A 57,671-nucleotide genomic window follows, 5' to 3' on the forward strand; every position below is an offset into this window, starting at 1 on the left:
TGATTCAAGACTTTGTCTTGAATGAAAAAAGCCGATATCATTGATATCGGCTTTTTTTATATCTGTAAATTATGCACAGTTAAAGTTAAATGCAGAGTCTTGCTCTGTGAAACCTTGATGTATTAAGAATGCAGATAATTCAGCTGTTACTTGTGCTGTTTTTATTACTGTCACTGTTTCAAGCTGCTGTGATTTAGCATGCGCAATTGCTTGCTGTATTAGGTATTTACCTACACCACGCTGTTGGGTTATATCTCTCACTGCAATGCAGCTTAGGAATAACGCTGCTGCATCGTGTTGCATGACTAAACCACCAATGTGGCGATCATTAAATTTAGCGACAAATAGTGCCTGACTATCGTTTTGAAGCAATTTCTCGAAACGGTTTTTAATCTCAGCTTCGTCATGCTGATATGGTCGATACAATTTTGTTATATCAATAAGTAACTGTGGTGTCGATTCTGTTACTGTAAATGCTGATAATCTCATGCTGTTCCCTTTTTTAGATACAGGCAGATATTACGCTATTATCATTAGATTTTTAAGGTTTGTTTTATGCAATGCAGAATGAATTGTGGCGCGTGCTGTGAAGCGCCAAGCATTACTAGTTATATTCCTGGTATGCCGGATGGAAAGCCTGCTGGGGTACGTTGTGTTAACTTATCTGCAGATAATCTATGCTTGATATTCACCGACCCTGAACGACCAGCGTTATGCGATACATTCAAGGCCAGTGATGATGTGTGTGGGACAAGTCGCGATCAAGCTTTGTTCTTAATTACTGATTTGGAAATACAAACTGCGAGCTAGTTTATTAACGCTTAAGCCATGAGCGTGGATTAATTGCTTTACCCTTATGGCGGATCTCGAAGTATACCCCTGACTCGAGCTGACCACCACTGCGCCCAGCTAATGAGATTACATCACCCTTACGTACTTTCTCGCCTGTTACTTTTAATAACGTTTGGTTGTGGCCATACAAGCTCATATAACCTTTCCCGTGATCGATAATCGCCACCATACCGAACCCACGTAACCAATCTGCAAAGACCACTTTGCCAGCGCTTACTGCTTTCACTTTGCTACCTTCATTCGCGCCGATCACCAAACCTCGCCAGCTGACATTATTAAAGCGTTTACTGTTAAAGTTATGTAGTACTTTGCCTTTTATCGGCCAGTCTAATTTACCTTTGTATTGTTTCAAGCCTGATAATGATATCTGCGCGCTTTGCTGTTTCTTTAATAACGCGATTTGCTGTTGTTTTTGTAATAATGCAATTTGTTGCTTCAGTTTTTGTGCCGCAATGCTTAATTCTGTTCGCGTTTTTTGTTGTTTGTTGATACTGCTCGCGATGTTTTTATTACTTTTCTTCTGTTGCGTTTTTTGTTGCGCTAACTGTTTGGCTTTTTGTTGCTGTGATATTTTAATAACAATTAATTGCTGCTTTATTTTTTCCTGTTCTACTTCATTTTGTTCAATTTCAGCTATGGTTTCATTAAATTCAGCAATGGCCGCAGCTCGGGCTGCATGAAGATGTTGATAATAAACCAGGGAACGTTCTATCTCACTACTGTTTTGCTGATTAAGAAGTAATTTTAAATAATCATTATTACCGCTTAAATAGGCCGTTTCGATCTGTGCGGAAAGGATATTTTGCTGTTTCTTTTTACTTTTTAATAATGCTTTTTGCTTTATGACTAGCGCGCTAAGGTCTTGTTCAATATTGATAATTAAAGATTCGGTATTACTTAGCTGTGCGGCAACTTTACTAATTGCACGATCGGTACTTTGGGTTTGTTTTGATAAATCGTTTAAATAGCGGTGCTGTTTCTTGATGGATGCGTCTTGGGTTTTGATCTGATTGCGAAGTTGATTTAGTTCGGATTGATTATTGGCTGCATAAGTGTTTAATGAAAACAATATCAGCAGGCCTATAATGCTATAGGCCATGCTGTTTTTTAAAAATGTCATGACGTTATCCTTTCCCCGTAGGGAAACGATTATTTCAGATTCATTAAGTTGTTACCAGTCATTTCCGCAGGAATATCTTGACCAAGTAAAGTCAGCAGCGTAGGCGCTAAATCACATAGACGACCTTTTTCTGCTGGTTCAGCATCACGACCAAAATAAATCAGTGGTACAGGTAAGTTAGTATGCGCTGTGTGGATACCACCGGTTTCAGGGTTAACCATCATTTCAGCATTACCATGATCAGCGGTGATCAAGCATTCACCACCAGTTTTTGTTAGCGCTTCAACAACACGGCCAATCGATTTATCGACAGCTTCACATGCTTGCACCGCTGCATCAAAGACGCCTGTGTGGCCGACCATATCACCGTTAGGGTAGTTACAGATGATTGCATCGTATTTACCGCTTTCGATTGCTGCAACTAACTTATCTGTTAGCATTTCTGAGTTCATTTCTGGTTGTAAGTCGTAAGTCGCTACTTGTGGTGATGGGATCAATTCACGATCTTCGCCAACAAACGCATCTTCTAAACCGCCATTAAAGAAGAATGTTACGTGTGCATATTTCTCAGTTTCAGAAATACGTAACTGGGTTTTGTTGTTTTGTTCAAGCACTGAACCTAATGTATTAACTAGCTTATCTGATGGGAATGCGACATTTGCATCTATGCTTGCAGCATATTCAGTTAGCATTACAAAGTCAGAAAGTTTTGGTGTGACAGCACGCTCAAAACCAGTGAAGTCAGTATCAACGAATGCGCGGGTTATTTCACGTGCGCGATCGGCACGGAAGTTCATGAAGATGATTGCATCGCCATCAACAATTGGTGCTGCGTCACCCACTACGGTCGCTTTTACGAATTCATCGTTTTCATCACGTGCATAAGCCGCTTCAAGGCCTGCTAGTGCACTATCTGCAGTATGCAGTGCTTCAGCTTGGGTAAATAAGTTATATGCTTCTTCAACACGATCCCAGCGATTATCACGATCCATTGCAAAGTAACGACCGATTAATGTTGCAGTTTTACCCACACCCACTTCGGCAAATTTTGCATCAAATTTTTCTAATGTAGCTTGCGCACTACGTGGCGGAGTATCACGACCATCTAAGAATGCATGTAGATAAATCTTTGTTGCACCTTGTTTCGCTGCCATGTCGATCATCGCAACCATTTGATCATCATGGCTGTGTACGCCACCTGGTGATGCTAAACCTAGAATATGTACTGCTTTATCATTTGCTACAGCGCCAGCAACGGCTTTAACTAATACAGGGTTGTGACTAAATTCACCGTCAGCAATTGATTTGTCGATTTTAGTTAAATCTTGATAAACGATACGACCAGCACCAATATTTACGTGACCAACTTCTGAGTTGCCCATTTGACCATCAGGTAGGCCCACATCTAAACCTGAGCTCGAGATCAACATGCTTGGACAATCTTGCCAAAGCTTATCTAAAATCGGTGTTTTTGCACTAGCAATTGCATTATTTTGTTGGTCAAGACGGTGGCCCCAGCCATCCATAATGATAAGTGCAATTGTTTTTTTAGCCTTAGACATGAGTTTACCTCTCGGTTAATTAATTTAAATATAGGAATATTACTACACTTTTAATGGCCAAACTGGCTCTTATTTATGATCCAGGTAGAATATTGGAGATATTTAATTGTAAATATCGGTAATATTACTACATTTCTAGCTGTTTCATGTGTTGAAGTGTTACCTTCATTATAGAAAAAAGGTCATTAATTTGATTGTTAAGCTATTCATAACGGGAGTGAGGAATATATATTCAGCTGCTTTTATTCCTTGTCACATGTATACTCCGTTGAGAATAATCCATTATTATTAAATCTTAGAGTCATAATCACATGCAAGAATATATTGAATTTGCTTCAAATAATCCAGCCTTATCTCTCGCTTGGGTAGCTATTGCTGGTTTCCTTATTTACTCATTTGGCACCAGTGCCATGTCTAAAGTTAAGTCGGTGAACAACCATGAAGCGACAACTTTAATGAATAAAGAAAATGCTATTATTGTAGATGTACGAGCGGCAGAACATTATCGTAAGTCACATATTTTAAACGCAATTAACGTTCCTACTGCTGATATCGAAGCAAATAAGCTAACGATGATTGAAAAATACAAAAACACCCCAATTATCGTTATGTGTGATACTGGAATGAGTTCAGGTCGCGCTGCGAGTCGTCTAGCTAAAATGGACTTTACTACTGTTTATAATTTATCTGGTGGTATGGCAAGTTGGCAAGAAGCGAACTTACCGACTGTTAAAAAATAATAGTCTACCAGTCAGATAACTAAGCAATTAATTACTCAGTTTGAATTTATAAAATATTGGAAGTTACCTATGTCAGAATCAGCAAGCCAACAAGAATTTAATATCCAACGCGTTTACCTTAAAGACGTATCTTTTGAATGCCCTAATTCTCCAGCAATTTTCCAACAAGAGTGGAAACCTGAAGTTAAATTAGATCTTGATACTCGTAGCTCTAAGCTTGGTGACGGTGTATTTGAAGTTGTACTATCACTCACTGTAACGGCTAAAGATGGCGAAACAGTTGCGTTTTTATGTGAAGTTCAACAAGCAGGTATCTTTACTGTTGGTGAATTAAGCGAAGGTCAATTAGCACATTGTTTAGGTGCTTTCTGTCCAAACATCTTATTCCCATATGCACGTGAAACAATTGCTAGCTTAGTAAGTCGTGGTTCTTTCCCACAACTTAACCTTGCGCCAGTTAACTTCGATGCGCTATTTGCATCTTACGTTCAACAAGCACAACAAGCTGCTGAAGTTCCTGCAGAGCAAAAACTGGATTCTTAAGTGATGACTGATGCAGCCTTGATTACAGTATTGGGTGCCGGTTCTTATGGCACATCACTGGCGATGTCTTTAGCTCGTAACGGTAATAAAACAGTGCTGTGGGGTCATAATCCGCAGCATGTTGCCGAACTTGCTAAAGCGCGTAGTAATGAAGCTTATTTACCCGGCCTCGCTTTTCCTGATGCGTTGGTATTGGAAGCTGACCTTGAACAAGCCGTGGCAGCAAGTCGTGATATTTTGATTGTTGTCCCTAGCCATGTTTTCGGTGATGTATTAACGCAGATTAAACCCTATTTACGTGATGATTCACGTATATCTTGGGCCACTAAAGGCTTAGAAGCGGATACTGGGCGTCTGTTACAAGACGTTGCGACAGATATTCTCGGTACGCACTATCCTTTAGCTGTGTTATCTGGACCTACATTTGCGAAAGAGTTAGCGGCGGGTTTACCTACTGCTATCAGTATTTCATCAACAGACCCAAAGTTTGCTGATGACATTTCACACTTGTTGCATTGCGGTCGCAGCTTACGTACTTATACCAACAATGACTTCATTGGTGTGCAACTTGGCGGCGCGGTAAAAAACGTGATTGCTATTGGTGCCGGTTTATCTGATGGACTTGGTTTTGGTGCTAATGCTCGTACTGCTTTAATTACCCGTGGTTTGACAGAATTATGTCGCCTTGGTGAAGCGTTAGGTGCGGATAAGAATACCTTTATGGGTATGTCTTGCTTGGGTGATTTAGTACTGACATGTACTGATAATCAAAGTCGTAATCGCCGTTTTGGCCTTGCACTTGGTGCAGGTAAAGGCGTTGATGAGGCGCAAGTCGAGATCGGTCAGGTTGTTGAAGGTTATCGTAATACCAAAGAAGTTTATTTGTTATCTGAGCGACTTGGTGTGGAAATGCCAATTACTGAACAGATTTATCAGGTGTTATATGAGAATAAGTCGGCTAAAGAAGCAGCCTTAGACTTGTTAGCACGAGATAAAAAAGGCGAGTAACTATTCTTTGTAAATAAGTTTTGTCTATAAAAAAAAGTGACAGCGAAAGCCGTCACTTTTTTTATTTCCGATTTAGATAAATCGAATTCTATTACTTCTTCTTAGCAAGCTCGCTCACCAATAAATCTTAGTAATAGGCTTAGTAGTAAGAGTGCTCACCAGCTTGATGCTCAGTTGCATCTTTAACTGCAGTTAGTTCTTCAGGGAACAATTCTAATAACTGCTTTTCAATGCCTTCTTTCAACGTAAAGTCTACTTGGCTACAACCATTACAACCACCACCGAACTGCAAAATAGCAATACCGTCGTCAGTGATCTCAGTTAATACTACGTTACCACCGTGACCTGCAAGTTGCGGATTAACTTCAGTTTGGATCACGTATTCTACGCGTTCTGCCAATGGTGCGTCATCAGCAACTGCACGTACTTTTGCATTCGGCGCTTTCAGGGTTAATTGAGAACCCATTTTGTCAGTCACAAAATCGATATAAGCATCAGTTAAGAATGGTTTGCTCATGTCATCAATTAATGCATCAAAACCACTGAATGGTAAGACAATATCAGTACTCTCAATAGCTTCAGGTGGACAATATGATACGCCACACTCTGCATTTGCTGTGCCTGGATTAACGACGAATACTCGAATGTTAGTGCCGTCTTTTTGGTTGCTAAGTAATTTTACAAAGTGAGTTTGTGCCGCTTCAGTAATTGTTATCATGATGTCCTCTTTGTTATACCTGACTAATTTACTATGTCTTTAATTGTAACGCTATTCCTGATGAGAAACCACTAATCCGCTAATGTTCTGGCAATACACCATATATCAATACGTTCTACCCCTGCTGTAAATAATATTTGGCAAGCTGCTTTCATGGTTTCACCAGTGGTGACCACATCATCAATAATGGCTATATGATTAGCGCTAATAGGCTGGGTGACTTGAAATACATTGTGCATATTGTCTTTGCGTTCGCGCGCTGTTTGTTGTGCTTGTGCTTTGGTGTTTTTAGTGCGAATAAATTTTTTCTCGGCGATTAGTGGTATTTGTAGTTGTGTTGCTAATTCCTTCGCGACTAACTGAGCTTGGTTGTAACCGCGTTTTGACTGGCGTTTTTTATGTAAGGGGATCGCGACAAGGGCGTCGGGTAAATGGTAATGATCTTGGATGACTTTATTACCGATAGTGCGGATGAGCAGTTGTGAAAACAGTCGGTGTAATTGTGGTTGTTGTGCAAATTTGTATTGTTTAATGAGGTATTGGCATTCTAAGGTATAACTCATGCAGGTAATTAATTGTTGCCAGGGCGGTGCTTGCTCGTTGCACTCATTACAGTGCTGTAGTTGATTTTTAGCTTGTGGTAGCGCACACCGGGAGCAATGTGAATGAGGTAAATAGGGCAATTCCTGTTGGCATAATAAACACAGAAAAGGTTGTAGATTGTCGATGGGCATATCGCATAAATAACAACGAGGTTGTAATAATGTCATGCTTAGTCGGCGTATCATGGCTGTATCTACAGGTTTGATTAGTATATCCTCATGGCAATAAATTATTGCTCAAGTGTAGGATCAAATGTCTGAAATTATCGCCACAGAAAGTAAAAATGTAAGCCCTTGCACAAAGTTGCATGTCGAAGTTGTTGGTGATGGCCCAGATTTAGTGCTACTACATGGTTGGGGACTAAACAGTGCGTGTTGGCAATCCGTTGTGCCGTTATTATCCGCGCATTATCGCTTACATTTAATTGACCTACCTGGTTTTGGCTTTAGTCATGACAGTCACCTTGCTAGTGGTTCACTTGCCGATATCACGGAGATATTATTACAGGTCGCACCTGTTAACGCGGTTTGGTTGGGTTGGTCGTTAGGTGGGCTGTGTGCCACTCATTTTGCCTTGCAACATCCACAAAGGGTAGCTGCTTTGGTCACCGTCGCTAGTTCACCTAAATTTATGGCCACAGCACAAGTTGAAGATTCGCCTGCTTGGTCTGGTATTGCGGAAAAAGTATTAGTGCAATTCCAACAGCAGCTGCAACAGGATCTCCCGCAAACGATCAATCGATTTTTAGCGATTCAAGGCATGGGCAGTGCAACGGCGAAGCAAGATATTAAGCAACTAAAATCCTTGTTAGCCGCGAGACCACAACCACATGGACAAGCACTCCGTAATGGTTTGCAGTTATTAGCAACGGTAGATTTACGCACACAGCTACCAGCGCTATCCATGCCACTTTATCGTTGTTATGGGCGTTTAGATTCGTTAGTACCACAGGCAACGGTTGTGTGGATGGATAACTATCTACCGCAGTCCTCAAGTGTGATATTCAAAGCATCGTCGCATGCGCCTTTTATTTCTGAACCGACTATTTTTGTTGATAAATTGCAGGCATTTATCGATCATTCGTTATAGACTCAAATTGCAGTCACAGAGATCGTCATTGTTGATTTTTCATGGGTATATTATGGATTTTGCTGCAAATTTGGTATTACTGCTACTAATGAGGGGATATATGTTCATACAATCAAACATTGCTATTTGTGATCCACACTGTATGAATGTGATCGAGGGAGATTCTGGCATATGGCATTAGTTATACCGCCACCGACGGGGATCCCTAATGCATTGAATCCAACTACGGCTGCGGTAGAACGTGATGCCGAAAAGCGTGAGATCACGCCTGCTATCACGCCAGACAGTGCATCGGCTTCAACGGGTGATAGCACGGAAGAAAAAGATCTCCTCAATTATAACCCAAAGAAAAACGACCCTGATCGTAAACATAAATCCGCTCGAGACCCCGCGCTAGATACATCTGCTGACAACGATCCTGGTATCGACATCGAACATGCTGTCGATGAAAATGAAACGATCAATGACGGATTTGAACGTGTTACGTTGCCGATTGATATGACGGATCCACCTGAAATAATGATCGCGGACGCACTGTTGTTAAGGCAGGCGATCTTGGCTAAATCGACACTCAATATTGACGACCGCCGGAAACTAGCAGAGATTAACCACATCATTAAAACAGCGCTTGCTGATCTATTTCGATTGAAGCAGCTTGATGAAGTGAAGGTGTTAGCGTCACAGCTTCCAGGAGCTAAAGGGGTATTAAAAGGCCAGAGTAGCCATTCCAGTGTTGTCTCACTCGATGACCTTTTTGCTTACTCGTTTGATGATCAAGTCGATTCAACAAGTGCCAGCGTATCTGCAAAATCGAAATTGGCCGGTGCTGTTGTGGGTTATTTTTATGGTGAGAACATCGAACCGCAACCGCCTTCACAAATCGATCATAAGGAGTAATGCTGTTATTTATAACTTATTTCCCGAGACTTAGCAGTAACTCTGTCTCTGCTTTGTTAGTATAGATAAAAATAACCATACTGATAACGAGGATGTCATGTCAGAGCAACGGATACAGCAAGCAATACAATTAATCGATCAAATCAATCAGTGTGACCCAGTCACTGAACTGGTTGATGGTGTAGCCCAACCAAAAGAATGGCTATATGGTCTTCGTATGAGTGAATGCTTGGCTGAATTTATGCCAGATGCATCAATCGCTCTACAGATTGCAGCGCGTGCTCAACATATTAAGCGCTGGAGTATTCCGCGTAGCGATCATCCCCTGGGTCGTGAAGGTTATTTTAAATGGCGTCAGTCACTCGGTCGCTTGCATGCTGAAGAGGCCATGGCGATTGCTGAGCAAGTTGGTTGTGATCAAGAAGAGATACAAGCGATTGGCCGCATGTTACGTAAAGAAAAAATAAAACGTGACCCACAAGTTCAAGCACTAGAAGATGTTATCTGCTTAGTATTCTTAAAATATTATTTTACTGCATTTGCAGAAAAGCACACGCCAGAAAAACTGCTGGTGATAGTGCAAAAGACTTGGGCTAAAATGTCAGGAAATGGCCATGAAGCGGCACTTAAATTACCGTTTACACCTGATCAGCAGGCTTTACTGGCTAAAGCACTCGGCTAGCCATCACGGCGGTGATTAGCTAATAAACTTATGACTAATTCACTGTCACTATGATGAGTGTCAGTGAATTATGATTAACCAACATATTCTATTTTCCTTTCTGCTTTGCCATCATGACTAGATTCGTAGACTTCATTAGCCCATTTTATGATTAGCAGTCAATGCCACTATTTTGGTGGTTATTTTTATTTACTTTTGACTGGCATTAAAGCCTTTATGTATGCAATCTCTCTGGTATATTGAACTCAGTAGCTACAGTTGGCTAATTGCATGATTTAGGGAGTTTAAGTTAATGGAAATGGAAATAATCTCGGCAGCAGTGATGCTTTTTTTAATCATGGATCCGCTAGGTAACTTACCTATATTTTTGTCTATCTTAAAACATATTGATAAAAAACGCCGACGTGCGGTGATGATCCGTGAGTTGTTAATCGCACTGTTTGTGATGCTGTTATTCTTATTCCTAGGTGAAAAGATCCTTGGTTTCTTAAGTTTAAAACAAGAAGCTGTGCGAATTGCCGGTGGTATTATTTTATTCTTGATCGCAATTAAGATGATCTTTCCGAGTGAAGGCGGGCTAACTGGCCTCGCAGCTGGCGAAGAACCCTTCATTGTACCTATGGCGATCCCTTTGTTAGCAGGGCCCTCAATCCTCGCGGCACTGTTGCTATTAGCCCATCAAGATCCAGATAAAATGTTTGAATGGTCCGCTGCGTTAATTATTGCGTGGGGCTTGAGTGCGTTTATTTTAATGTTTTATGAAGGCTTTAACCGTATTCTTGGTGAAAAAGGCTTAGCGGCTGTCGAACGTCTGATGGGGATGCTGTTAGTGATGATCTCTGTACAAATGTTACTTGACGGTATTGCTGATTATATCGCCACGGTAAGCTGAAAATAACGATGACTTGTTGCTTTTTTGTAAACAAAAATTTGCTTTGTTGTTTGCAATACGCCGTCGCAATGGTAAATTAATCTATCTTAATATTTAAGTAAGCTTAACAGATAGTTTAGAACATAGTGCGGAGTCGTATCACTTAGGTGTACTGCTTGGGATCACTGGTTCTCACAATATGACAAGGAAATTGAATGAGCATTACCTCTTTTTACCCACCACAACGTACGTTGATGGGCCCAGGTCCTTCAGATGTTTATCCTAATGTATTACAAGCGTTAAGTCGTCCGACTGTTGGTCATCTTGACCCGACATTTATACACATGATGGATGAAGTAAAAGAACTGCTGCAATATGCATTTCAAACGAAAAACCCTTGTACTATGGCTGTCTCTGCTCCAGGTTCTGCAGGCATGGAAACATGTTTCGTGAACTTAATTGAGCCAGGCGATAAAGTGATTGTTTGTATTAACGGTGTGTTTGGCAATCGCATGGCTGAAAACGTCACCCGCTCTGGTGGCGAACTCGTTAAGATTGAAGATGAATGGGGTAAACCTGTTGATCCACAAAAACTTGAAGCTGCATTAATAGCACATCCTGATGCGAAAATTATCGCTTTTGTCCATGCTGAAACATCGACGGGTGTGCTTTCTGATGCCAAGACATTATGCGCATTAGCAAAACAATACGGCTGCTTGTCCATTGTTGACGCGGTAACATCATTGGGTGGCGTACCGTTATATGTTGATGACTGGGGTATCGATGCAATTTATTCTGGTACGCAAAAATGTTTATCATGTGTACCAGGTATTTCACCGGTGAGTTTCAGTGCTGCTGCAGTTGAAAAAATTAAAAATCGTACTGTGCCTGTGCAAAGCTGGTTCTTAGATCAGACATTAGTCATGGGCTATTGGTCTGGGGAAGGCAAACGTAGTTATCACCATACAGCTCCAGTAAATAGCTTGTATGCATTACATGAGTCATTAGTGCAATTGCAAACTGAAGGACTAGAGAATGCATGGGAACGTCATGCACAACAACATTTAGCGTTACGTGCAGGTTTAGAAAAACTCGGTATTGAATTTATTGTTGATGAAGCGTGTCGTTTGCCACAGCTCAATACCGTTGTTATTCCTGATGGTGTTGATGATGCGGCAGTGCGTAATCAGTTGTTACAAACTTATAACCTCGAGATTGGTGCTGGTCTGGGTGCATTTGCTGGTAAAGCATGGCGTATTGGTTTGATGGGTTATGCGGCGCGTCCTGCCAATGTAGCTCTGTGTTTACGTGCGTTAGAAGAAACCTTGAACTAAAGAATAGGTTTGATACTAGAATACCTTTAATTATTAGGAACGGTTAAATTGACTTCCTAATATGTAAAAGCCCTCGCCATTAATAATGGCGAGGGCTTTTTGGTTTTAGTCTTAGCGAACTTTTATTTTAGCTTTCAGCTAATAAATACTTATTTTTTATTGAGGTAGCCTATTGAGATTGAATGCTATCAGCCTGACTCGCAGCAAAGCGTTGTACTAGCTTATTGCGCGGATAAAGTAGCGCTGTGCGTTGCAACAATACCTTCGCATCGTCGTGTTGACCTAGCTTGGTTAATACCCGTACCCAGTTAATATAGATATTGGCTCTTGGTGTTTGCTGACTGATCTCCGTTGCCCACTCAATATAGTTATTCAACTCTGCGATGTCATTATTGTACATGGCTATTTGCAAGCGATACATCATGGCATTGAACTCTAACCGCGTGATCCACGCGACTGGATTAACCACTTTTGTCAGTGGCGTTATATCACTGCGATCACTTCGTTCGTATTGCGTTAACAGGGTATTGGTATGTAGTGTTGTAACCATAAAGACGCCAGTAACCAGTGGGATTAATAGCGCTAAAGTACGTAATAAAAACGTGTAATTACACACGATACTCTTAGTACCGCCATAACGACTGCCGATATACCAAACTAAGGTTAACAATACTACCCAGTGCACGATGGCATGGTAAAACGGGTATTCTGTTTGGCTGTGTAGAACCAATGGAAATACTAGCCCTAGTAACGTCAGTGCTTGCCATATTGGCTGTTTCATTATAATACGTAAGAAACCTATCACTAATAAGGCTATCCCTGCTAACGCTACAAGGCCCCCCTCAATGCCCCAGTACAATAACTCATTATGGGGGTGATCTAGATTTTCTGGAGAGCCGGGTAAAGCTAATCCTTGGCTTAATGCTTCGCTATATGAATTAAGGTAAGCGACTTCAAAACTACCGTAACCCCAGCCTAACATTGGTTTTTCTAACCACATGTTTAAGCCGTGTAAATAGATCGGCACACGAGCACCAGGGTCTGTCAGTGCCGCAGCTGAACGCGCTACTTTGTCTGCTGTTTCTAACGAATAAGCACCAATGCCAACAGCAATTACACAACATAGTAGCCAAATAAACAGGCATTTCGATTGCTCTGTATCACGTAATTGTTGCCATGCCCAAGGAAGTAGCATCAGAGGGGCAATCAACAATGATAAGTAACCGGTTCGTGATTGCAGTAATATCACCGGGATCACAGCCATAAAGGTGGTGACGTAACAAAATAACCGTTTACCTTTTTCATCTAACTTGGTTTGTGTCAGCAGGTATAAAGCGAGTGGAATACCGGTAGTTAAAAATGATGCCGACACATTCGGTTGTTGAAAAATACCATAGGGGCGATTGGCTATTTTTTGATAACCAACCGTATTATTGACGGGTAACAGATAATACTGCACTAGGCTAAATAGCGCTTCGACAAAGACTGCACCTAAGATGAGATACAATAACATCAAGCGTTGCTGTTGATTAAGCTGCAGTTGTTGCAAGGCAATAAAAAACAGTAAACCACCGACTAAACCGAATAATCGCGTATAGCTAAGTCCCGCGACGATTGGGTCCGCATATAATACCGGTATTAACATGACCAGCGTGGCAGCGATGAACATTAAGCTGAGACGAGAATAAACCAGCTTAGCTTGTAATGTCGCTTGCCATAGGCCGATGCCGATTAAGGTAGAAATAAATATCCAACCTATGGCATTAAATGGCAAGTGTAGACCAGAGCCGCCACCATTATGCTGAAAATAATGCATCCCGATCAGCATATAGGCGGCAAACGTAATGAAAAATCCTTTTTTCAATGTTGTTAAGTTCATACTATGACTCTTGGTTATTCAGTTGTAATTGTCTTGCACGTGCTAACATAGGTTTTAAGAAACGTGCAGTATGGCTATCTGGGTGTTCTGAAACCGTTTCAGGTGTACCAGCGACAAGAATTTCACCGCCACCACTACCGCCTTCAGGACCCAAATCGATCACCCAATCGGCTGTTTTAACCACATCAAGATTATGCTCAATAATAACGATAGTATTACCGTGGTCGCGTAGACGGTGTAATACTTTCATCAATAATTTAATATCATGGAAATGTAATCCCGTGGTTGGCTCATCTAAGATATACAAGGTTTGGCCGGTATCGCGTTTGGATAACTCTTTGGCTAGCTTCACGCGTTGTGCTTCACCACCCGATAACGTCGTCGCCGATTGACCCAGGCGTATGTAAGATAAACCCACATCCATCAAGGTTTGTAATTTACGGGCGATAGGCGGGATCGGCGCAAAGAAGGTATTAGCTTCTTCAACGGTCATATCCAGTACTTCGTGAATATTTTTACCTTTGTAGCGTACTTCCAATGTTTCACGGTTGTAGCGTTGACTCTTACAGCTATCACAAGGCACGTACACATCGGGTAAGAAGTGCATTTCGACTTTGATTAAACCATCACCTTGGCAAGCCTCACAGCGACCACCTTTAACGTTAAAGCTAAAGCGACCGGGTTTATAACCACGTGAACGAGATTCTTGCGTACCCGCGAAAATCTCACGAATAGCGGTAAAAATACCGGTATAGGTAGCTGGATTCGAACGTGGCGTTCGACCAATGGGGCTTTGATCAATATCGACGACTTTATCAAGCTGATCTAACCCCTCTATTGAAACATAAGGCGCGGGTGTTGTTACCGTTGCACCATTTAATTCGATATGGGCTATTTTGAAAAAAGTATCATTAATCAGTGTCGATTTACCTGATCCTGAAACACCAGTGACACAAGTCATTACGCCAACTGGCACGGACAAATCAACATTTTTAAGGTTGTTACCTGTCGCGCCTTTAAGGTGAACCCATTTATCGGTTAACGGGGGGCGTTGCGCTGGGATTTCAATGGCTTTACGGCCACTGAGATAATCGGCTGTCAGTGAGTTTTCACATTTTAAGATATCATCGATATTACCGCGTGCGACGATCTCACCACCATGCACACCCGCACCTGGACCTATATCCAAAACATAATCAGCTGCGCGGATCGCATCTTCATCGTGCTCAACCACTATCACGGTATTACCAAGATCACGTAAGTGGATCAGGGTTTGTAATAAGCGCTCGTTATCACGTTGATGTAAACCGATCGACGGTTCGTCGAGTACGTACATAACGCCAACCAAACCTGCGCCGATTTGACTCGCCAGACGGATCCTTTGTGCTTCACCACCGGATAAGGTATCTGCGCTGCGTTCTAGACTTAAATAATTCAGACCAACATTAACCAAGAAACCCAGACGATCGCCAATTTCTTTGAGGATCTTTTCGGCAATTTGACCTTTTTGACCAGGCAGTTCCATACCGGCAAAGAAATCAAATGCTTCACCTATAGCCATGCGTGATACTTCTGGCAATGTGGTTTCTTGGATATATACGTGGCGTGCTTCTTGGCGCAAACGTGAACCGGAACAAGTCTCGCAGGATTTAGTGGTTAAGTATTTACCTAGTTCTTCACGTACTGCATTCGATTCCGTTTCTTTATAGCGGCGCTGCATATTCGGAATGATGCCTTCGAACGCGTGGCGACGGACAACAATATCGCCGCGATCATTAACATAGTTGAATTCAATTTCTTGCTCGCCACTGCCTTGCAGAATGTAATTTTGTACTTCGCTGGTTAATGAATTAAACGGCTTGGTCAGATCAAACTTATAATGCTTTGCTAATGAAGTCAGCATTTGGAAATAATAAAAATTACGTTTATCCCAACCGCGGATCGCGCCGCCAGAGAGACTCAAGTCGGCATTGATAATAATGCGGTCGTGATCGAAATATTGCTGTACGCCTAGACCATCACACGTATGGCAAGCGCCTGCGGGATTGTTAAACGAGAACACTCTTGGCTCAAGTTCTGCCATGCTGTAACCACATTGAGGGCAAGCAAAGTTAGCCGAAAACACGATAGGAGCCGCATCGTTATCATCCATATCGGTAATGTAAGCTGTGCCACCTGACATGTTAAGCGCGGTTTCAAAAGATTCAGCTAGACGCAATTGCAGGTCATCACGGACTTTAAAGCGGTCGATCACCACTTCAATAGTATGTTTTTTATGTAGGTCTAAGGTTGGTGGATCGGAAAGGTCACATACTTCACCATCAATACGCGCACGGATATAACCCTGACTGGCTAAACCGGCGAGGGTTTTAACATGTTCGCCTTTACGTTCTTTCACGATAGGGGCGAGTAACATCAATTTACGACCCGTCTCTAATGCCAACACATGATCGACCATTTGGGTAATGGTTTGTGCGGCTAAAGGGGCGTTATGTGTCGGGCAGCGTGGTTCGCCAACACGGGCAAATAACAGGCGCAGGTAATCATAGATTTCGGTGATCGTACCAACCGTTGAGCGTGGGTTATGGGATGTTGATTTTTGCTCGATAGAGATCGCCGGAGAAAGCCCTTCGATATGATCGACATCGGGCTTTTCCATCAAGGACAAGAACTGTCTGGCGTAGGCCGAAAGTGATTCGACATAACGGCGTTGACCTTCTGCATAAAGCGTATCAAATGCTAATGACGACTTGCCAGAACCTGATAACCCTGTGATCACAATTAGCTTATCGCGCGGTAGTTCAACATTGATATCTTTAAGGTTATGGGTGCGTGCGCCCCGAACAATGATTTGATCCATACATAACTCACACTACATAAAATAATCAGTCAGTATCGCATACTAGGGCTTGTTAGGCATTACTTTAGAAGAAACTCTCTTCAATATTAAGAATGTCGTCAGGCGCAACGTGGTCGTCAGGTGTTACTTTATGTGTCTGGTTAAGATCGCTGTTATTCGACAACATAATCGATTGTTTTGCTGCGCGTTCAGTGAATCCGCCTGCAAGTGCAATGGCTTTATCGACGGTTAAGCCGGGACGAAAAGGATACCCTCCAGGACGCTTTACTTCGCCTTTAATATAAAATTGACGGAATATGGCGATACTGACCATCACTTTAGGTGAGATGAGATAAGATCCTTTTAAACCGCTATATATTTTTTGTTTTATTTCGCTCGGTGTTAAACCTACAACTACTATTTCACCAAGATAGGGGTAATCAACACTACCGGAAGAATCAATCATAACGTTAAAACTCAGGTCTGTTTCACCATAGACATCAATCGCGATTTTATCGCCAGCGCCGACAGTGTAGTTGTTATGTTGCTGGTGTGCAGTCGCTGATGTTGATAGTAATAAACAGGATAGTAATAAACAAGATCGTGATAAACAGAGTCGCCACAGAGTGGGATTAAACATGATGCATCCTTTCATATTGGTTATCTAGAAGACAAAATTGCTGGTTAGACCGTAGATACTTTTATCATAAGCGAGTCGTGAATCTGACGATGATTTATTTTGGTATCCATAACTTACCCCGAATGTTAACCAGCGGCGAAATTGATAATTCAATGCCATAGTAAGCTGGTGACTATTGTCATGACGGCTGCTCTGTTGATATACCTCATCAAGGTGATTATAAGCCAATGAACTGGATAAATTATAACGCCAGCTGTGTTGCCAGTTGATGGATTGATTATTGGTTTCAATACTGTCAGTACCTGTGACTGCATTGCGTATTTTTTGACTGGCGCTGATATTCAATATGGAATAGGTTTTTGGTGACCAGCGAATACCAACATCCCAGCTTGGATCCGCTTGCGCTGTTCGGCTATTATCGGCGAAATTTATTTTTTCATACCCCAGTTTTATTACACCTTGTGTTTTGCCTGTAATATCCCAATTTATACCGCTATAAACGAGGTAATTATCACTGCCTTGAGTGCTGTCTTTAGCATTACCAGTGTCTTGATAATTTGTGGTGATATTACTCATGTCGACTAACAAGTTAACACTGGCGGCAAAGCGATAATAAATGGCAAGGCCGTAATCGTATTCATTGAAATTTGCAGCCGTTGTGTAATTACTATTGCCCTCATCGTAGCGCTTGTTATTAAAACTGACTCTGGGCGCTAGCGTTACAGTGGCGGATTGACTGCCGTAGCGATAGTTAAGGTCTATAGCTTGAGTATAAAAAATGGCAGATTCAGCGATTCGAACGTCACCTTCTGAGACCCCTGTGTTGGGAGCATCGTGGCCTTGGTCAAACTGATATAACAATGCCAACGTATGCCGTTTATTCATGGCGCGGCTGATACCAGCTTGTAATTTATGGTCAGTGAAATTACTGCTTTCACTTTCGCTATATAGGTTTTTTTTGGCTGCGTAATTGAGTGTTAATTGGTTATGGTATTTTTGTCCTTCAATGCGTAACGCAGGCATTATTTCAATTAAATTAGAGGCTGTTTTGTTACTGCTGACATTGGCTATGTTGTCGTCGTGCTTGTAATTGATCGCTAGGCTCGGTGTAATTTCAATCCCTAAATCAGAGTCGTAAGCAGATGAAGAGTCTGCCAGTAGATAAAATGGCGCAGAGCAGAGGATAAATAGCAGGTAACGTAATATAAGCATACGGTTTAAGCACGGCTATGAAGCCAGTGCAACCTCCCTTTTATAATAGTATTGATAGCGTTTATCATTCTTTAAAGGTTCTTGGTTCAAGATAATGCCATTGGTACTGACGCCATGTTTTGCCAGTAATTCGATAGTGCTGTTGAGCTCGCTCATTTTAGATTTGTTTGAACGGGTAACTAAAATATTAAAATCAGAATGTTGACCAATAATAAGCGCATCACTGACAAGCAAACTTGGTGGAGAATCGATAATAATATAATCATACTGTGACCTTAAGATCGCGAGGCAGCTTGAGAAACGCTTGGAAATAAGTAAATTAGATGGACTGTCGGTAAGTTCGCCCGCTGATAGTACCGCGAGGTTTGAATGCTGATCATGCCAGATATAACTGTTTAAATTACCACTTTTAGTCAGAATATCGACAAGTCCCCGTTGCATGTTTGGGATCCCCATTTTTTTTCTTACCGATGGCTTGCGCATATCGGCTTCTAAAATAATTACTTTATGGGATTGAGCTAAGGCCATCGCAAGGTAAATTGCAGATGTACTTTTTCCTTCAGCAACGGTACTGGATGTAACCATGATGATTTGTTGTTTCTTGGTTACTCCTGATAGTTGCAGCGATGTACGTAAACTTTGTGTTGCTTCAAAAATCACATTATTGGTCTGGAATAACTTTTGTGGGGAGCATTGTTCAAATTTTTTATTAATGGCTTTAAAATTCGGTAGTGAACCTAATAATGGCACTGCTAGGTTTTTCACATTGTCTTGATTGACAAAGAATAATGCACTGAGTAACGCATGTGCGACTAACAGCATCAGTGTTAGCAAGATCACCAGTACTAATATTAATGCACGTTTAGGTTTGAAAGGGGCTCGTGGTGTTTTGGCTATGTCGGTAATGGTAACGGTTGATAGATTAAGGTCGTTGGTTAAATTAGTTTCTTTTAACCGCATCAAAAACATATTATATAATTCGTTACTTGAGGTTAACTCTCGATTGAGCTCTTTATATCGTGCCTTTTGTCTAATCAGGGTGCGATGCTCGGATTTTTTTGCTTGTAATGCGGCTATTACCGCTGATTCATTTTGTTCAAGCAAGGTGATGCTTTTTTTAAAACCGAGTGCCAGTTGTTGTAGCTCTTTTTGAGCGTTATCTTCTACGACACTGAGCTGAGCATTGGCGCGAATCATTCTGTCGTGACGCGGACCATAGCGTTTCGATAATTCAGCAATATTATTTTTGACGCGGGTGTAATCATTTCTTAATTCAACGATCACAGCATGACTGGACAGTGCTTTAATTGAGGTCGATGTGAGTAAGTCTAAATTCTGTGCCTGATTTATTTGTCGATATAAGGTTTGCGCGCTGATTAACTCACTACGGATGGCATTTAATTTTGTGGTGAGGATCTGTAATTCTGTGGCGGTGAAATTATCAATACCACTGTCATTAATTAAGTTTTCTTGTTGCAAAAAATCGGTGAGGTTGCTTTCAGCTAAATTCAGGTTATCTTTGAGTGCTTGCACGCCTTCTTTAAGCCAAAGTGAAGCCGTTATGGTCTGCTGCACTCGAAAATTACGATTATGTTGGATGTATACATCAGCATAGGTATTCGCAATTAAGGCCGCTAATTCAGCGGAGTAATGCTCATAACTGATGGTCAGTAATGGGGTGTTTTTAATTAAGCCAATCTTGACTGCAGATTTTATCTGAGCAATAAAAGCTTGTGGGTTAATAACCTGCACTGAGGTTGTCGCCGGCGATAATTTATTTTTTATGTTAGCCACTATTTCGGCGAATTTACTGAGTGGTTTATTTTGAGTGTAATAAGGATACTGGGATAAGTTTAATTCGTTAATGACTTTTTCAGTGATTAAATCAGAGCGTAAGATTTCAATCTGAGTTTGAAAGTAGTCTTTATTATTTATATCGTTTTGTAGTACACCTTGGATGGCAATAGGTCTAGCTTGTTGTATTTGTAATTGTAGTACGGTGCTAGCTTTATAAATTGGTGGTAAATCGGAAATGAATACTGCGGCAATAATAGCAACAAGTGTGGTGATCACACAGATCCGCAAGAACGCACGGCTAATTATATTAACTAGATGCGACAGGTCTATTTCGTCTTGGCCTCCTTGTTGGAGTCCGCTATGCGTCTCAGTTTTTTGCTCCACATCAGATCCTTTGAATGATGAGCGATAAGTTCACGTATCCATACGTCCTCATAACTTAGCATTAGAAGTACCATAGTTTTAACAAAAAATATACATTCTATGTGATCCAGGTCTCAAACCTTATGATTTAAGTATAAAAAAACCATATTAGCTATGGTTTTTAAGGGGTTTAGCCTAAGGGTACTCGCTAATAACGGGCTCTCAGTAAGCGGGTTTATTAAATTAGATTTTCTTTCGCCCATGATACCGCTTGCAGACGATTCTTCACTTTTATTTTTTTGAAAACATTATAGAGATGCGATTTAATCGTGTGTTCACTGACATATAACGCATCGGCAATTTCTAAATTTGATGAGCCTGTCATTAACTGACGTAAGATTTCTTGCTCACGTGTTGTTAGTTCTGGTTTTCTATCTAAATCAACGGTTTTAGTGGAACGATAAATTGAGATCAAGGAGCTGAGAGTACGTCTTGGCATCCAGAATTCACCTTCGGTGATCTTTTCTATGCCTTTGCACACCACATCGAGTTCGTCGCGTTTATTAAACACACCGAAGATTGATGGCCAAGTGGAAATGTTTTCCATCGTGGTATCATCACTTAAATTAATCAATGCCAAACGAAACATGCCATGGTATTGCTTTAATTTGTTTTTCAGTTGTTCTTGCGAAGTACTGCTGAGATTATCTGTATCAACGAGTAATAATAAGTTGTCATCAATCGAGATCCGTTCAATTTCGGCTACTTCACGCAGCTGTTGTACCGGTATATCGAGTTTGGCTCTTAAGCAAGAGACTAACGTGGCAACTTGCAGACTAGGCTGAGACAGCAGTACTACATTTGGGTAATCCGACATATGACTAAATCCTTTAGTTTGTGTGGTGATATCCATATCTATGCTTAATAGCATTATAAAACGATTAAACTGAGCGAGTGACTTAATTAAAGTATTAAATGTAATGCATAAGTTCAATACAACTTGGTACTAAAGTGTTGACCGGCAGTCGGAGTAGTACGCTCACCACTCTATACACGGTATGTTAATTGGTTGTTAGTTGGTTGTTAATTTCAGTTAACATATCGGTGTGTCTTAAATGAGTCAAGCGGGTATTTAGTTTTAGCTCATCTCATACTTTTATATTTGAGCGGTTTTGATGGTGTAATCGTACAAAATACTTTTGTTATCATTGTGTTGGATTGCTATTTTGGCGTTTTATATCATTAAATATTACCGCCTTGGTCTTTTACGGTTATTTTTGTTTTTTGTTAATGCTAAAGCATGGCGAGTGTCATTGTGGCTGTTTTAAAGAAATTTTTATTGTCAGCTAGCATGACGTGCTAACATGGCGCTGGAAATATTAAGGGGTTGATGGATTAATTATGGATAATGTAGCTTTATCTAAATTAGAGCAAAAAACAGCGGTGTCGTTAGCATTAGTATTTGGCTTAAGAATGCTTGGTCTATTTATGATCATGCCCGTTTTTGCCATTTATGGACGTGATTTAATCGGTTATTCACCACTGTGGGTTGGTATCGTGATTGGTGCTTATGGTTTGACCCAAGCGATACTGCAAATACCGATGGGGCAGTTGTCTGACCGTATTGGTCGTAAGCCGGTTATTATCGCTGGTTTAGGATTATTTTGTTTAGGCAGTATTGTTGCTGGTATGGCTGATTCCGTTTACGGTGTGGCTTTTGGGCGTATATTGCAGGGAACAGGTGCTGTTGCCAGTGCTATTCTGGCATTAGCTGCCGATATTACGCGTGAGCAACAACGTCCGAAAGTGATGGCTGTCATTGGCATGTGTATCGGACTTTCATTTGCGTTTTCGCTGGTGGCCGGACCGGTATTGGCGCAATGGATAGGCCTTAAAGGTATCTTCTTTGTCACTGCAGCCTTGGCTATTGTCGGTATGTTAGTGGTGCATTACATTGTGCCTAACGCGACAAGCAAAGCGCCTGCGGGTGATGCCAGTACCAATAAGAACAAGTTAAGAGCCATGTTACGTGATCCGCAATTATTGCGTCTCGATGTGGGCATCTTTTTATTACACTTAACCCTGACTGCGGTATTCGTATCTCTGCCATTTGAGTTAGAGGCTGCGGGACTGGTCGGTGAGCACCACTGGTGGATATATTTCCCAGCATTACTGCTATCATTTGTATTAATGGTACCTATGCTGATTATTGCAGCGAAAAAGAAAATGAATAAACAATTTTTCTTATTCGCGATTGCATTAATGGGCGTTGCCTTGTGTGTCATGGGCTTTGCAAATGGTAATTTATGGTTGTTTGGCCTTGCCATTGTGTTGTATTTTACCGCCTTTAACTTTTTAGAAGCCTCGTTACCTGCGATGATCTCGATGTCGGCACCCGCTGGTGCCAAAGGGTCGGCAATGGGCATTTACTCTACTTCACAATTTGCTGGTGCATTTTGTGGCGGTATTATTGCCGGTAGTTTGTACTCGAAATTGGGTTCACAAGGTTTATTCTTTATTATTGCTGCGGTAATGATAGTGTGGTTTATTATTTCTTTGGGGTTAGAAAATGTCGGTCAAGTGAAGGCGCATACCATCGCTGTGACCATTTCAAACCAAAGAGAAGCCGAATTAATCGCCGAAAAGCTAATATCGCTTTCCGGTATTAATGAAGCTGTAGTAGTATTAGAAGAGCAGGTTGCTTATTTAAAAGCGACTAAAGATTTTGAAATAGACCAGGCTTTGAACCTGGTTCGTGAACAGCACAGGAGCTAGCATGGCCAGTCGTGGCGTAAATAAAGTAATTATTCTTGGTAATTTAGGTAATGATCCTGAAATCCGCTCATTTCCAAATGGTGGCGCGGTTGCCAATCTAACAATTGCGACAAGTGAATCGTGGCGTGACAAGCAAACTGGCGAACAGCGTGAGAAAACTGAATGGCACCGTGTTGCTGTATTCGGTAAACTAGCAGAAATCGCTGGTGAATACTTACGTAAAGGTTCACAGGTATACATTGAAGGCGCATTACAAACACGTAAATGGCAAGATCAAAATGGCCAGGACCGTTATACTACAGAAGTTGTAGTGCAGGGTTTTAACGGTGTAATGCAAATGATTGGTGCTCGTCAAGGCGGTCAACAACAGCAGCAACAAGGTGGTGGTTCTTCTTACAATAGTAACAATAACCAACAACCAGCACAGCAGCAGAACCAAAATGCCGGTTGGGGTCAGCCACAACAACCAGCAGCAGCACCGCAACAACAAGGTGGCGGTTATAACAATAGTAACCAGCAGCCACAACAAGCTCCACAGCAACAGGCTCCACAGCAGCAAAGCTATGCTCCACAACAGCAAGCACCTGCCGCAGCGCCTCAAGCACCACAGCAAGGTTTTAACGAACCATCTGCTGACTTTGATGATGACATTCCGTTCTAGATCCTGTATTTATTAGAACTGTCAGATTAAATACCTGAATAATACTTAACCCAGCATTTATGTTGGGTTTTTTATTATTTAAGGGTTAATAGATTTAGCAATCAAACGTGACCACGTGTTTCGAATTGGGGTTTTATCTGTTATTTTTAAAAAAATGCAGTAGAATCGATGAAGAAACGATAAGCGAATTATCGTCAGTAATATGAAATTTTTACACGGTTAAATTCTGATATAGGGATGTATAGGAATATATGAAATTCACCAATAAACTAATTGGTTTTATTATTTTTTGTGTACTTTCATCGGTCGGCGTCGTATTACTCGGCGGGGCGGTGAGCTTACGCGAATTAGCGATTGAAACTCAAAAGCAAAATATTTCCCGCCTGATTGATGTGATGGACGAACAACTTGCGATGGAGGACAGTGAACCTCGATTTGCGTTCTGGCTACCCGAGTTATTACGTGCGCATTCAGTATTACAGTTAACGGTTGAAAAAGATGGCATCGTTAGTTATTACTTTGATGCTAACACCCCAGATTCCGATGCCGTGACATCTTTCCTTAAAGAATATAACTTTAAATTACGTGCTAACAATGACTTTACGGCAAAAGTTGTGATGCTGTCGCCGTATTATGCGATGGAATATTCCCCGCTATTATTAACCGGTGTCGGTACTGGCTTAGTGATTGCCTTGTTTGGTTTAATCATTGCTATTCGGCTGCTTAGAAAAGGTATGCATGGTGCTGAATTACTGTCAATGCGCAGTTACAAAATCCTTAATGGAGACCACCTTAAAGTGGCCGTGGGCTCGGAATTGGAATGGCCGAAAGCAACCAGCCGCGCATTTGATAAGTTAATTGCCGATCTCGAAGATACCAAACAAGAACGTAGCCGCTTTGACTCCTATATGCGTACTAACGCCTTCGTTGATCCATCTACAGGTATTGGCAACCGTGATTTCTTTTTAAACCAACTCGAAGCCATGTTATCGGATCCTGGTGTTATCGCCGGTACGGTAATCAAAATTGAATTATATGAATTATCACAGTTAAATTATGACCACGGTGTCGCTAATGTCGATGAAATGGTGAAGTCAGTCAGTGAATTATTAAGTAAATTTATCGACCGCTTTACCGGCTCTGTACTTGCTCGTTATCGTGGTGATCAGTTTATTATTTTATTACCAAGGATCACCGGTCCTGAATCAGAAATTGTGATGAAGCAGTTATATAAATTGCTAACCAGAGTTAGTTTATCAACCCCTGTGGACTGTGATGAATTATTTTATACTGGTGTCGCTATTTATAACTACGGCGAAGGCGCGGAAGAGGTATTAGAAAGCGTCGATCAGGCGTTAAAAATAGCCGTGCTCCAAGGCTGTTCCGGCTGGTTCTTATATGAACAAGATGAGCAGGCACCTGTGTATGCCAAAGGTACCGTCAGGTGGCGTGGTTTGTTTGATAAAACGTTTAACAATAAAGGCTTTCATTATGAGCAACAATTAATTCTTGGGATGGCCGATAAACAGGTATTAGGGCATGAGATATACCCAAGGTTAAAAGATGAAAATGATGAGTGGGTCCATGCCGGGGTATTTTTGCCAATGGCAGAGAAGTGTGGTGTATTGAAACGTATTGACCGTCTGACGGTTGAGCACGCCATCTCTAATTTAGAAATGAATGACCCTATTGCTTGCGGGATAAACTTAGACATCCAGAGCTATTTAGATAAGCGCTTTATGCGTGCTGTGTATTTAGATATTATCCGTTTACCTGCAGCATTACGTTCTTTATTATATTTTGAGATCCATGAGTATCAAATTAATCGTAATTTGGAGATGCTACTCGAGCCGGCTAAAAACTTAAAAGCCCTGGGGTGCTGCATTGCAGTTGATATGGTTGGTCAAGATGTGGTCGATTCATCTTATATTAAAAAGCTAGAGGTCGACGTTATTAAGATCCATCCGAGTTTGGTTCGTGATTTACACAAGCGCCAAATTAATCAATTAGCTATTCGCAGTATTCTCGGTGGCACGGTTAATCTCGCCACCAACGTTATTGCCGTCGGCGTAGAATCTAAAGGTGAATGGGATGCGCTTAATAAACTCGGTGTTTATGGTGCTCAAGGTTATTTTTGTAATAAAGTCAGTGTATTGGCTTAGTATAAAAGTGACTTAAATGTTATATTTGTGCATTTCACTGATGTTATAATCGTACTAATCTCACACTTTACTTACTACTTAATGCCGATTAAAGTATGATAGCCGCCAGTAATTTATAGTTAATTATTCATTTATTTAGGTGCAACAGAGTCTTATGCGTATACCCTGGTTAAAAAATCGTAATACACAAGCAAAACTGGGTGTTTTTATCGCTAAACAGCGCGTTGATATCTGTGCCTTGTCGGTGGGTAACAATGCCATTTCAGTACTTGATTCGGTTGCGTTTAATGATGTGTCTGAATTGGTCAAAACGCTCAATGAGATGATTGCAAAGCATAATCTACATGCGGCGACTTGTCATGTGGTGCTGTCAAATCAACTGTATCAGTTATTACAAATTGACAAACCCAATGTGCCTGATGATGAAGTTGCCAGTTCATTACCTTTCATTGCTAAAGAGTTTATTCATGAAGCGATTGATTCGGTCGTGTTTGATTATTTTTCGGTACCCAATCAAAATAAAATTAATTTAGTTTATTGTCCGAAAAACTTGGTTGAATTAATTGTGACGGCAATACAACAAGCAAAACTCGAACTTATCTCTATTGGTATTGAGGAATTAGCGACAGCAAATCTATTTAATACTGCTGCTGATGAACGTCAAAGTACCCAAATGTTAATTTCCCAGCAGGATCACCAAGAAATTAATCTAACGATTATTCATGATAATCAGCTTTATTTCTCTCGTCGCTTACGTGGTTTTTCTCGATTACGTGACTTACAAGAAGATCAACTTGATGCCTCGTTATTAGATAATTTTAGTCTAGAGATCCAACGCTCCGCAGATTTTGTTGTTAGCCAATTAAAGTTACCTGAAGTAAAAGCAATCAACTTAGCCTTGCCGAGTACTATTTTAGAACCGCTAATAGCCCGTCTGCAACTCAACTTTACTATTCCGGTTACGCCGTTAAAGCATGTATTGATTGCTGATAATATGGATAGTGGATTTTTACCTGCCATTGGCGGCGCTTTGGAAAAACTCTAATGAAAACGCGCGTAAATTTATATACTCAGGCGTTTAGGCCAAAGAAAGAACGCCTAACCCTCACGCAGTCGATTGTTGCTATTGTCAGTTCTTTACTGCTGATGCTGACGTTCACGCTACTGTCGGAAAGTGAAAATAGCGACCTAAAGGATAAAGTAACACTTGCGCAAGCAGAGGTGAGTGAGTTAGAGCGTGACGTCGAAACCTTATCTTCTAAGGTTGCTCGTCATGTGCAAAATCCAGCGTTAGATCAACAATTAGCCTTACTGAATACCCGGTTACAATATCGCGATGAATTACTGGTGCAATTGTCTGAATTGGCATTGGTACAATCAAGTGGATTCGCGATCCTGATGTCTGATCTGGCATTACAACGGGATAAAGATATCCGCTTAAATCAAATCCGTTTAGCCGGAGATAGCATGACGTTAATGGGTTTGGCGCGTAATCATGACGCCATACCGCGTTGGATCGGTAAATTTTCGGCGGGTAAGTCACTGCAAGGTCGTGAGTTTAGTCAGCTCCATATTACCCGTAATGAAGATGACATTATCGCCTTTACCTTGACGAACAAGCCGCTCACGGAGTCCAATAAATGATGAAAAAACATTGGCTAACGATGAATGATAAATTCAAACAGTTATCGATGCGTGAACGTGTTCTTATTGTCGTGTCATTAGTCGCATCGATTATTTATGTTATTTATAGCTTTGTGCTGGAACCAAATTATGCGCGTCATCAACAGTTAACATCGCAACTGTCATCTTTAGATCAACAGCAGCGCCAACATAATTTTACTCTCGCTGAATTACAGCGTGTATTGGCGACAGATCCGAATAAAGTAATCAAATTACGTATTTTACGTGCTGAAAATGCACTTAATCAAGCCAATGATAAATTAACTGATTTAACCGCTGATTTAATCAATTCGAATCAAATGGCGTTAGTACTTGGTGACGTATTGAGTCGAGCCAAAAAAGTGAAGTTGATCGCTATTGAATCGTTACCGGTAACGACAATTACGGGTAATAGTACTAAGCAGAAATCAGCTAAAGCGAAAAATAAAGTTAAACCCAAATTGGCCAATGCCAAAGATCTAAATGCAGATGCAGTCACCACTAAGATGGATGAAATTCTCGACTCGAGTGCGGCTGAAGTACTACTTTATCGCCATGGTTTACGTATTACGATGACCGGCGCATTTTTTGATATTCAGGCGTATTTGAATTCAATCGAGCAATTACCGAAAAAGTTTTATTGGGAAGTGTTTGATTATAACATGCAAGAATATCCAACCGCCGAAGTTGTAATGGAAATCTATACCTTGAGTATCAATAAGGAGTTTATTCGTGGTTAAGCTATTACTTCCTATATTACTGCCAATACTATTGTTGTTAAGTTCAAGTTTGGCTCAAGCAGGTCAAGGGGTTATTGATGGCAATGTGCTTGATGATCCTACTGGCCCTTGGGGTGCGGCAGATCCCATTGTGCGCAGTCAAACTAAAGCAAGGGTGCAGACTCCAAACTTGCAGGCTATTTTTGTGCGAGACAATACCTATATAGCGGTCATGAACGATAAAGAAGTGAGTGCGGGTAGTTGGGTCTCAGGGTTTCAGATACGCCGTATTACCGATGGTTTTGTGTATTTCATCCGTAACGATAAAGAATTTAGATTGTCATTATTTGGCAGTGAAATTAAACATTAAGGCTCAAATTTAATTATGAACAAGTTGTATCTTGCTGTTATTTTAGGTGTATTTCTATCGGGTTGTGAAACAACGCGTAGCCCACTTGAGCCTGTTGCGATCAAAGAATCTATTCAAGCAGAACTCGATCGTGCAGATGCACAAGCGCAAGCTTGGACTGTACCAGATGATGTGAATGCGGAATTGTTACCTGATTTTGAAGGCAGCGATGCATTGAACCGTCCCGTCATCGAACCACGTATGGATATTTCGGCTAAATCAGTCACCGCGCGTCAATTCTTTGGTTCGTTATTAAAAGGCACTAAATATAACTTAACCGTTAACCCTGATGTATCGGGTCGTGTCACGGTTGTGCTTAATGACGTGACGATTGCTGAAACCATGGATGCGGTTGCCGATATGTATGGCTATGATATCAAACGCAATGGTAATACCTACCGTGTTAATGGTGCTGGTCTGCGTACCGAAATAATCCCAATGAATTATTTATTGATGAAGCGTAACGGTTTATCTAACAGTTCAATTAGTTCTGGTTATTTGACTGATAGTGGTTCTACGAGTAGCTCTTCAGACGATGATAGTTCATCGGATTCTTCATCGTCATCATCAAACAGTGCGGGTACCGAAATATCAACGCAAACAGATACCGACTATTGGGCAGAATTAGAGAAGACCTTATTAAGTTTAACGGCTAGCCAAGACGACACCCAAGTCATCATTAGTCCTCAAGCCGGTTTAGTCACCGTGCACGGTTATCCAAAAGACATTCGTAAAATTAAAGACTTTCTTGCTCAGGCTGAAGAGCAATTACAACGCCAAGTATTACTTGAAGTAAAAATCATGGAAGTGACATTAAATGATGGTTACGAGCAAGGCATCGATTGGAACGTTAATAATGCCGCTGTAGCCACTGATTCTTCGTTTAGTTTTGGTATCGATAATGTGGCCGATGTCGTCTCTGGTGGCGGTGTATTAACCTTAGCGGGTAATGACTTTAGTGCTGCTATTAATTTATTAAAAACCCAAGGTGATGTAAACGTATTATCAAGTCCACGGGTGACTGCGCTAAATAACCAAAAAGCGGTGATTAAAGTCGGCACTGACGAATATTTTGTAACGGGTTATACCACGACGTCATCAACAGAAAATGATACCACAGATCAAGATATCGAATTAACGCCATTCTTCTCCGGTATTGCGCTGGATGTGACGCCGCAAATTGATAGCGAAGGTGGGGTTCTATTACATGTCCATCCCTCGATTATTGATGTCAGTGATTCGACAAAAACAATCACTGGCGCGACGGATATTGTTTTACCGTTAGCGAAAAGTGATGTGCGTGAAACAGATACCGTGGTGAAAGCGAAAAGTGGCGAGATCATTGTTATCGGTGGTTTAATGAAAACCGCGAATAAAGATTTAGTGGCTAAAATCCCATTCTTAGGTGATATCCCTTGGTTAGGTGAACTCTTTACCAGTCGTTCGCAATCAGTGCAAAAAACAGAATTAATTATTTTAATTAAACCTATCGTGGTTGATCAAAATACGTGGCGTTTAGAATTGGAACGTTCTGCTGAATTACTTGAGCAGTGGTATCCAACCGAAAAAAACAATGAGCAAGGCTAATGTATAAAGCTCATTTTGGTTTGACCGAGGCCCCGTTTGGCCTCACGCCTAATACGCAATTTTATCATCCGTTAGTGCCGCATTTTGAAGCGCTGCAAGTATTGACGACCGCGCTTGCTAGCGGTGAAGGCTTTATTAAAGTCACGGGTGAGGTTGGCACAGGCAAAACCTTAATTTGCCGGAAATTACTCAATGAGCTTGGCGATAATTATGTTATCGCTTATTTGCCTAATCCGTATTTAACGCCAAATGAAATCCGTGTGGCGGTTGCTAGTGAATTAAGTGTTGATACAAGTTTAGATCAGCACCAATTAACCGAAGCTTTAAATCATCGTTTAATTGCGTTATCAGCCGAAGGCAAGCAAGTGGTGTTGTTAATCGATGAAGCGCAGATGTTGCCACATGAAACGTTGGAGGCTTTGCGATTAATCAGTAATTTAGAAACAGAAACCAAGAAACTGATGCAGGTGGTGTTGTTTGGTCAGCCAGAATTGGATGTCCGTTTAAAACAAGATAACTTACGTCAATTACGTCAACGTATTACGTTTTCTTACCAACTTCGTCCTTTACTTGTCAATGAAACGTCTAGCTATGTCGAACACCGTTTAACGGTATCGGGTTATCGTGGCGCGCCGCTGTTTGAGGCAAAAGCATTGCGTTTATTACATCAAGCAAGTGGTGGTATACCGCGTTTAATAAATGTCTTAGCGCATAAATGTTTAATGCTGAGCTATGGCCAAAATGTGCGAAATATTAGTGCCAAGTTAGTCAAGCTCGCCATAACTGATACGGACAGTGCAATACAGCCGCGTAATTTCCGTTTACCGGTAATGGCGGGTATTTTAGTGATTGAGGTGATGTTAGTTATTTGGTGGTTTGGGGAGTCAATGTTATGAGCGTTATTAATCAAATGCTAAAAGGCTTGGACAAAGGTGCTCAAAAGCAACAAGCGGTGGTTGAATCGAACTGTGCTGTTATTGTCGCAACGCCGAACACGCATAACAAAGTGGTGATTGCATTAGTTTCTTCAATTATCATTTTTGCAGCGTTAGCTAGCTATTTGTTTGTACAAAAACAAAGTCGTACAGCGAAGTTAAGCGTGTCGCAAGATATTGTGGTACCCGCGGTAAGCCGTGAACAGAGTCGCCAAGTGAATGAGCCGTTACTCGCGAACGCATTACCTGCCGCAATAGTTGAAACTCCCGTTAGCGCTCAACGTGAAATCGAGAAACCGGCGATGACAGAACCGTCAAACATTGTCGTACCAAGCGTGAATAAAGTCGTGGTCCCCGTTGCAACTAGCAGTACAACTATTACAGCTACAGCTAGCACAATCACAGCTAAGCAGGATAACAAGATTACCGTTGCTCGTATCGAAACAATTACCCCTAAAGTAGTTAAACCTGCCGTCGTGTCTGCGCCACAAATGGTGGCTAAACGTGTTGAGTTAGCCGCGCCTGATGCCGATATTCACGATGAAGACAGTGTCTCTATTAAAACAGTAACGCGCACGCCACTGCAGCAAGCGCAGTTATATGCTAAACAAGCCGAAGCCGCTTTGCTGGCGGGTGATAAAGGCCGTGCGAAGATACTCTTTACCAAGGTATTAAGCTTCGATAAGCAGCATGATTTATCGCGAGAAAAATTAGCCGCTATCCTATATGGTGAGCAGCGCACCCAATCGGCGGTGAATTTGTTGCAAGAAGGCCTAAGTGTATCGCCTGAGTATACTAATTTCCGCTTAATGCTCGCGCGGATTTATTTAAAAAATAAAAATAAATCACAAGCGTATTATTACCTCAAACCTCACCAACCGCAGGTACAAGGTAATGTTGATTATTATGCGATTTTAGCTGGTTTAGCACAAAATTTGGATGATTTAGATACCGCGTTAGTGGCTTATAAAAAACTCACCGTTCATCAACCAAACCGCGCTAAATGGTGGTTAGGTCTGGGTATTACTGCTGATAAAGCAAAGCAGGTTAAGCTGGCTCTGCAGGCTTATCATACAGCGCAAAATATGGGGCAGCTTTCAGCGTCTTCACGTAATTATATCAATACTCGAATTACCCAGTTGGAGAAACAGTAATGGCACAATTAAAATTAAAACAACGACTGGGTGACTTACTTGTTGGTGAAGGCATCATCACTGATGAACAGCTCAGTTTAGCGTTAAAAGAACAGCGCAGCAGTGGCCGTAAGCTCGGCGCAACGCTAATTCATCTCGGTTTTATTACCGAAGAGCAACTGCTGAACTTTTTGTCTCAACAGTTGGAAATTCCATTTTTAAATATCGCTACGCTGAATATCGATCCGCAAACGGTACTTAAGTTACCGGAAGTACACGCACGTCGACACCGCGCATTAGTGGTTAAAGCGGATCATGATACGTTGACTATCGCATTAAGTGATCCGGCAGATTTAAATGCGGTGGAAGCGATTTCAAGTTTCTTATCCTCGTATCAGCTCGAATTTGCGATTGTACGAGAAAGCCAATTATTACCAGCTTACGATCGCCTATACCGCCGAACCAAAGACATTGAAGCGTTTGCAGGTCAGTTAGAAGATGAGCATAGACCCGCGCAAGAATTTGATATTTTTAAAGATGTCGACGATGCTTCTAGCGAAGCTACCGTGGTTAAATTTCTTAATTCGGTGTTTGAAGATGCGGTGCAAATCGGCGCCTCGGATATTCATATTGAACCCGATGAAAAAGCCTTACGTATTCGTTTACGTGTTGATGGCGTGCTGCAAGAAAACATCTTGAATGAAGTGGCTATCGTACCGGCACTGGTATTACGATTAAAATTAATGGCCGGTTTAGATATTTCTGAAAAACGTTTACCGCAAGATGGCCGTTTTAACTTAAAAGTACGTAATCAATCGATTGATATTCGTATGTCGACCATGCCGGTGCAATACGGTGAATCAGTGGTGATGCGTTTACTTAATCAAGACTCAGGTATTTTCCAGTTAGAAAGTACCGGTATGCCTAGCGATTTGATTAAACGATTACGCGGTTTGATCCGCCGCCCGCATGGCATGGTATTGGTCACAGGCCCGACTGGTAGTGGTAAAACCACCTCGTTATATGCTGCTTTGAGTGAGCTAAACGAACCGGGTAAAAAAATTATTACCGTGGAAGATCCGGTGGAATACCGTCTACCGCGGATCAGCCAAGTACAGGTAAACCCTAAGATTGGTTTAGACTTTGCACATATTTTACGTACTTGTTTGCGTCAAGATCCGGATATCTTATTAGTCGGCGAAATGCGTGACAAAGAAACCGTTGAAATTGGTTTACGTGGTGCGTTAACCGGACACATGGTGTTATCGACACTGCATACCAATGACGCGATCACGTGTGCATTACGATTAATGGACATGGGTGCGCCGGGTTATTTAATTGGCGCGGCATTGCGTGCCGTTGTAGCCCAGCGTTTAGTGCGAAAACTATGTAACCAGTGTAAAAGTAGCCATGTACTGGCCAATAGTGAGCATGCTTGTTTAGAACGCATCGGTCAGGAACCACTCGGTGAGGCGAATTTTTATCGCAGTGTTGGTTGCCAAAGTTGTAACTATACCGGCTATCGTGGCCGTATCGGTGTATTTGAGTTATTAGAACTAAATGAAGCGATGGGTGATGCATTACGACGTGAATCGGCGGGGGAATTTGAGGCCGAAGCACGTAAGAGTAAACTCTATCGTCCCCTCGTATTATCAGCACTGGATTTTGCCAAGCAAGGTTTGACCTCTATTGAGGAAGTATTAAAACTGGCAGATGAAGTCGTTCTTGATGATACTAATGGCGAAGGTGACAGTGGCGAAGGTAATAGCAACGCTGAAGATGATAGCCATGCTGACAATAGCAACAATAATGAACACCATCATGTCACTAGTGTTAGCGCCAATGAAACCGCTGTCTCTGATACTTTAGGGGCTAATATCGCTTCGCATGTTAGAGAGTTAGACAAGGTTGATAATATTGATGTTGAAAATATTTTACGCTTGGTCGAAGCCGTTAGATCGTTAGACCGCAGTGGTCAGTAAACAGGACTATTAAGGTTAGCCAATGCCACATTTTACGTATAAAGGCCGCGATAGCCAAGGTAATGCGACTTCGGGTAAACAGGACGCGCAGAATCAAGATGCCTTAGTACAATCGTTAATGGCGAAAGGTATTACTCCCACTGAAATTAAAGTGGCGAGCAGTAACAGTAATAATATTGATCTTAGCCAGTTGTTAACGCGCAGCATCCCACTTGCCGAGTTGGTTATTTTTGCTCGTCAGATGTACTCGCTTACCCGAGCGGGTATTCCGATGATCAGGGCGATTAAAGGGTTATCTGAGTCGAGTTCACACGCTAAATTGAAAAACGTGCTTAACGATGTGGTGGTTCGTCTAAACAGTGGTAACACATTATCGGCATCGATGGCGGCACATCCGCATGTATTCGCTTCTATCTTTGTTTCCATTGTGCGAGTAGGTGAGAATACCGGTCGCTTAGATGATTCATTTTTACAAATCGCCAATTATCTTGAATTGGAAATGGATACCCGACGTCGTATAGCCAGTGCTGTGCGTTATCCTATATTTGTATTAATCGCGATTTCAGGTGCGATGGTGATCTTGAATATTTTTGTGATACCGACATTTGCTAATATGTTTAACAAATTTGGAGTTGAATTACCTTGGGCTACACGGGCATTACTGGCTTCATCTGCATTTTTTGTTAACTATTGGCATCTCATTATTGTTGCGGTTATTGCCAGTATGGTTGGTTTTAAATATTATATTCAAACCGATAAGGGCAAATTGCGTTGGGGACTGTTTTATATCCGTATCCCCATCGTTGGTCCGGTGATTGAAAAAACCTTGTTATCACGTTTTGCCCGCAGCTTTTCATTGATGCTCAGGGGCGGTGTGCCACTGAATAACAGTTTGTCATTGGTGGCATCAACGGTTGATAATGCCTGGATGGAAGTGCGTATTTTGTCAATGCGCGCGGGTATTGAAGAAGGTAAAAGCCTGACGATTACTGCCAGTGAAAGTGGCATGTTTACGCCGCTTATTTTACAGATGATCTCGGTCGGTGATGAAACCGGTCAAGTTGATGACTTATTATTAGAAGCTGCGCAGTTTTATGAACGCGAAGTGGATTATGAATTGCAATCACTGACCGCTAAAATTGAACCGATACTAATCTGTATTGTTGCTGTGATGGTATTGATACTCGCATTGGGTATTTTTGTGCCAATGTGGGACATGATGGGTGTGGTACAAGGTTAATTCAACTAACACTTTAGTATTATCTAATTATCAAGATGCTATAATATTTTTTATTATTATGTTGGTTATAATATGGAAATGTTGTGACCGGACATAATGTGGTGATTAGTCCACAATTTTTAAAAAAAACTAGTGAAACAGTGTATTTTTTGGCATAGTATCAAAAAATATACTACTACGTACATTTATGTAAATTAGGTGGATGTCCTACTGGTTATATATTCATGTAATTTATACTAAAAACAGCTTTTGGAGCTAAAATGAAAAGAAATGCAGGTTTTACACTAATCGAATTAGTGATCGTAATTATTGTTCTAGGTATCTTAGCTGCCACTGCTGTGCCGAAATTTATTAATCTTCAAGATGATGCTAAAAAATCAGCAATGAAAGGTGTTGAAGCTGCACTGCATAGTGCTGCTAACATCGTTTATTCTAAGTCTGCGATTAACGGTACTGAAACTGCATCTAGCTCAAGTATTACTGATGCGGGTGTTACGATTGATACGGCTTATGGTTATCCTAAAGCTGCTGATATTACAGATGCTGTTGAATTAAGTGGCTTTGGCCATACAGCATCAGGTACTAGTACTACATTTTGGAACGGTTCATCTACAGCACCAGCTACTTGCGTAACATATACAGAATCTATATCTTCTGCTGCTCGTTATACTGTTGCAAATGTAACATGTTCATAAGAGCTAAATGAATTTAGACTTGTGTTAAATAAAAAAGGCTTACTTCGGTAAGCCTTTTTTATTTCTAATATACAGCCTTAATTAATACCTCATAATTAAGGCAATTGACTTAATTATTATAATAATATCAATGCTCAGTATGGTAAAATATAATACCTAACATCCATCACATTAAGCCATCAGGTACGATAGCATATGTTTAAAAAATCAGGCTTTACCCTCATTGAACTGGTCATTGTTATCATCCTTCTCGGTATTCTCGCCGCGACTGCGATCCCCAAATTAATTGGTAATGATGGTTTTGAAGCGCAAGCCTATCGTGACCAGCTCCTGCAATTATTAAAAACCGTACAGCAACAAGCGATGAGTTGTGATGATGATTGCCGTAAAAATGTTGGTGGAATTCCTCGTACAAATAACCTCTACGCCTGTAATAAAGTGATAATTGAAAGTAACCGTTTTGGTATTCCTAAAGGTTGTGATGTAACTTTTCCGCTAGCTGGTTACGAAGTTCCTCAATTGGGTATGAGTAAAGCGGAAGCTGATAGTAGCTCGATCAGCTTTAATAGCCCACTACGCATCATTGAGTTTGATTCTAGGGGCGTCGCGAATGGTTGTGTAAGTTGTGATATTAGTATTATCGGTGAGCAAACATTATTCATTCGAATTGAATCTCAAGGCTATATCCATGAACAATAAACAACGCGGTTTTACTTTAATCGAGATTGTGGTCGGTATCGTGGTACTAGCGGTCGCGTTGACGATTGTGACAGGCGTGTTTTTACCACAAGCGAATAAAATGACTTCGCCTATGTATCAGATAAAAGCGACAGCATTAGGGAAGAGTATTATGAACCAGGTGCTGATTCGGTATTATGATGATGTTAATGTCCGCTCAGGTAGCTTTAGCCCCTGTACTAGTTGCACGGACGATGCGGATTTAGGACCTGAATTCCCAGAATCTCGTGTTAACCCGAATAATTTTAATGATGTCGATGATTATAATGTTTACTGCGATGTTAATCATGATGGGTCTGCTAATACTAATTATAATCCTCAGTTAGCGCGCCAGCAGCTTACTAATAATTCAGATAATAGCTATAACGGTTACGGTATTAGAATTTGTGTGTCGTTGGCTGCTGATAAGTTTGTTACAGGTAGCACTGCAAATAATGTCGCTAAAAGAATCTCTTTGACAATATTTATGCCTAATAATGAAGAGATTACACTGACTTCATTTAAGGGGAATTACTGATGCCTAAAATGATGAAATATACGCAGGCTGGATTTACCCTTGTTGAACTGGTAACTGTGATTATTTTGTTGGGTGTTGTTGGTACTTTCAGCAGTCGCTTTATTGCTGATAACGTTGTGCTGTATCAATCATCGGTTAATCAAAATGAACGCCTTAATGATGCGCGCTTTGTGATAAATCGAATGAGTAAAGAACTCGAATCTGCGATTGCGTTTAGTGTAAAGGTTGACGCCAGTTGCATGAGTTTTGTTCCTTTTAATGCAGCAGGACAATATATCAATAATGTTGCAATGAAAAATCCAATTGAGCTGATTATGGATCCTATCTCTAGAGCGGCAGGTAGTGCCGCGACAGGAACTTTTAATGGCCAAAAAATCAGTGTTTTAACTACAAAGTCGGATGATTTTTACCAACCAGCTAGTGGTAGTATTGCTGTTATCGATACTTATATAGTTTCCGGCGCCAATGATACGCAAGCTGAGGTTGCTTTGTTGGGGTCAGTACTTACTCTAGATTCAGCAGTATCGCGTTATTTTATATTCGATCGTGAGGTTCGCTATTGCTTGGAAGATAATCATTCGACTTTATTTCGATATGAAAAAATTGGTAGTAGCACAGCAAGTCAGGCTAGGATGATGAATGGTTTAAGTGCTAATAGCAGCATGTCATTAACCAGTGCTACTCAGTTTAGTAATGCCATTTTGGAGCTGAATTTTAACTTCTTATTACGCGATAACAGTGAAATCAAATTTGAACATCAGGTGGTAATGTCTAATGTGCCGTAATCGTCATTCAAATCCTTATCAGCAACAAGGCAGTATGCTGGTTATCTCGATCTTTATTATTGTGGTTATCTCTTTATTAGCTGCGTCATTAAGTCGAATTTTAAGTTCAACCGCGGATAGTGTTGCCAATGAAGTGTATAGCGCGAAAGCTTATTACGCTGCGGATAGTGGTATGGAATATGGGATTTATAAGGTATTAGATAATGCCTCTTTTTGCACGGATCTTGTCATTATTCCGCTTAATTTTTTGACTGGGGAAGTTGGACTTGAGAATTGTAGCATCAAGCTTGAATGTGAATTGATAGATTTGCCTGACGCAAGCAAGCAATATTATTTAAAGTCCATAGGTACATGTGATGGTGGCAAAATTGTGGCGCAGCATATTGTTGAAGCTGAGGTGAAGTTATGATGTTGAATATAAAAATATATGTAACCACAACATTGCTATTTATGACGATGTGTTGTTCAACGGCATATGCAGCAGAGACTATTTATGATGGACAAAGGGTGTACGTTGGTGATTTCTGGGGGACTAATCCATCTAACATTATTCAGGCGGGTGATAGCCCTGCAGGTGATGTACTAAAGAATCCAAGGATTCAGGATACCTCTAACGTCATTAATTTTGAACTTACACAGTCTTTTGAGCTTAGTAATATAGAGATTACGGGCGATCGTGGTATACATAGCCAATTATATTTTGTTATTTGGAAAGTGGGTCAATCGAATCCGGTTATCAATACTCTTGCAATTAGAAGAAAGTCTAATAAATCAAAAGCTATTAATGAGTCTTTGGATGTAGGTAACTATCAAATAGCTATTGTGGGTGAGTGCCATAAGCAAGGTCGTTATATAGGTTGGAAGAATAATTGCAGTCAGGGTGATGGTTTTGATGATTTTTCTTTTAGAGGAATTGTTTTAAATGGCGACGATACAAGTAATAACGTGAATCATTACCGCATTTTATATAATGAAAATGGTACCAGTTGTGCCGCTAATCCGATTTTAATTCAAGCCTGTACGAATGGTATTGCTAATGGTAATTGCGCTGAAGCGAGTGTAAGAACAACCGCTACTTTACATGCGAAGAAAGGCAACAAAGATGAAGTGACAGAATTTATTAATTTTACCGGGTCAAAAGAGGTTAGTTTAAAGAAGCAGAAAAGTAAAAAATTAGAATTATCTTTAAGCGGTATTAATGCACCATATTCCTGTAATGACGTCCCATCACAAAATACTAAGTGTGAAATTAAATTTGCAGATTCCGGATTAGTTTTTTCTTATGGGGAAGACCATGCTTTAAACATTGATAGTCAAATCGCCGGTATTGAATTTCCTGATCATATGAACAATGGTCAAACACTATACCTACAAGCATTTATTAAAGGCAAAAAAGGTAAAAAAGGAAAAAAAGGTAAATGTGAGCCAGTTAAAAATGAAACTGTTTTGGTTGGGCTAGGTGTTCAATGCCTAGAACCGAGTGACTGTTCGGCATTAGACTTTAGGGCCGCTGGTAATGAGATAGCTAAAAATAAAGCATCCGATAAAAAATATTCTTATACAGATGTTTCATTGGAATTCAATGGTGATGGTTATGCCGAAATTCCGAGTCCATTATATGAAGATGCTGGAATGATTAGGTTAATCGGATCTATTGATGTTAAAGGTAATGCAAAAATTAAAGCTGAAGGGATGAGTAATATTTTCCCTGTTCGCCCTTATAAATTTAATATCGTTGCCACTAATGGATTGCAAGAACATCTAACCAAGAAGACTGATGATAAGTTTAATTATACGCATATAGCCGGTGCTGATTTTATATTTAAGGTTGAAGCGGTCAATTTTGGTGGTGAAGTAACAACAAACTATGTCCCTAGTGCTCAAGTAGAAGCGAAAGTCACTCGTTCGATTCCTGTTGCCGGATATAACGGTGTGTTTAATTATGAAATTGATGGGACTGAATGGCCAGTTGATTGGGATTATGTTGCATTAAACTTTAGTTCTGGAACCGCGAGTACTGCTACTGCGACTTACAGTGAGGTGGGTGCATTTAAAGTGAATGTACGGGATAACAATTATTATGGCGAGTCTTTCTCTGTAGATAACGGCATCGGTACCGAAATAGGCCGCTTCATTCCAGACCATTTTACCTTGGTCTCATCAAGTGTTGATAACTATATAGATAACATCGGTAGTAGTTCAAATAGTTATGATTATACGTTTCCTTATGGCCTTACTTCTTATGCAGCTGGAACGGTAGTGCTATCCGGTGATGGTAAGATTTATCAATGTAGACCGGAATGGGATCGGTCTAAATGGTGTAGATTAGCTGATTATAAACCTGGAATTACAGATCATGATGGTAATGAAATTTGGAGTGATGCCTGGTTCTTATTGGATGCTTCTTTTGGCATTACTTACATGGAACAACCCGCATTACAGTTCGATTATCACCTTGAAGCAAGAAATAGAGGCGATGTGCTAACTAAAAATTATGATGCTGTATCCGCTAAGACTGACATTCGCTTTGTCGCAGAGAGTGGTGCTGATGATTTATCTATTCGCTTAACTGACGAAGATGGCGGGGCTTTGTCTGGGGTATATAAACAGACATTAGTATCTGATGTCGGTCAATTTTCTCGTTTCAAAAATAGCGGTGGAGAGACCATCGAAGATGGTCCATATTCATTACTTTTTGGTATTGGCATAACAGACAAGGATGGTGTTGAACTTGCTGATATGGATATGTCTGAAGTAGATTATACGCTCACTGCAAAGCGTTTATCGAATGCTCCCAGTGAGTTACGTTTTGGCCGTTGGCATATTTATGATGGTTCAGGCCCTACCCGCACGACCAGCAGCGAAAATGCTTTCCCAGTGACAATGGAAGTACAGTATTACAATCCAAATAAAGCGACGGGTGATGGTTTTACTATTAATGAAGATGATAGCATTACCACATTTATTGCCAGTGGCGCGACTGCAACGATCAGTGGGGATGCCAGCGGCATAACGTTAAGTGGTTGTGGTAACGCGAGTTGCGAATTTAGCAGCGGTATCACACAGGCGTTAATTATCTCATCGTGGAATCCGGGCACTGCAATATTAGAATACATCTATACACCCAAATGGCTGATGCCTGCAGATGGTGAAGCCCCTTCTGCAAACATTACTTTTGGCTTTTTCTACGGTAATGATCGAGTTATTTACCGTCGACGGTTAAATTAATAGTGAGTCCGTCATAAAGTCTGATAAACTTGCCACATTCATTGCGCATTGGTAAAGTTAACCGATCTTGCAACATTTTACTTTTAGGAATGCCCATAACCATGTTTAAGAAGTTAAGAGGCTTATTCTCTAGCGATTTATCAATCGATTTGGGAACTGCAAACACTCTCATTTATGTTAAAGGTCAAGGTATTGTTCTTGACGAGCCTTCAGTTGTTGCGATCCGCCAAGAGCGTGGTGCAAACAAGAGTGTGGCTGCCGTTGGTACTGCAGCAAAGCAAATGCTAGGTCGTACTCCTGGTAATATCGCCGCTATTCGTCCAATGAAAGATGGCGTTATCGCTGATTTTTTCGTGACAGAAAAAATGTTACAACACTTTATTAAACAAGTGCATGACAATAACTTTTTCCGTCCAAGCCCACGTGTTCTCGTGTGTGTACCATGTGGTTCAACACAAGTAGAACGTCGTGCGATTCGTGAATCAGCACAAGGTGCTGGTGCACGTGAAGTATTTTTAATCGACGAGCCAATGGCTGCGGCGATTGGTGCTGGTATGCCCGTATCTGAAGCAACTGGTTCTATGGTTGTTGATATAGGTGGTGGTACCACAGAAGTTGCAATTATCTCATTAAACGGTGTGGTTTATTCTTCATCTGTCCGTATTGGTGGCGACAAACTTGATGAAGCAATCATCAGCTATGTACGTCGTAACTACGGTAGCTTAATTGGTGAAGCAACGGCTGAACGCATTAAGAAAGAGATTGGTTCTGCCTATCCACTTGATGAAGTTGTTGAAATTGAAGTGCGTGGCCGTAACCTTGCAGAAGGTGTACCGCGTAGTTTCATTTTAAACAGCACTGAAATTCTAGAAGCATTACAAGAGCCGCTATCGGGTGTTGTAAGTGCAGTAATGACAGCGTTAGAGCAGTCTCCACCAGAATTAGCGTCGGATATTGCTGAACGTGGTATGGTGCTAACAGGTGGCGGTGCGTTAATCCGTGGTCTTGATCGTCTATTACTTGAAGAAACTGGTATTCCAGTGGTTATCGCTGAAGATCCACTGACGTGTGTGGCGCGTGGCGGCGGTACTGCATTAGAAATGATTGATATGCACGGTGGTGATCTGTTCCATTACGATTAAGCTCCTGATTAAATAATCCTATAGGATGGCGGACGCGCCATCCTTTGAGAATACCATCTAATGAAACCTATTTTTGCTACCTCTACATCTTTACAACTGCGCCTATTCCTTGCGGTTATCGCCTCTTTCTCATTAATTGTTTTTGATTCAAAATTTGATTCATTTTCAAATGTGCGACTTTATCTCAATACCGCTGTCTCGCCGTTAATTTATGCCGCTGATATCCCTAGTGAAATGCTTAAAGGTGTATCAAATAATGTCGTCAGCCGCCGAGATTTAAGAAAAAAAGTGGCAGAACAAAAAGACCAGCTATTCACTCAGCAAGTCCAGTTGTTGGAATTTAAGCACTTAAAACAAGAAAATAAACGTCTACGTGCCTTACTTAACTCACCAGTTCATACCGACCAGCGTAAATTAGTCGCTGAAATTATTACCGTTAATTCCGATCCGTTTTCACTGCAAGTGGTGATTAATAAGGGCGCAATGGAAGGTGTTTATATTGGTCAACCGGTATTAAACGAACAGGGTGTGGTTGGACAAATTGTTGATGTGGCAGCCACATACAGCCGGGTATTGCTGATTTCTGATATTAGCCACGGTATTCCGGTGCGCGTACAGCGTAATGATATTCGCGCGATAGCCAATGGCGGCGGCGAACTAAATAGTCTTAACCTGCCTTACATGCCACACAGTACCGATATTCAAGTGGGCGATGTATTAGTGACGTCTGGCCTGGGTGGCGTATTTCCTGAAGGCTATCCTGTTGCTACTATTTCTGAGTTCACTTATCAGGTTGGTCAGCCCTACGCCCAAGTTGAAGCGAAACCCGCTGTGGCGTTAGAGCGGATACGTTATGTGCTATTAGTTTGGGACAATGACGACAACGCATCCGAGGGTGATCCTGCCATCAAAGATCTGGATGATGTTAATGAACCGCAGTTAGAAACAGGTAAGGAGAAGACGCTATGACGTCTGCTAACGGTCGTTTTAAATTAATCCTGACCCTCATTCTCGCATTATTACTGACTGCATTGCCTGTCCCTGAGCCGATCGATAGCTTCCGACCTGATTGGGTGCTGTTGGTATTAGGTTATTGGTGTATGGCACTGCCGTATCGTGTGAGTATTGGTTATGCTTGGGTCACTGGGTTAGCGTTGGATCTGTTATTAGGTGCGCCGCTAGGTATCCATTCCTTGGCCTTGTCGATTGTTATTTATATTATCGTCATGAATCACCGTTTGATCCGGAATATTTCGTTATGGCAACAAGCCTTGATTGTCGGCTTCTTAACGATGCTTAATAAGCTCATCATATTCTGGGCTGAAAAATTACTTTTTGATATCTCAATAACACCCATGTACTTATGGTCAATCTTAACTACGATGTTAATATGGCCATGGATATTCTTGATTTTACGGAAGATTCGTCGTCAATTTGCCATTAGATAGTGGTCTGACGATAGCTTAATTGAGTAGAAGATAATAAGATGAAACAGCGTAATATGTATTTAGCGTCGCAGTCTCCACGACGCCGTGAGTTATTAACTCAAATTGGTGTTGAATTCACCGTATTGTCCGTTGATGTGGAAGAGCAGCAACAAGTGGGTGAATTAGCCCCAGATTATGTGTCTCGTTTGGCTCGCGATAAAGCGCAAGCGGGTGTTGCTGCGCTACTCAAGGTCAACGCAACACAGGTAACGACGAACGCAGCCGTTGAAGCTGTTGTTTTAGGCGCCGACACGATAGTCGTCTATGCCGGACAAGTATTAGAAAAACCGGTTGATGAGGCAGACTCAGTGCGCATGCTCAGCTTATTATCCGGTCAAGAACATGAAGTAATGACCGCTGTAGCACTTGCCGATGGCACGCGTTGCAAGGTCGAGTTAGTAACAACAACAGTACAGTTTAGAGATATCCCAGCGATTGAAATGCAGGACTACTGGCGCACGGGTGAACCACTCGATAAAGCCGGGAGTTATGCTATCCAAGGTATTGCAGGTAAATTCGTTAGCCATATAAGCGGTAGTTATAGTGCCGTTGTCGGTTTACCATTAATGCAAACCGAGCAATTAATTCAAGCCTTTAAGGCAGAGCAGAATAAGTAACGAAGGGCTAAAGAATATGGGTATAACGACAGAGTTATTAGTAAATGTTACCCCGAGCGAAACACGAGTTGCCTTGATTGAAAATGGCATACTACAAGAAATACATGTCGAGCGAGAAGCGAAGCGCGGCATCGTGGGTAATATCTATAAAGGTAAAGTAAGTCGGGTATTACCGGGCATGCAAGCTGCATTTATTGATATTGGTCTTGATAAAGCAGCATTCTTACACGCATCAGATATTGTGCCACATACCGAATGTGTTGCACCTGGCGAGAAGAAACATTTTAAAGTCGCTGATATCTCGCAACTCGTTCGTCAAGGCCAAGATATTGTCGTTCAAGTAGTGAAAGATCCGATGGGTACTAAAGGTGCGCGCCTGACGACCGATATTACCTTGCCTTCACGCTATTTAGTGTTTATGCCAGGCAGTTCACATGTTGGCGTATCACAACGTATTGATTGTGAAGAAGAGCGTAGCCGCTTAAAACGTGTCACTGAAGCGCAAATTGATGAACTCGGTGGTTATATCATTCGTACCGCCGCCGATGGTGTGGGTGATAAAGAACTTGAACAAGACATTGCTTACTTAAAACGTCTATGGACTAAAGTATTACAGCGTAAAAAAGCGAATCCAAGCGCGAGTATGTTGTATCAAGATCCGTCTTTGGCATTTCGTATTATTCGCGATTTTGCCGGTGCTCCATTAGACAAGATCCGCGTGGATTCACGCCTGGCTTATGCTGAGCTATGTGAATTTACCGAATCATATGTACCTGAACTAGTGAGTGCGTTAGAACCGTATACTGGCGAACGTCCAATTTTTGAAATGTACGATGTGGAAAGTGAATCACAACGTGCGCTTGAACGTCGAGTAAAGTTAAAGTCGGGTGGTTATTTAATTATCGACCAGACTGAAGCGATGACGACGATTGATATTAATACTGGCGCGTTTGTTGGCCATCGTAATCTTGAAGATACGATCTTTAATACCAATGTGGAATCGACTCAAGCGATTGCACGCCAGCTGAGATTACGTAATCTTGGTGGTATTATCATTATTGATTTTATTGATATGCAAAGTTCTGAGCACCGCCGTCGCGTGATGGAATGTTTGGAATCAGCATTAAGCCATGATCGTGCTAAAACCAATACCCATGACTTCTCGGCGTTAGGCTTAGTAGAAATGACCCGTAAGCGTACGCGTGAATCATTAGAGCATGTCTTGTGTTCTGACTGTCCGACGTGTGATGGCCGTGGTTCGGTAAAAACTGTTGAAACAGTATGTTATGAGATATTTCGTGAAGTAACCCGGGTTAATCGTGCCTACGATGCGGATCAGTTTAACGTTTATGCATCAGTTGCGGTTGCCGAATACATTGTCAAAGAAGAGTCTCACAGTATTGCTGAATTGGAATTATTTATGGGTAAACAGGTTAAAATAAAACCTGAACCACAATACTTGCAAGAGCAATTTGATGTGGTAATGATGTAACGTGACAGGCACTCGAAATTGGCTAAGAAGGCTGGGCAAAATATGCCTGTATACGTTTGCTTGCTTAGCTGTTTTTTCTGCAGTTTCGATTAGCCTGCTACGGGCGAGTTTACCTTACCTGAATCAATATCATGATCGGGTGATTGACTGGCTGGTCGCTGATCAATCGGTGAGTATTGAAGTTGCAAGTATTGATGCGGGCTGGTATAAATTTGGTCCGGTATTAATTGTAAATACGCTCGATGTAAAGTTCGATGGATCCCTGCCTTATAATTTTGATGTCGCGCGTATTAAGATCAGCGTCGATTTTTGGAATAGTCTCTTAGAACAAAAACTGCTGATTGATAACCTTATCTTAGATGGTGTGCAGATAAAGCTACCCATTTCTCCGTTTCAAAGCAGTAAAGAAAAAGACACTAAACTATCTTCTCCTGAATTAACTCGTCTGCTTGATGTGTTTTTCCGTCAGCTGGAACATTTTGAATTAACCAACAGTAACTTACGCGTACTAACCCCTGCGGGTGAAGAAAAGATTATTCATATCCCTGAATTTGCTTGGCTAAACCAAGGTAATCGACACCGAGGGGAAGGTTGGGCATACATCAATGATGATATCACTGATAATAACTTGCGTATTATGGTGGATGTCACCAGTGCCAAAAACGATTTAGCCAATGTCAGTGGTCAAGTTTATGTTCAAGCCGAAAATGTGAGTTTATCGAGTTGGCTTGAAAGAGTATTACTTGATCGAGAAGGACTGAAAAAAGGCGCGCTCAGTTTTGAAAGTTGGATTGATATTGCCAACAATAAACCAACATCGGCATTATTACAGTTACAGCCTTCCGCGTTTACGTGGAAAAGTGGTGATCTACAGCAAAGCCTCAATATTTGGGGCGGTGAACTGGAATGGCAGTTAACGGATTCCGGTTGGCAGTTAGATAGTCGTGATTTAGCGTTGGTGACCAATGGTATTGTCTGGCCACAGCTAGATTTACAAGTCAGGCAGCAAGACAGTGATTTGTTGGCGTTTGTTAATCAAGTGGAATTGTCTAAGCTAGCCCCTATTGTCGCCTTATCACGGCATGTTGATGAAGCTTTATTTAAGGATCTCAAAACCCTTTATCCACATGGCCTAGTGCGTGACGTTAAGATTAAGATCCCAATGCAAGATTGGACTCAGCTGCGTTATCAGCTAAACGTTGATGATTTGCAGTTGCAAAGTTGGCAAGGTTTTCCAGCCATTGGTAATGTCGATATCGCCGTGACGGGCAGTTTAGATGCTGGCAAGGTCAGTGTTGATATGCAGGATGTGTCGTTAGATCTCTCGGAGCATCTTGAACATAGTATTCAGGTTAATCAATTTTCGACTGATTTAACCTGGCGTCGTTATGACTATAGCGATGCTGATGCTAAAAGCAACAGTAATACTGGCGCAGGAACAACCGCGACAGGTATTGAGATCAGCGCAGACAAGGTATTTGTTGATACCACAGAGTTAGTCCTCGATACTCAGTTCTTGTTGGATATTCCGACCAATGCACCGCCATTTCTCAGCCTTGCGGGTGATTTGACGTTACGCGATGCCAGTAAAGCCTATTATTACTACCCAACCGAGTATATGGGGGAAGGGTTAATTGATTACCTACGCGGTGCTTTAAAACAAGGCCATGCTGAGAATGGCCAAGTGTTGTGGTTTGGTGAGTTTGCTCATTATCCTTATGCCCAAGGTGACGGCATCTTCCAGACCCGATTAAATGTCGTCGATGCTGAGTTTAAATTTGATCCGCAATGGCCAAGCTTAACGGAATTGCAGTTAGAACTATTATTTCAAAACGATGATTTATTTATGTCATCGCGACAAGGTAATTTGGATCACGTTGCTATATCGGCGGTTGATTTGCAATTACCTAATCTGAGTGATGTGCAAGCGCTCGATATCCAAGCTAAATTTAAAACCACTGGTGAGCGTGCCAAATCGCTGATTGATTTAAGTCCGCTGCCTGAAATATCTGATACTTTGAATAGCGTACAAGTGTCAGGCGATATTAACGGTGAAATTGATATTGTCATTCCATTTACGGATGATGATCCTGTTATTGTCAGCGGTGATATTGGATTGGTGAATGCCGGTGTTTATCTGCCAGCGCTGGATTTAACCTTGGACAATGTGAAAGGTAGTTTCAAGTTTGATGATGCAGGTTTGTCATCAACGCCGTTAACAGCCACGTTGTTCGACGAGCAACTAAATGTCAGCTTTACCAGTGCACAGCAAGACAGTGACTATCAAGTCAATGTTGACCTTGCGGGTAACTGGGCGAGTGAAAAGGTGATGATGCAGTTCATGCCCGAATATCAGCAGTATGTGTCGGGTTATGTGAACTGGCAAGGCTCGTTAAACATGGTTTTCCCTGAGCAGGGGTTTAACTATGAATTTGATTTACAGAGTGATTTAGAGAGCGTAATACTCGATTTACCCATTCCTTTAGGTAAAGCAGCCTCGCAGGATTGGCCAACCGATATTGCTGTTGTCGGTAATGATAAACAAGCCCATGTTCAACTCAATTCGACTGACCTGATCTACTTCTCTGGTCAGGTTAATTACGCCGGTGAGCAATTAACCTTGATCCAATCTTTAGTTCAGATAGGTAATGCTGATGAACTACTTATCAGTGATACCGCAAATGCCGTGGTTATGAATGTCGATAACCTTGCACTTGCCGATTGGCAGTCATGGTACAAGGGTTTGCCAGACAGTAATTTCGATGTCAGTAGTGCTGTTGAACCCTTATCCTCGATTAAAGTGGCGGTGGCTAACACTGTTTATTACCAACAACCCTTGACCAACTTAAATATTACCGCCACTAAAGGTTACCGTAATTGGGGTATCGCACTACAAGCTGATGAATTTAATGGGGCTGTTGTTATCCCTGACGTCGGTGATATTAATATCGATTTTGATTATTTATATTTACCTGATTTAGTGTTTAATGGTGATGAGAATAACCAGGCCAAAACCGAGAATATCGTAGATGAACCGCAATCTAGCGAACTTGTTTGGCAAGATGTACCGGGTTTTAATTTTAATTGTGGCGCCTGTATTTTAGGCCAAATTAATTTAGGTCAAACGTCTGCTAAAGTAAGTAAGAGTACGACAGGACTGAGCTTAAAAGCCCTTGATGTTGATATGGAACATTCCACTGTGGCTATGACTGGGCGTTGGTTTACGGATGAGAAAGGTAAGCAGGCAACGCAATTACAGGGTGAGTTAAGCACTAAGAGTGTTGAAGAGTTTATGACGGGCCTAGGCATGATCAGTCCATTGGCAAAGACCCCTGCAAATGTTAACTTCAGACTGGCTTGGCAAGATCAGCCTTTTAATATTGATGGTGACTCATTAAATGGTAATGCGACAATAACCACTAAAGCAGGGCGTATATCGAATGTCAGTGATAAAGGTACGCGGTTCTTAAGTGTGCTGAGCTTACAGTCATTAGTGAAGCGCTTAAGTTTAGATTTCAGTGATGTATTTAATGACGGGCTGCCATATTCGTCTATGCAAGGGTCACTGCTGATCGTTGATGGTGCGATTAATAATAAAGATTTTATCCTTAATTCTAATAGCGGTAAGATCACCGGCCATGGTTATATCGATTTAGTCACGGATACGATTAATTATAATTTAAGCTTCTTCCCCGATGTGACCTCTAGTTTACCAGTATTGGCGGCGTTTGCAGTCACGCCAACAACTGCATTGGCTGTGTTTGCGTTATCCAAGATCTTAGAACCGGTGGTTGAAGTGATCACCGAGCTTAAATTTAATGTCAGTGGCGACTTTGATAATCCCGTATTTACCGAAGGTAAGCGTAATAAACAAGCTATCACTGTACCGGACAGATTGCTTAATGACGCTGAGTCGCAAACTTCAGGAGGTAAGTAATGCAGTTAGTCGCAATACAAATGAACTCTGGTGCTGATATTGCAGCAAACTTAGCGACTGTGGCGTCGCAACTGGCGTTGATTGATACGCAAGTTGCCCCGACGTTAATATTATTACCTGAGAATTTCGCGTTATTTTCCAATCGTGACGATTATTTAGCCCATGCAGAAGTATTAGGACAGGGCCTTGTTCAGCAACAACTTGCTGATTGGGCGAAACAATACCAATGTTGGCTGGTTGCTGGTTCTTTCCCTATTCTTAGTGATATTGATGAGCGTATTTACACCACGAGTTTAGCATTTGACCCGAATGGGGAATTGGTGCAACATTACCACAAGATCCATTTGTTTGATGCGCATGTTCCAGCTGTCTCTGTTATCACGAATGATGACCAAGCTAAGACGGTATTTAAGCAAGCGTTAAAGACTCAAGTATATAAAGAATCAGATAGCTTTATTGCCGGTGATCGGATTGCGACCTTTCGCGTCGGCAATATAACGGTTGGCATGGCGATTTGTTATGACTTACGCTTTCCAGAATTATTTCGTGCACTGAGTGCGGCTAATGTCGATGTGTTTTTACTGCCTGCCGCGTTTACTTATGTGACAGGTAAAGCCCATTGGTTACCCCTGTTACAAGCCCGAGCAATTGAAAACCAATGCTACGTGTTAGCGGCGAATCAGGTAGGTGATCATGGCCACAATCGTCATACTTGGGGGCATTCAGTTATCTTAGACCCCTGGGGAGAGATACTGGCACAACAAACGTCGGCATGCGGTATCAGTTGTGCGCTATTAGACAAACATAAGTTAGTACAAGTACGTACTGACATACCTATTTTACAACATGCACGCTTTACGGCGAGCTTGAAAAATAAAGAGTAATAATCCAAATGAGATTTGAACAAGTCGAAAATTCAATTTTACTGCCAGCCGGTTTAAACGTCGATAAGCTGCAGAGCACACTGTCATTATTGATGGGCAATCAGCTTGATTATGGTGATCTTTATTTCCAAGCTTGCAAACATGAATCTTGGGGTTTAGAAGACGGTATCGTTAAAGAAGGTTCGTTTAATATCGAAAGGGGTGTTGGCGTTCGTGCAGTTTCGGGCGAGAAAACCGGTTTTGCTTATTCTGATGAGATCAGCTTAAAGGCATTAACGCAGTCTGCGAAAGCGGCGCGTGGTATTGCTGGCAGCGGTGGTGAAGGTAAAGTGAAAGCGTGGAGCAAACCACAAGGTAGTGAAATTTATCAGCCATTAGATCCATTAGCGAGCATGGAAAGACAACGTAAAATTGACTTATTACATGAAGTTGATGTGTATGCGCGTTCATTGGATACACACGTTACGCAAGTGAGCGTGAGTCTATCTGCGGTATACGAAGAAATATTAGTGGCAGCAACAGATGGCACGTTGGCGACAGACGTTCGCCCATTAGTACGTATGAACTGTTCTGTGTTGATTGAGAAAAATGGTAAACGTGAACGTGGTGGCGCTGGTGGCGGTGGTCGTTATGGTTTTGATTACTTTTTAGATGATGTTGATGGTGTGCAACGTGCGTTTAGCTATGCTAAAGATGCGGTACGCCAAGCGCTGGTTAATATTGAGGCCATTGATGCACCTGCTGGTGCGATGACTGTGGTTCTTGGTGCTGGTTGGCCTGGGGTATTATTACACGAAGCGGTAGGTCATGGCCTAGAAGGCGATTTTAACCGTAAAGGCACGTCTTCTTATGCGGGTAAAATTGGCCAGCAAGTTGCATCGCCACTGTGCACTATTGTTGATAATGGCACTTTAGCGAATCGCCGTGGTTCATTGAACATTGATGACGAAGGCACGGTAACGCAAAATACCATGTTGATTGAAAAGGGTATTTTGAAAGGTTATATGCAAGATAAACTTAATGCCCGTTTAATGGGTGTGGAATCAACAGGTAACGGTCGTCGTGAATCATTCGCACATTTACCTATGCCGCGTATGACCAATACTTACATGTTACCTGGCGAGCATAGCCCAGAAGAAATTATTAGCACGGTTAAGAAGGGCATTTATGCGCCTAACTTTGGTGGTGGTCAGGTTGATATTACCTCGGGTAAGTTTGTATTCTCGGCATCAGAAGCGTATTTAATTGAGGATGGTAAAATTACCACGCCAATTAAAGGGGCAACCTTGATCGGTAATGGTCATGACGCGATGCAAGATATCTCTATGGTCGGTAATGATCTGGAGTTAGATAAGGGTGTCGGTATTTGTGGTAAAGAAGGCCAAAGCATCCCTGTTGGTGTTGGTCAGCCAACATTAAAATTAGACAGCATGACAGTCGGTGGTACGGGCAGCTAATAATGCTGCTGGACACTTTAAACGTCACGGTTAAAAAATAGCAGATAAAAATAAAGCCCTAGCAAGTATATGAATCACTTGTTAGGGCTTTATTGTTTGTACTGGTTAAATATTAAATGTGCCGAGATGGCTGATTAATATTATATACCGGCAATTTCACGTAGATGTTTAAAGATTTCTTTGCTTGGTTTTGCTGCTTTAAGCGGCTTTTCAGCTTTAAGTTCTTTATTCACTTGGCGAATAAGTAGACGTAATTTCTGACGGTCAGCATTTGGATAGGTTTCCAGTAATGTTGAGATCGCAGTATCACCACCGGCAATTAAGTTATCACGTACCATTTCTAGTTTTGCTAACTCAACTGTTGCTTGGTTGTACTTATTGGTGATCTTATCGTATGCCGCTTGGATTGGCTCAAGACCGTCACTACGCATGATCTTACACATGTACGACTGATGTCTGCTGTAAGCATCTGTACGTATTGAGATCTTTCTCGCTGTAACAATTGCAGCCAGTAAATGCTCAGAGAAACCCATCTTGGCAATTTCAGCTTTACTCAATAAAGAGATAGCGCCAGCAAGCTCAAGAGTCTTGGCAATTTCGATTTTATTTTCTGCACGACTTTGATATAGCTCGTCGTCTTCAGCGCGTCGGTAAGACTTTTCACTGGTAATATTTCGTTCTTTTACGCTCATAATATTCTTTTTCAAAACGATTGATATGTTAATTGTATCAGTTTATTGCTAATTGCGCAGTTGCTGGAGGAATTTATATCGCATCATGGTATGCTAAATCCAGTATAACTAATTGAAACGAGCCCATGAACTTAAAACAGCAAATTACATTAGAACAAAATAAATTGGAATTAGCCGTTACTCAAGCACTCGAAATCGCTAAAAAAGCGGGCGCGAGTGATGCTGAAGTAGCTATTTCACGACAAACTGGTTTGTCTGTGAGTACGCGCATGGGTGAAGTTGAAAATGTTGAATTCAACCACGATGGCGCGTTAGGTATTTGTGTATACCGCGGTCAACGTAAAGGTAATGCATCAACGTCTGATTTAAGTGAAGCTGCCATTCAAAGCACAGTCGCAGCGGCGTTAGATATCGCGTTGCACACAGCTGAAGATGAGTTTGCAGGTCTAGCAGATCGTGAACTCATGGCGTTTTCACCTGCAGACTTAGATTTATGCCACCCAATTGAAATTAAACCTGAGTATGCCATTGAGCAAGCGTGTCTGACAGAACGCTTAGCCTTAGCGCAAGACTCACGTATTGTGAACAGTGAAGGTGCATTTACCAGTCACAGCAGCATTAAAGTGTATGGTAACAGCCATGGTTTGGTGAATGGTTATGCAAGTACCCGTCACAGCATGAGTTCAGTACTGATTGCCGAAGAAAATGGTGCAATGGAACGTGATTACGGCTACTCAATGGCGCGTGACGCAAGTAAATTGTGGACACCTGAACAGATTGCTACAGAAGCGGTTAATCGCACTGTAGACCGTCTAGGCGCGCGTAAAATTGATACGTGTAATGTGCCTGTTATTTTTCATCATGACGTAGCAAGTAGCTTAATGGGTCAATTAGTGATGGGCATTAGCGGTGGTAGTTTATACCGTAAATCATCATTCTTATTAGACAAGTTGGGTGAACAGATTTTCCCTGATTGGTTGAACATCCAAGAGCGCCCACATATTTTAGGGGGTTTAGCATCCTCTATGTATGACGCTGAAGGTGTGCGTACTAAAGATTTAAATGTGGTAGAACAAGGTATCTTAAAAAGTTACTTACTTACCAGTTACAGCGGCCGTAAATTAGGCATGCAAACAACTGGTCATGCTGGTGGTATCCATAACTGGAACGTCACGGGCAAAGGTGAAACTCTCGGTCAGTTGTGTCGTCAAATGGGCACTGGTTTATTAGTGACTGAGCTGATGGGTCAAGGCGTTAATATAGTGACGGGTGATTATAGCCGTGGCGCGTCTGGTTTCTGGGTTGAGAACGGTGAAGTACAATATCCAGTCCATGAAATTACCATTGCGGGTAACTTAACTGATATGTTTAAAAATATCGTTGCTGTGGGTAACGACGTTGATATTCGTAGCAGCATTTTGATGGGTTCGACACTGTTAGAGTCAATGCAGATTGCCGGTAACTAATTAGCCGTTAAGCTTGAGTGTGATCGCGCCTTATTTTTAATATTAATAGTATGTAAAAGCCTGTGTCGTTAAGACACAGGCTTTTTTTGTTTATCACGCGGTAATCATTCTCGGCTCGGTCATTACTTCGCGATTTAAACGCGTTTTATGAACCGTAGACCAGTGTTGCCATGCCTAAGAAGGCAAATAGACCGACGACATCGGTAACGGTCGTGAGCGCCATTCCGCCTGCTAATGCGGGATCAATATTGTATTTTTTCATCACCAATGGAATCACTACACCCGCGAGTCCGCCAATCGACATATTAATAAACATCGCACCGCCAATGATGAGACCGAGTGACGGATCACCTTTCCACAGCGAGACGATGATAGCGATAAAGATGGCCCAAATAGCACCATTCAATGCGCCAACCATGGCTTCTTTACCAATTAACCAACGGCTGTTGTCTTCACTAATATGACCCACTGCCATACCACGAATAACTAAAGCTAACGTTTGATTACCGGCGATACCGCCCATACTCGGTACGATGGTCATTAAAATAGCCAGTGTCGCTAATTGCTCTAACGTGGCTTCAAACATATTGGATACAGATGCTGCAGTCAGTGCGGCAATTAAATTAACCCCAAGCCAGAGTGTACGGCGCTTGGTACTTTGTATTACCGGAGCGAAGGTATCTTCATCGTCATCCATGCCCGCCATGCCCATCATGTCATGCTCGGCATTTTCACGAATAATATCGACCACGTCATCAATGGTAATACGACCGAGTAGGTTACCTGAATCATCAATAACAGGCGCAGAGATCCAATTATGACGTTCAAATAACTTGGCGACTTCGGAGGTATCCATATTGGCTGGTAATGTTTCAGCTTGGCGATCCATGATGGTATCGACCACACTGTTTAGATCTGTGGTCAGTAGCATCGCCAAAGATACATCACCCATTAAGCGATTATCTTTATCCACCACGTATAAGGTATCGGTTGCTTCTGGTAGTTCTCCGCGTAAACGGATATAGCGTAAAATAACATCGACAGTGACATCTGGACGAAAAGTGATGGTATCAGTGTCCATGATACTGCCCGCAGTGTCTTCCGGATAGGCCATTGCCGCTTCGAGGCGATGGCGATCTTGGGTATCCATTTTCGAGATAACTTCTTGATAGATGCTATCTGGGAGACTGCGGAGAATATTGGCTAAATCATCGGAATCTAAACCTTCAGTCGCCGCGACAAGCGATTCGGTATCCATGAGTTTGAGAATACTGGTTTTAGCATCTTCGTTGAGCTCGTCAAGGATCTCACCTTGCATTTCAGAATCGGTTAATCGCCATAGCAGTTTACGGCCTGCTGGTGGCGATGATTCGAGTAATAATGCGATATCACAAGGGGGGATTTGGTAGAGCATTCGTTTAACGTGAACAAACATACCACTATCAAGTGCTTCATTCAGTTCGCTTAAACGTATGTGTGTGCTTTCATGCTCCATTTTTTCTGGCATATGTTGTCCCCATTCTTATTCTTTTGCTGCAAGACCTTGCTCGCAGGTGCTGCGCAATTCTAGCTTAATCTGTATTTATAATCAGTATTAACAAGTGATACCATAAAATATAATAATAATTAACGGTATCACTTTGTTAATGCTGAGAGTATTTAGCTAATTTTATGTTTGTTTTTTTCTAATGTTTGGTGACGCGTTTGTACAACACGGTCTTGTAACTTAAAGCTTTTAGCCAGTTGTTCAGCGATGAATACCGAACGATGTTGACCGCCAGTACAACCAATCGCAACGGTGACATAGCTGCGGTTATTTTTTTCTAGCAGCGGCAACCAAGTCGTTAATAAGTTTTCAATTTGCAGGGTGAAACTCATTACTTCTGGCTGCTGACTGAGGTAATTAATCACCGGTTCATCAAGACCTGTGTAAGGTTTTAATTCAGGGATCCAGTGTGGATTTGGTAAAAAACGTACATCAAAGACATAGTCTGCATCCATCGGTAGGCCATGTTTAAAGCCAAAGGATTGAAAAACAAGGACGAGTTGGTTGTTTTTCTTGCCTAAAATACGTTCTTTTATTTGTTCGCTGAGCTCATGAATATTTAACTCAGAGGTATCGATTTTTAAATCTGCATGCAAGGCGATAGGACGTAAGCGTGTTTCTTCTATTTCAATTGCTTGAGATAATGACAGCTCATCTTTGGTTAATGGATGCAGTCGTCTTGTTTCGCTGTAGCGCTTAATAAGCACTGCTTTATTAGCATCAAGAAATAAACTGGTGAGATCGGTGCTGGCTTTTAGCGCCGTAATAATGTCATTTAATTCTTGTTTATCAGTCGGTAAATTACGCACGTCAATGCTGACTGCCATTTTTTCAGTCTTGGAATTTAAGGTTTGTAGTAGCTGTGGGAGTAAGGTAACTGGCAGGTTGTCTACGCAATAGTAGCCTAAATCTTCAAGTACCCGTAATGCAATTGATTTGCCGGATCCTGACTGGCCGCTGACTATTATTAATTT

The 57,671-nt window shown here is 41.5% G+C and carries 50 protein-coding genes (1 of these 50 running past the window's edge); 36 read left to right on the forward strand and 14 right to left on the reverse strand.

Features of this window, described 5'->3' with window-relative positions:
• Positions 1–69 precede the first annotated feature (69 nt).
• Positions 70–489, reverse strand: a complete 420-nt coding sequence (locus tag A923_RS0110550; RefSeq protein WP_017221648.1) for an acetyl-CoA sensor PanZ family protein — start codon at positions 487–489, stop codon at positions 70–72.
• 66 nt (positions 490–555) lie between these two features.
• On the opposite strand from A923_RS0110550, the gene A923_RS0110555 reads away from it, so the two are divergent.
• Positions 556–810: a YkgJ family cysteine cluster protein gene (locus tag A923_RS0110555; protein ID WP_017221649.1), complete on the forward strand. Its 255-nt coding sequence runs from the start codon at positions 556–558 to the stop codon at positions 808–810.
• 4 nt (positions 811–814) lie between these two features.
• On the opposite strand, the gene A923_RS0110560 is transcribed toward A923_RS0110555, so the two are convergent.
• Positions 815–1,972, reverse strand: coding sequence for a murein hydrolase activator EnvC family protein (locus tag A923_RS0110560; protein WP_017221650.1), 1,158 nt, complete (start codon positions 1,970–1,972; stop codon positions 815–817).
• A 29-nt stretch (positions 1,973–2,001) separates the two neighbouring features.
• Positions 2,002–3,534 carry a 2,3-bisphosphoglycerate-independent phosphoglycerate mutase gene (gpmM, locus tag A923_RS0110565; protein WP_017221651.1) on the reverse strand — a complete coding sequence of 511 codons (1,533 nt, stop codon included), beginning with the start codon at positions 3,532–3,534 and terminating at the stop codon, positions 2,002–2,004.
• Positions 3,535–3,845: 311 nt separating this feature from the next.
• Between gpmM and A923_RS0110570 the strand changes: the two genes are divergently transcribed.
• The 3 genes from A923_RS0110570 to gpsA all read left to right on the forward strand — a co-directional run bounded on the left by A923_RS0110570 (position 3,846) and on the right by gpsA (position 5,825).
• A complete protein-coding gene (locus A923_RS0110570) occupies positions 3,846–4,274 on the forward strand; it encodes a rhodanese-like domain-containing protein (RefSeq protein ID WP_017221652.1) in 429 nt (142 codons plus the stop codon).
• A gap of 69 nt (positions 4,275–4,343) precedes the next feature.
• On the forward strand, positions 4,344–4,817 hold the full coding sequence (secB, locus tag A923_RS0110575; RefSeq protein ID WP_017221653.1) for a protein-export chaperone SecB: 474 nt from the start codon (positions 4,344–4,346) through the stop codon (positions 4,815–4,817).
• A 3-nt stretch (positions 4,818–4,820) separates the two neighbouring features.
• On the forward strand, positions 4,821–5,825 hold the full coding sequence (gpsA, locus tag A923_RS0110580) for an NAD(P)H-dependent glycerol-3-phosphate dehydrogenase (protein ID WP_026006194.1): 1,005 nt from the start codon (positions 4,821–4,823) through the stop codon (positions 5,823–5,825).
• A gap of 139 nt (positions 5,826–5,964) precedes the next feature.
• Here gpsA and nfuA read toward each other — a convergent pair whose 3' ends face one another.
• Together nfuA and A923_RS0110590 are read right to left on the reverse strand one after the other, a co-directional pair.
• Entirely contained in the window at positions 5,965–6,543 is a 579-nt protein-coding gene (gene nfuA, locus A923_RS0110585) for a Fe-S biogenesis protein NfuA (protein WP_017221655.1), read from the reverse strand.
• A gap of 71 nt (positions 6,544–6,614) precedes the next feature.
• The gene (locus A923_RS0110590; protein WP_026006195.1) at positions 6,615–7,331 is read right to left on the reverse strand and encodes an amidophosphoribosyltransferase; all 717 of its coding nucleotides are present in this window, start codon (positions 7,329–7,331) and stop codon (positions 6,615–6,617) included.
• A 67-nt stretch (positions 7,332–7,398) separates the two neighbouring features.
• Here A923_RS0110590 and bioH point away from each other — a divergent pair, with 67 nt between their 5' ends.
• The 5 genes from bioH (at position 7,399) to A923_RS0110615 (ending at position 12,019) form a co-directional block, all read left to right on the forward strand.
• Positions 7,399–8,235 (forward strand): pimeloyl-ACP methyl ester esterase BioH, encoded by an 837-nt coding sequence (gene bioH, locus A923_RS0110595; RefSeq protein WP_017221657.1) that lies wholly within the window; start codon positions 7,399–7,401, stop codon positions 8,233–8,235.
• 171 nt (positions 8,236–8,406) lie between these two features.
• Positions 8,407–9,132, forward strand: coding sequence for a hypothetical protein (locus tag A923_RS0110600; protein WP_017221658.1), 726 nt, complete (start codon positions 8,407–8,409; stop codon positions 9,130–9,132).
• A 97-nt stretch (positions 9,133–9,229) separates the two neighbouring features.
• The gene (locus A923_RS0110605) at positions 9,230–9,814 is read left to right on the forward strand and encodes a DUF4202 domain-containing protein (protein ID WP_017221659.1); all 585 of its coding nucleotides are present in this window, start codon (positions 9,230–9,232) and stop codon (positions 9,812–9,814) included.
• Between the two features lie 298 nt (positions 9,815–10,112).
• A complete protein-coding gene (locus A923_RS0110610) occupies positions 10,113–10,706 on the forward strand; it encodes a YhgN family NAAT transporter (protein ID WP_026006196.1) in 594 nt (197 codons plus the stop codon).
• Positions 10,707–10,900: 194 nt separating this feature from the next.
• Positions 10,901–12,019 carry a pyridoxal-phosphate-dependent aminotransferase family protein gene (locus tag A923_RS0110615; protein WP_017221661.1) on the forward strand — a complete coding sequence of 373 codons (1,119 nt, stop codon included), beginning with the start codon at positions 10,901–10,903 and terminating at the stop codon, positions 12,017–12,019.
• Positions 12,020–12,188: 169 nt separating this feature from the next.
• Here A923_RS0110615 and A923_RS0110620 read toward each other — a convergent pair whose 3' ends face one another.
• From A923_RS0110620 to A923_RS0110645, 6 genes are all read right to left on the reverse strand, one after another.
• On the reverse strand, positions 12,189–13,898 hold the full coding sequence (locus A923_RS0110620; protein ID WP_017221662.1) for a PglL family O-oligosaccharyltransferase: 1,710 nt from the start codon (positions 13,896–13,898) through the stop codon (positions 12,189–12,191).
• A gap of 1 nt (position 13,899) precedes the next feature.
• Positions 13,900–16,758 carry an excinuclease ABC subunit UvrA gene (gene uvrA, locus A923_RS0110625; RefSeq protein ID WP_017221663.1) on the reverse strand — a complete coding sequence of 953 codons (2,859 nt, stop codon included), beginning with the start codon at positions 16,756–16,758 and terminating at the stop codon, positions 13,900–13,902.
• A 64-nt stretch (positions 16,759–16,822) separates the two neighbouring features.
• A complete protein-coding gene (locus A923_RS0110630) occupies positions 16,823–17,377 on the reverse strand; it encodes a polysaccharide biosynthesis/export family protein (RefSeq protein WP_017221664.1) in 555 nt (184 codons plus the stop codon).
• 24 nt (positions 17,378–17,401) lie between these two features.
• Complete coding sequence (locus tag A923_RS0110635) at positions 17,402–18,589, reverse strand: outer membrane beta-barrel protein (RefSeq protein ID WP_017221665.1); 1,188 nt, start codon at positions 18,587–18,589, stop codon at positions 17,402–17,404.
• Positions 18,590–18,604: 15 nt separating this feature from the next.
• A complete protein-coding gene (locus A923_RS0110640) occupies positions 18,605–20,770 on the reverse strand; it encodes a GumC family protein (protein WP_017221666.1) in 2,166 nt (721 codons plus the stop codon).
• A gap of 217 nt (positions 20,771–20,987) precedes the next feature.
• Entirely contained in the window at positions 20,988–21,626 is a 639-nt protein-coding gene (locus A923_RS0110645; protein ID WP_017221667.1) for a LuxR C-terminal-related transcriptional regulator, read from the reverse strand.
• 524 nt (positions 21,627–22,150) lie between these two features.
• Here A923_RS0110645 and A923_RS0110650 point away from each other — a divergent pair.
• The 26 genes from A923_RS0110650 to tldD all read left to right on the forward strand — a co-directional run bounded on the left by A923_RS0110650 (position 22,151) and on the right by tldD (position 52,993).
• Positions 22,151–23,524 carry an MFS transporter gene (locus A923_RS0110650; RefSeq protein ID WP_017221668.1) on the forward strand — a complete coding sequence of 458 codons (1,374 nt, stop codon included), beginning with the start codon at positions 22,151–22,153 and terminating at the stop codon, positions 23,522–23,524.
• A 1-nt stretch (position 23,525) separates the two neighbouring features.
• Positions 23,526–24,185, forward strand: coding sequence for a single-stranded DNA-binding protein (ssb, locus tag A923_RS0110655; RefSeq protein ID WP_017221669.1), 660 nt, complete (start codon positions 23,526–23,528; stop codon positions 24,183–24,185).
• 251 nt (positions 24,186–24,436) lie between these two features.
• On the forward strand, positions 24,437–26,347 hold the full coding sequence (locus A923_RS0110660; RefSeq protein WP_017221670.1) for an EAL domain-containing protein: 1,911 nt from the start codon (positions 24,437–24,439) through the stop codon (positions 26,345–26,347).
• A gap of 154 nt (positions 26,348–26,501) precedes the next feature.
• On the forward strand, positions 26,502–27,392 hold the full coding sequence (locus A923_RS0110665) for a type IV pilus biogenesis protein PilM (RefSeq protein WP_017221671.1): 891 nt from the start codon (positions 26,502–26,504) through the stop codon (positions 27,390–27,392).
• Positions 27,392–27,991: a hypothetical protein gene (locus A923_RS0110670; protein ID WP_017221672.1), complete on the forward strand. Its 600-nt coding sequence runs from the start codon at positions 27,392–27,394 to the stop codon at positions 27,989–27,991. The genes A923_RS0110665 and A923_RS0110670 overlap by 1 nt, the downstream gene beginning before the upstream one ends.
• The gene (gspM, locus tag A923_RS0110675; protein ID WP_017221673.1) at positions 27,988–28,749 is read left to right on the forward strand and encodes a type II secretion system protein GspM; all 762 of its coding nucleotides are present in this window, start codon (positions 27,988–27,990) and stop codon (positions 28,747–28,749) included. The genes A923_RS0110670 and gspM overlap by 4 nt, the downstream gene beginning before the upstream one ends.
• Positions 28,742–29,098: a hypothetical protein gene (locus tag A923_RS0110680; protein WP_017221674.1), complete on the forward strand. Its 357-nt coding sequence runs from the start codon at positions 28,742–28,744 to the stop codon at positions 29,096–29,098. The genes gspM and A923_RS0110680 overlap by 8 nt, the downstream gene beginning before the upstream one ends.
• 15 nt (positions 29,099–29,113) lie before the next feature.
• Entirely contained in the window at positions 29,114–30,724 is a 1,611-nt protein-coding gene (gene mshL, locus A923_RS0110685; protein WP_017221675.1) for a pilus (MSHA type) biogenesis protein MshL, read from the forward strand.
• Positions 30,724–31,620: an ExeA family protein gene (locus A923_RS0110690; RefSeq protein WP_017221676.1), complete on the forward strand. Its 897-nt coding sequence runs from the start codon at positions 30,724–30,726 to the stop codon at positions 31,618–31,620. The genes mshL and A923_RS0110690 overlap by 1 nt, the downstream gene beginning before the upstream one ends.
• Positions 31,617–32,813: a tetratricopeptide repeat protein gene (locus A923_RS0110695; protein ID WP_017221677.1), complete on the forward strand. Its 1,197-nt coding sequence runs from the start codon at positions 31,617–31,619 to the stop codon at positions 32,811–32,813. The genes A923_RS0110690 and A923_RS0110695 overlap by 4 nt, the downstream gene beginning before the upstream one ends.
• On the forward strand, positions 32,813–34,774 hold the full coding sequence (locus A923_RS0110700) for a GspE/PulE family protein (protein ID WP_017221678.1): 1,962 nt from the start codon (positions 32,813–32,815) through the stop codon (positions 34,772–34,774). The genes A923_RS0110695 and A923_RS0110700 overlap by 1 nt, the downstream gene beginning before the upstream one ends.
• A gap of 22 nt (positions 34,775–34,796) precedes the next feature.
• Complete coding sequence (locus tag A923_RS0110705) at positions 34,797–36,014, forward strand: type II secretion system F family protein (protein ID WP_017221679.1); 1,218 nt, start codon at positions 34,797–34,799, stop codon at positions 36,012–36,014.
• A gap of 260 nt (positions 36,015–36,274) precedes the next feature.
• Entirely contained in the window at positions 36,275–36,709 is a 435-nt protein-coding gene (locus A923_RS0110710) for a prepilin-type N-terminal cleavage/methylation domain-containing protein (protein ID WP_017221680.1), read from the forward strand.
• 195 nt (positions 36,710–36,904) lie between these two features.
• Positions 36,905–37,408 carry a type II secretion system protein gene (locus tag A923_RS0110715; RefSeq protein ID WP_017221681.1) on the forward strand — a complete coding sequence of 168 codons (504 nt, stop codon included), beginning with the start codon at positions 36,905–36,907 and terminating at the stop codon, positions 37,406–37,408.
• Complete coding sequence (locus A923_RS0110720; RefSeq protein ID WP_017221682.1) at positions 37,398–37,964, forward strand: type IV pilus modification PilV family protein; 567 nt, start codon at positions 37,398–37,400, stop codon at positions 37,962–37,964. The genes A923_RS0110715 and A923_RS0110720 overlap by 11 nt, the downstream gene beginning before the upstream one ends.
• Positions 37,964–38,749 carry a PulJ/GspJ family protein gene (locus A923_RS0110725; protein WP_017221683.1) on the forward strand — a complete coding sequence of 262 codons (786 nt, stop codon included), beginning with the start codon at positions 37,964–37,966 and terminating at the stop codon, positions 38,747–38,749. The genes A923_RS0110720 and A923_RS0110725 overlap by 1 nt, the downstream gene beginning before the upstream one ends.
• Positions 38,739–39,158, forward strand: coding sequence for a PilX N-terminal domain-containing pilus assembly protein (locus A923_RS0110730; RefSeq protein ID WP_017221684.1), 420 nt, complete (start codon positions 38,739–38,741; stop codon positions 39,156–39,158). Before A923_RS0110725 ends, A923_RS0110730 begins: the two co-directional genes overlap by 11 nt.
• Positions 39,155–41,977, forward strand: a complete 2,823-nt coding sequence (locus tag A923_RS0110735) for a DUF6701 domain-containing protein (RefSeq protein ID WP_017221685.1) — start codon at positions 39,155–39,157, stop codon at positions 41,975–41,977. Before A923_RS0110730 ends, A923_RS0110735 begins: the two co-directional genes overlap by 4 nt.
• Positions 41,978–42,078: 101 nt before the next feature.
• Entirely contained in the window at positions 42,079–43,119 is a 1,041-nt protein-coding gene (locus tag A923_RS0110740; RefSeq protein WP_017221686.1) for a rod shape-determining protein, read from the forward strand.
• Positions 43,120–43,179: 60 nt separating this feature from the next.
• Entirely contained in the window at positions 43,180–44,088 is a 909-nt protein-coding gene (gene mreC / locus A923_RS0110745; RefSeq protein ID WP_017221687.1) for a rod shape-determining protein MreC, read from the forward strand.
• On the forward strand, positions 44,085–44,567 hold the full coding sequence (mreD, locus tag A923_RS0110750) for a rod shape-determining protein MreD (protein ID WP_017221688.1): 483 nt from the start codon (positions 44,085–44,087) through the stop codon (positions 44,565–44,567). The genes mreC and mreD overlap by 4 nt, the downstream gene beginning before the upstream one ends.
• Positions 44,568–44,605: 38 nt before the next feature.
• Positions 44,606–45,223 carry a Maf family protein gene (locus tag A923_RS0110755; protein WP_017221689.1) on the forward strand — a complete coding sequence of 206 codons (618 nt, stop codon included), beginning with the start codon at positions 44,606–44,608 and terminating at the stop codon, positions 45,221–45,223.
• 16 nt (positions 45,224–45,239) lie between these two features.
• Positions 45,240–46,715 (forward strand): ribonuclease G, encoded by a 1,476-nt coding sequence (gene rng, locus A923_RS0110760; protein WP_017221690.1) that lies wholly within the window; start codon positions 45,240–45,242, stop codon positions 46,713–46,715.
• Between the two features lies 1 nt (position 46,716).
• On the forward strand, positions 46,717–50,652 hold the full coding sequence (locus A923_RS0110765) for a YhdP family protein (protein ID WP_083849971.1): 3,936 nt from the start codon (positions 46,717–46,719) through the stop codon (positions 50,650–50,652).
• Positions 50,652–51,536 (forward strand): carbon-nitrogen hydrolase family protein, encoded by an 885-nt coding sequence (locus A923_RS0110770; RefSeq protein ID WP_017221692.1) that lies wholly within the window; start codon positions 50,652–50,654, stop codon positions 51,534–51,536. Before A923_RS0110765 ends, A923_RS0110770 begins: the two co-directional genes overlap by 1 nt.
• 8 nt (positions 51,537–51,544) lie before the next feature.
• Positions 51,545–52,993, forward strand: coding sequence for a metalloprotease TldD (tldD, locus tag A923_RS0110775; protein WP_017221693.1), 1,449 nt, complete (start codon positions 51,545–51,547; stop codon positions 52,991–52,993).
• A 140-nt stretch (positions 52,994–53,133) separates the two neighbouring features.
• Here the strand turns inward: tldD and yjgA are convergent, their stop codons facing one another.
• Positions 53,134–53,685: a ribosome biogenesis factor YjgA gene (gene yjgA, locus A923_RS0110780; protein ID WP_017221694.1), complete on the reverse strand. Its 552-nt coding sequence runs from the start codon at positions 53,683–53,685 to the stop codon at positions 53,134–53,136.
• Positions 53,686–53,810: 125 nt separating this feature from the next.
• Here yjgA and pmbA point away from each other — a divergent pair, with 125 nt between their 5' ends.
• Entirely contained in the window at positions 53,811–55,151 is a 1,341-nt protein-coding gene (pmbA, locus tag A923_RS0110785) for a metalloprotease PmbA (protein ID WP_017221695.1), read from the forward strand.
• 145 nt (positions 55,152–55,296) lie between these two features.
• Here the strand turns inward: pmbA and mgtE are convergent, their stop codons facing one another.
• Together mgtE and rapZ are read right to left on the reverse strand one after the other, a co-directional pair.
• A complete protein-coding gene (gene mgtE, locus A923_RS0110790) occupies positions 55,297–56,658 on the reverse strand; it encodes a magnesium transporter (protein WP_017221696.1) in 1,362 nt (453 codons plus the stop codon).
• Between the two features lie 152 nt (positions 56,659–56,810).
• Positions 56,811–57,671, reverse strand: partial view of an RNase adapter RapZ gene (gene rapZ / locus A923_RS0110795; RefSeq protein ID WP_017221697.1) — the 3' portion only. It continues 3 nt past the right edge of the window; the window shows 861 of its 864 coding nt (coding positions 4–864); its start codon lies off the right edge, out of view; its stop codon occupies positions 56,811–56,813.

This window comes from Moritella dasanensis ArB 0140 (assembly GCF_000276805.1).
Lineage (GTDB): Bacteria > Pseudomonadota > Gammaproteobacteria > Enterobacterales > Moritellaceae > Moritella > Moritella dasanensis.

Coding starts and splice junctions, on each gene's coding strand:
- A923_RS0110550 (WP_017221648.1), bottom strand. CDS start 489: ATGAGATTATCAGCATTTACAGTAACAGAATCGACACCACAGTTACTT.
- A923_RS0110555 (WP_017221649.1), top strand. CDS start 556: ATGCAATGCAGAATGAATTGTGGCGCGTGCTGTGAAGCGCCAAGCATT.
- A923_RS0110560 (WP_017221650.1), bottom strand. CDS start 1,972: ATGACATTTTTAAAAAACAGCATGGCCTATAGCATTATAGGCCTGCTG.
- gpmM (WP_017221651.1), bottom strand. CDS start 3,534: ATGTCTAAGGCTAAAAAAACAATTGCACTTATCATTATGGATGGCTGG.
- A923_RS0110570 (WP_017221652.1), top strand. CDS start 3,846: ATGCAAGAATATATTGAATTTGCTTCAAATAATCCAGCCTTATCTCTC.
- secB (WP_017221653.1), top strand. CDS start 4,344: ATGTCAGAATCAGCAAGCCAACAAGAATTTAATATCCAACGCGTTTAC.
- gpsA (WP_026006194.1), top strand. CDS start 4,821: ATGACTGATGCAGCCTTGATTACAGTATTGGGTGCCGGTTCTTATGGC.
- nfuA (WP_017221655.1), bottom strand. CDS start 6,543: ATGATAACAATTACTGAAGCGGCACAAACTCACTTTGTAAAATTACTT.
- A923_RS0110590 (WP_026006195.1), bottom strand. CDS start 7,331: ATGATACGCCGACTAAGCATGACATTATTACAACCTCGTTGTTATTTA.
- bioH (WP_017221657.1), top strand. CDS start 7,399: ATGTCTGAAATTATCGCCACAGAAAGTAAAAATGTAAGCCCTTGCACA.
- A923_RS0110600 (WP_017221658.1), top strand. CDS start 8,407: ATGGCATTAGTTATACCGCCACCGACGGGGATCCCTAATGCATTGAAT.
- A923_RS0110605 (WP_017221659.1), top strand. CDS start 9,230: ATGTCAGAGCAACGGATACAGCAAGCAATACAATTAATCGATCAAATC.
- A923_RS0110610 (WP_026006196.1), top strand. CDS start 10,113: ATGGAAATAATCTCGGCAGCAGTGATGCTTTTTTTAATCATGGATCCG.
- A923_RS0110615 (WP_017221661.1), top strand. CDS start 10,901: ATGAGCATTACCTCTTTTTACCCACCACAACGTACGTTGATGGGCCCA.
- A923_RS0110620 (WP_017221662.1), bottom strand. CDS start 13,898: ATGAACTTAACAACATTGAAAAAAGGATTTTTCATTACGTTTGCCGCC.
- uvrA (WP_017221663.1), bottom strand. CDS start 16,758: ATGGATCAAATCATTGTTCGGGGCGCACGCACCCATAACCTTAAAGAT.
- A923_RS0110630 (WP_017221664.1), bottom strand. CDS start 17,377: ATGTTTAATCCCACTCTGTGGCGACTCTGTTTATCACGATCTTGTTTA.
- A923_RS0110635 (WP_017221665.1), bottom strand. CDS start 18,589: ATGCTTATATTACGTTACCTGCTATTTATCCTCTGCTCTGCGCCATTT.
- A923_RS0110645 (WP_017221667.1), bottom strand. CDS start 21,626: ATGTCGGATTACCCAAATGTAGTACTGCTGTCTCAGCCTAGTCTGCAA.
- A923_RS0110650 (WP_017221668.1), top strand. CDS start 22,151: ATGGATAATGTAGCTTTATCTAAATTAGAGCAAAAAACAGCGGTGTCG.
- ssb (WP_017221669.1), top strand. CDS start 23,526: ATGGCCAGTCGTGGCGTAAATAAAGTAATTATTCTTGGTAATTTAGGT.
- A923_RS0110660 (WP_017221670.1), top strand. CDS start 24,437: ATGAAATTCACCAATAAACTAATTGGTTTTATTATTTTTTGTGTACTT.
- A923_RS0110665 (WP_017221671.1), top strand. CDS start 26,502: ATGCGTATACCCTGGTTAAAAAATCGTAATACACAAGCAAAACTGGGT.
- A923_RS0110670 (WP_017221672.1), top strand. CDS start 27,392: ATGAAAACGCGCGTAAATTTATATACTCAGGCGTTTAGGCCAAAGAAA.
- gspM (WP_017221673.1), top strand. CDS start 27,988: ATGATGAAAAAACATTGGCTAACGATGAATGATAAATTCAAACAGTTA.
- mshL (WP_017221675.1), top strand. CDS start 29,114: ATGAACAAGTTGTATCTTGCTGTTATTTTAGGTGTATTTCTATCGGGT.
- A923_RS0110690 (WP_017221676.1), top strand. CDS start 30,724: ATGTATAAAGCTCATTTTGGTTTGACCGAGGCCCCGTTTGGCCTCACG.
- A923_RS0110695 (WP_017221677.1), top strand. CDS start 31,617: ATGAGCGTTATTAATCAAATGCTAAAAGGCTTGGACAAAGGTGCTCAA.
- A923_RS0110700 (WP_017221678.1), top strand. CDS start 32,813: ATGGCACAATTAAAATTAAAACAACGACTGGGTGACTTACTTGTTGGT.
- A923_RS0110705 (WP_017221679.1), top strand. CDS start 34,797: ATGCCACATTTTACGTATAAAGGCCGCGATAGCCAAGGTAATGCGACT.
- A923_RS0110710 (WP_017221680.1), top strand. CDS start 36,275: ATGAAAAGAAATGCAGGTTTTACACTAATCGAATTAGTGATCGTAATT.
- A923_RS0110715 (WP_017221681.1), top strand. CDS start 36,905: ATGTTTAAAAAATCAGGCTTTACCCTCATTGAACTGGTCATTGTTATC.
- A923_RS0110720 (WP_017221682.1), top strand. CDS start 37,398: ATGAACAATAAACAACGCGGTTTTACTTTAATCGAGATTGTGGTCGGT.
- A923_RS0110725 (WP_017221683.1), top strand. CDS start 37,964: ATGCCTAAAATGATGAAATATACGCAGGCTGGATTTACCCTTGTTGAA.
- A923_RS0110730 (WP_017221684.1), top strand. CDS start 38,739: ATGTGCCGTAATCGTCATTCAAATCCTTATCAGCAACAAGGCAGTATG.
- A923_RS0110735 (WP_017221685.1), top strand. CDS start 39,155: ATGATGTTGAATATAAAAATATATGTAACCACAACATTGCTATTTATG.
- A923_RS0110740 (WP_017221686.1), top strand. CDS start 42,079: ATGTTTAAGAAGTTAAGAGGCTTATTCTCTAGCGATTTATCAATCGAT.
- mreC (WP_017221687.1), top strand. CDS start 43,180: ATGAAACCTATTTTTGCTACCTCTACATCTTTACAACTGCGCCTATTC.
- mreD (WP_017221688.1), top strand. CDS start 44,085: ATGACGTCTGCTAACGGTCGTTTTAAATTAATCCTGACCCTCATTCTC.
- A923_RS0110755 (WP_017221689.1), top strand. CDS start 44,606: ATGAAACAGCGTAATATGTATTTAGCGTCGCAGTCTCCACGACGCCGT.
- rng (WP_017221690.1), top strand. CDS start 45,240: ATGGGTATAACGACAGAGTTATTAGTAAATGTTACCCCGAGCGAAACA.
- A923_RS0110770 (WP_017221692.1), top strand. CDS start 50,652: ATGCAGTTAGTCGCAATACAAATGAACTCTGGTGCTGATATTGCAGCA.
- tldD (WP_017221693.1), top strand. CDS start 51,545: ATGAGATTTGAACAAGTCGAAAATTCAATTTTACTGCCAGCCGGTTTA.
- yjgA (WP_017221694.1), bottom strand. CDS start 53,685: ATGAGCGTAAAAGAACGAAATATTACCAGTGAAAAGTCTTACCGACGC.
- pmbA (WP_017221695.1), top strand. CDS start 53,811: ATGAACTTAAAACAGCAAATTACATTAGAACAAAATAAATTGGAATTA.
- mgtE (WP_017221696.1), bottom strand. CDS start 56,658: ATGCCAGAAAAAATGGAGCATGAAAGCACACACATACGTTTAAGCGAA.